42 protein-coding genes, 2 tRNA genes and 1 pseudogene (2 of these 45 cut by a window edge) are annotated in these 57,671 nt (G+C 56.3%); 29 read left to right on the forward strand and 16 right to left on the reverse strand.

Features of this window, described 5'->3' with window-relative positions:
- Window positions 1-1,606 carry the 5' portion of a transcription-repair coupling factor gene (gene mfd / locus AC3CHX_RS09350; RefSeq protein ID WP_488643759.1) on the reverse strand. 1,889 nt of this gene lie to the left of the window's left edge, so 1,606 of the gene's 3,495 nt are visible here — the first part of the coding sequence; the start codon lies at window positions 1,604-1,606; its stop codon lies off the left edge, out of view.
- A 309-nt stretch (window positions 1,607-1,915) separates the two neighbouring features.
- Between mfd and ispD the strand changes: the two genes are divergently transcribed.
- Window positions 1,916-2,653: a 2-C-methyl-D-erythritol 4-phosphate cytidylyltransferase gene (ispD, locus tag AC3CHX_RS09355; RefSeq protein ID WP_488643760.1), complete on the forward strand. Its 738-nt coding sequence runs from the start codon at window positions 1,916-1,918 to the stop codon at window positions 2,651-2,653.
- Window positions 2,650-3,141, forward strand: coding sequence for a 2-C-methyl-D-erythritol 2,4-cyclodiphosphate synthase (gene ispF, locus AC3CHX_RS09360; protein WP_488643761.1), 492 nt, complete (start codon window positions 2,650-2,652; stop codon window positions 3,139-3,141). Before ispD ends, ispF begins: the two co-directional genes overlap by 4 nt.
- A gap of 89 nt (window positions 3,142-3,230) precedes the next feature.
- On the opposite strand, the gene AC3CHX_RS09365 is transcribed toward ispF, so the two are convergent.
- The 4 genes from AC3CHX_RS09365 to AC3CHX_RS09380 form a co-directional block, all read right to left on the reverse strand.
- On the reverse strand, window positions 3,231-4,577 hold the full coding sequence (locus AC3CHX_RS09365; protein ID WP_488643762.1) for an ATP-binding protein: 1,347 nt from the start codon (window positions 4,575-4,577) through the stop codon (window positions 3,231-3,233).
- Window position 4,578: 1 nt separating this feature from the next.
- On the reverse strand, window positions 4,579-5,334 hold the full coding sequence (ompR, locus tag AC3CHX_RS09370) for an osmolarity response regulator transcription factor OmpR (protein WP_488643763.1): 756 nt from the start codon (window positions 5,332-5,334) through the stop codon (window positions 4,579-4,581).
- Window positions 5,335-5,958: 624 nt separating this feature from the next.
- Window positions 5,959-6,035, reverse strand: a tRNA-Arg gene (locus AC3CHX_RS09375).
- A gap of 217 nt (window positions 6,036-6,252) precedes the next feature.
- A tRNA-Arg gene (locus AC3CHX_RS09380) sits at window positions 6,253-6,329 on the reverse strand.
- Between the two features lie 343 nt (window positions 6,330-6,672).
- On the opposite strand from AC3CHX_RS09380, the gene AC3CHX_RS09385 reads away from it, so the two are divergent.
- The 5 genes from AC3CHX_RS09385 to AC3CHX_RS09405 all read left to right on the forward strand — a co-directional run bounded on the left by AC3CHX_RS09385 (window position 6,673) and on the right by AC3CHX_RS09405 (window position 11,259).
- Entirely contained in the window at window positions 6,673-7,209 is a 537-nt protein-coding gene (locus tag AC3CHX_RS09385) for an iron transporter (protein WP_488643764.1), read from the forward strand.
- Between the two features lie 91 nt (window positions 7,210-7,300).
- Window positions 7,301-7,639 (forward strand): cupredoxin domain-containing protein, encoded by a 339-nt coding sequence (locus tag AC3CHX_RS09390; RefSeq protein ID WP_488643765.1) that lies wholly within the window; start codon window positions 7,301-7,303, stop codon window positions 7,637-7,639.
- Between the two features lie 30 nt (window positions 7,640-7,669).
- Complete coding sequence (locus tag AC3CHX_RS09395) at window positions 7,670-8,512, forward strand: FTR1 family iron permease (protein ID WP_488643766.1); 843 nt, start codon at window positions 7,670-7,672, stop codon at window positions 8,510-8,512.
- A gap of 73 nt (window positions 8,513-8,585) precedes the next feature.
- Window positions 8,586-9,926 carry a 4Fe-4S binding protein gene (locus tag AC3CHX_RS09400; RefSeq protein WP_488644777.1) on the forward strand — a complete coding sequence of 447 codons (1,341 nt, stop codon included), beginning with the start codon at window positions 8,586-8,588 and terminating at the stop codon, window positions 9,924-9,926.
- 322 nt (window positions 9,927-10,248) lie between these two features.
- Window positions 10,249-11,259 (forward strand): bile acid:sodium symporter family protein, encoded by a 1,011-nt coding sequence (locus tag AC3CHX_RS09405; RefSeq protein ID WP_488643767.1) that lies wholly within the window; start codon window positions 10,249-10,251, stop codon window positions 11,257-11,259.
- Between the two features lie 95 nt (window positions 11,260-11,354).
- Here the strand turns inward: AC3CHX_RS09405 and AC3CHX_RS09410 are convergent, their stop codons facing one another.
- Complete coding sequence (locus tag AC3CHX_RS09410; RefSeq protein ID WP_488643768.1) at window positions 11,355-12,404, reverse strand: NADP(H)-dependent aldo-keto reductase; 1,050 nt, start codon at window positions 12,402-12,404, stop codon at window positions 11,355-11,357.
- A 184-nt stretch (window positions 12,405-12,588) separates the two neighbouring features.
- Window positions 12,589-12,873, reverse strand: a pseudogene (locus AC3CHX_RS09415) (MFS transporter); the annotation flags it as partial.
- Between the two features lie 474 nt (window positions 12,874-13,347).
- Here AC3CHX_RS09415 and AC3CHX_RS09420 point away from each other — a divergent pair.
- The 5 genes from AC3CHX_RS09420 to AC3CHX_RS09440 all read left to right on the forward strand — a co-directional run bounded on the left by AC3CHX_RS09420 (window position 13,348) and on the right by AC3CHX_RS09440 (window position 18,911).
- On the forward strand, window positions 13,348-13,551 hold the full coding sequence (locus tag AC3CHX_RS09420) for a cold-shock protein (protein WP_010398811.1): 204 nt from the start codon (window positions 13,348-13,350) through the stop codon (window positions 13,549-13,551).
- A gap of 458 nt (window positions 13,552-14,009) precedes the next feature.
- A complete protein-coding gene (locus tag AC3CHX_RS09425; RefSeq protein WP_488643769.1) occupies window positions 14,010-15,167 on the forward strand; it encodes an ABC transporter substrate-binding protein in 1,158 nt (385 codons plus the stop codon).
- Between the two features lie 132 nt (window positions 15,168-15,299).
- The gene (locus tag AC3CHX_RS09430) at window positions 15,300-16,190 is read left to right on the forward strand and encodes a branched-chain amino acid ABC transporter permease (protein ID WP_488643770.1); all 891 of its coding nucleotides are present in this window, start codon (window positions 15,300-15,302) and stop codon (window positions 16,188-16,190) included.
- Window positions 16,191-16,192: 2 nt separating this feature from the next.
- Complete coding sequence (locus tag AC3CHX_RS09435; RefSeq protein ID WP_488643771.1) at window positions 16,193-18,184, forward strand: branched-chain amino acid ABC transporter ATP-binding protein/permease; 1,992 nt, start codon at window positions 16,193-16,195, stop codon at window positions 18,182-18,184.
- Window position 18,185: 1 nt separating this feature from the next.
- Entirely contained in the window at window positions 18,186-18,911 is a 726-nt protein-coding gene (locus AC3CHX_RS09440; protein ID WP_488643772.1) for an ABC transporter ATP-binding protein, read from the forward strand.
- 83 nt (window positions 18,912-18,994) lie between these two features.
- Here the strand turns inward: AC3CHX_RS09440 and AC3CHX_RS09445 are convergent, their stop codons facing one another.
- The gene (locus AC3CHX_RS09445; protein ID WP_488643773.1) at window positions 18,995-19,705 is read right to left on the reverse strand and encodes a TerC family protein; all 711 of its coding nucleotides are present in this window, start codon (window positions 19,703-19,705) and stop codon (window positions 18,995-18,997) included.
- Between the two features lie 349 nt (window positions 19,706-20,054).
- Window positions 20,055-20,960, reverse strand: coding sequence for a LysR family transcriptional regulator (locus AC3CHX_RS09450; RefSeq protein ID WP_488643774.1), 906 nt, complete (start codon window positions 20,958-20,960; stop codon window positions 20,055-20,057).
- A 324-nt stretch (window positions 20,961-21,284) separates the two neighbouring features.
- On the opposite strand from AC3CHX_RS09450, the gene aceB reads away from it, so the two are divergent.
- The 5 genes from aceB to pbpC all read left to right on the forward strand — a co-directional run bounded on the left by aceB (window position 21,285) and on the right by pbpC (window position 33,108).
- A complete protein-coding gene (gene aceB, locus AC3CHX_RS09455) occupies window positions 21,285-22,871 on the forward strand; it encodes a malate synthase A (protein ID WP_488643775.1) in 1,587 nt (528 codons plus the stop codon).
- 199 nt (window positions 22,872-23,070) lie between these two features.
- Window positions 23,071-23,517 (forward strand): RrF2 family transcriptional regulator, encoded by a 447-nt coding sequence (locus AC3CHX_RS09460; protein ID WP_488643776.1) that lies wholly within the window; start codon window positions 23,071-23,073, stop codon window positions 23,515-23,517.
- Window positions 23,518-23,603: 86 nt separating this feature from the next.
- Entirely contained in the window at window positions 23,604-24,824 is a 1,221-nt protein-coding gene (gene hmpA / locus AC3CHX_RS09465) for an NO-inducible flavohemoprotein (protein WP_488643777.1), read from the forward strand.
- 126 nt (window positions 24,825-24,950) lie between these two features.
- The gene (locus AC3CHX_RS09470; RefSeq protein WP_488643778.1) at window positions 24,951-30,821 is read left to right on the forward strand and encodes an alpha-2-macroglobulin family protein; all 5,871 of its coding nucleotides are present in this window, start codon (window positions 24,951-24,953) and stop codon (window positions 30,819-30,821) included.
- Between the two features lie 79 nt (window positions 30,822-30,900).
- Window positions 30,901-33,108, forward strand: coding sequence for a penicillin-binding protein 1C (gene pbpC, locus AC3CHX_RS09475; protein WP_488644778.1), 2,208 nt, complete (start codon window positions 30,901-30,903; stop codon window positions 33,106-33,108).
- Between the two features lie 51 nt (window positions 33,109-33,159).
- Here the strand turns inward: pbpC and AC3CHX_RS09480 are convergent, their stop codons facing one another.
- The 3 genes from AC3CHX_RS09480 to AC3CHX_RS09490 all read right to left on the reverse strand — a co-directional run bounded on the left by AC3CHX_RS09480 (window position 33,160) and on the right by AC3CHX_RS09490 (window position 36,380).
- The gene (locus tag AC3CHX_RS09480; RefSeq protein WP_488644779.1) at window positions 33,160-34,668 is read right to left on the reverse strand and encodes an NAD(P)H-hydrate dehydratase; all 1,509 of its coding nucleotides are present in this window, start codon (window positions 34,666-34,668) and stop codon (window positions 33,160-33,162) included.
- A 94-nt stretch (window positions 34,669-34,762) separates the two neighbouring features.
- Window positions 34,763-34,966, reverse strand: coding sequence for a hypothetical protein (locus AC3CHX_RS09485; RefSeq protein WP_488643779.1), 204 nt, complete (start codon window positions 34,964-34,966; stop codon window positions 34,763-34,765).
- Window positions 34,967-35,099: 133 nt separating this feature from the next.
- Window positions 35,100-36,380, reverse strand: coding sequence for an FAD-dependent oxidoreductase (locus AC3CHX_RS09490; protein ID WP_488644780.1), 1,281 nt, complete (start codon window positions 36,378-36,380; stop codon window positions 35,100-35,102).
- Window positions 36,381-36,763: 383 nt separating this feature from the next.
- Here AC3CHX_RS09490 and AC3CHX_RS09495 point away from each other — a divergent pair, with 383 nt between their 5' ends.
- A complete protein-coding gene (locus tag AC3CHX_RS09495) occupies window positions 36,764-37,993 on the forward strand; it encodes an AI-2E family transporter (protein WP_488643780.1) in 1,230 nt (409 codons plus the stop codon).
- A gap of 85 nt (window positions 37,994-38,078) precedes the next feature.
- On the opposite strand, the gene AC3CHX_RS09500 is transcribed toward AC3CHX_RS09495, so the two are convergent.
- The 3 genes from AC3CHX_RS09500 to AC3CHX_RS09510 form a co-directional block, all read right to left on the reverse strand.
- Window positions 38,079-38,678: a short chain dehydrogenase gene (locus AC3CHX_RS09500; protein ID WP_488643781.1), complete on the reverse strand. Its 600-nt coding sequence runs from the start codon at window positions 38,676-38,678 to the stop codon at window positions 38,079-38,081.
- A gap of 76 nt (window positions 38,679-38,754) precedes the next feature.
- The gene (locus AC3CHX_RS09505; RefSeq protein WP_488644781.1) at window positions 38,755-39,171 is read right to left on the reverse strand and encodes a substrate binding domain-containing protein; all 417 of its coding nucleotides are present in this window, start codon (window positions 39,169-39,171) and stop codon (window positions 38,755-38,757) included.
- Window positions 39,107-39,667 carry a LysR family transcriptional regulator gene (locus tag AC3CHX_RS09510; protein ID WP_488643782.1) on the reverse strand — a complete coding sequence of 187 codons (561 nt, stop codon included), beginning with the start codon at window positions 39,665-39,667 and terminating at the stop codon, window positions 39,107-39,109. Before AC3CHX_RS09510 ends, AC3CHX_RS09505 begins: the two co-directional genes overlap by 65 nt.
- Before the next feature lie 169 nt (window positions 39,668-39,836).
- On the opposite strand from AC3CHX_RS09510, the gene AC3CHX_RS09515 reads away from it, so the two are divergent.
- The 11 genes from AC3CHX_RS09515 to AC3CHX_RS09565 all read left to right on the forward strand — a co-directional run bounded on the left by AC3CHX_RS09515 (window position 39,837) and on the right by AC3CHX_RS09565 (window position 56,942).
- Window positions 39,837-40,856: a zinc-binding alcohol dehydrogenase family protein gene (locus AC3CHX_RS09515; protein WP_488643783.1), complete on the forward strand. Its 1,020-nt coding sequence runs from the start codon at window positions 39,837-39,839 to the stop codon at window positions 40,854-40,856.
- Between the two features lie 223 nt (window positions 40,857-41,079).
- The gene (gene purL / locus AC3CHX_RS09520; protein ID WP_488644782.1) at window positions 41,080-45,090 is read left to right on the forward strand and encodes a phosphoribosylformylglycinamidine synthase; all 4,011 of its coding nucleotides are present in this window, start codon (window positions 41,080-41,082) and stop codon (window positions 45,088-45,090) included.
- 306 nt (window positions 45,091-45,396) lie between these two features.
- Complete coding sequence (locus AC3CHX_RS09525; RefSeq protein WP_488644783.1) at window positions 45,397-45,642, forward strand: hypothetical protein; 246 nt, start codon at window positions 45,397-45,399, stop codon at window positions 45,640-45,642.
- Window positions 45,643-45,720: 78 nt separating this feature from the next.
- Window positions 45,721-46,446: an rRNA pseudouridine synthase gene (locus AC3CHX_RS09530; protein WP_488643784.1), complete on the forward strand. Its 726-nt coding sequence runs from the start codon at window positions 45,721-45,723 to the stop codon at window positions 46,444-46,446.
- Window positions 46,447-46,574: 128 nt separating this feature from the next.
- A complete protein-coding gene (locus tag AC3CHX_RS09535) occupies window positions 46,575-47,696 on the forward strand; it encodes a methyltransferase (RefSeq protein WP_488643785.1) in 1,122 nt (373 codons plus the stop codon).
- Window positions 47,697-47,717: 21 nt separating this feature from the next.
- Complete coding sequence (locus AC3CHX_RS09540) at window positions 47,718-47,933, forward strand: hypothetical protein (protein WP_488643786.1); 216 nt, start codon at window positions 47,718-47,720, stop codon at window positions 47,931-47,933.
- Window positions 47,934-48,042: 109 nt separating this feature from the next.
- Window positions 48,043-53,388 carry an anti-phage protein ProA gene (gene proA / locus AC3CHX_RS09545; RefSeq protein ID WP_488643787.1) on the forward strand — a complete coding sequence of 1,782 codons (5,346 nt, stop codon included), beginning with the start codon at window positions 48,043-48,045 and terminating at the stop codon, window positions 53,386-53,388.
- A gap of 127 nt (window positions 53,389-53,515) precedes the next feature.
- On the forward strand, window positions 53,516-54,457 hold the full coding sequence (locus AC3CHX_RS09550; protein ID WP_488643788.1) for a DnaJ C-terminal domain-containing protein: 942 nt from the start codon (window positions 53,516-53,518) through the stop codon (window positions 54,455-54,457).
- A 2-nt stretch (window positions 54,458-54,459) separates the two neighbouring features.
- Window positions 54,460-54,783 carry a chaperone modulator CbpM gene (locus AC3CHX_RS09555; protein ID WP_488643789.1) on the forward strand — a complete coding sequence of 108 codons (324 nt, stop codon included), beginning with the start codon at window positions 54,460-54,462 and terminating at the stop codon, window positions 54,781-54,783.
- A gap of 22 nt (window positions 54,784-54,805) precedes the next feature.
- Window positions 54,806-56,356 (forward strand): CYTH and CHAD domain-containing protein, encoded by a 1,551-nt coding sequence (locus AC3CHX_RS09560; RefSeq protein ID WP_488643790.1) that lies wholly within the window; start codon window positions 54,806-54,808, stop codon window positions 56,354-56,356.
- A 160-nt stretch (window positions 56,357-56,516) separates the two neighbouring features.
- Window positions 56,517-56,942, forward strand: coding sequence for a bacteriohemerythrin (locus tag AC3CHX_RS09565; protein WP_488643791.1), 426 nt, complete (start codon window positions 56,517-56,519; stop codon window positions 56,940-56,942).
- A gap of 6 nt (window positions 56,943-56,948) precedes the next feature.
- On the opposite strand, the gene AC3CHX_RS09570 is transcribed toward AC3CHX_RS09565, so the two are convergent.
- Window positions 56,949-57,671: the 3' portion of a helix-turn-helix domain-containing protein gene (locus AC3CHX_RS09570; RefSeq protein WP_488643792.1), read on the reverse strand. It continues 27 nt past the right edge of the window; only the last 723 of its 750 coding nucleotides appear in the window; the start codon falls outside the window, past its right edge; its stop codon occupies window positions 56,949-56,951.

Consider the following 57,671-nt stretch of genomic DNA (forward strand, 5'->3'; position numbering starts at 1 on the left):
TGGCGTATTCCAGATGCAGGAACTCGGTTTCGCCTTCGCCCAGGTCCATGCTGACCAGGCCCATATAGCGGCCGATGCCGTGATTGACATGGACCACCGGATCGCCGATCTTGAGCTCGGACAGATCGCGTACCATCGACTCGACCTGAGTCGCGCCTTCTTGTTTCTTCTTGCCGATACGGCGCCCGGAGCCCGCATACAGTTCGGTTTCCGTAATGAAAGCGCAGTCTTTTAGTTCGAAACCGGCATGCAACGGTGCCACGCCCAGCATCAGCTTCGATGACGAAGTAACGAAGTCGGCGTAGTTTTCAGACAGTGTCAGCAGCAGGTTGTATTCGCTGAAATACTGTTGCAGGGTCTCGCGGCGGCCGTTGGATTCGGCGCAGATCAGGACCCGACGATCGGTTTGCAGTACGTACGCGCGCAGATTGGCGAGTGGATCGTCGACCCGTCGATTCACTGCGATATTCGGTATAGGGGCCGAGAGTTCAGAGGCACTGTCGCCGTTTTGAATAATCCAGCGCGCATGTGGCTTGACCAATTTAAAGAAGTCTTCGTCGCTTAGAAAGATCGTTTCCGGCGCCAGCAACGGTCGTTCTCTATCGGACTTCAAGAACTTGTAGCGCGACTGCGTGTCGCCCCAGAAGCGCTGAATCGCGCCATCGATGTCGCCCACTAGCGCGAAAGTAGTCGTGGCCGGCAGATATTCGAACAGCGTTGCGGTGCCGTCAAAAAACAGCGGCAGATAATATTCGATACCGGCCGAGGCGATGCCGTTGCCGATGTCCTTATAAATAGCGGAACGTGACGGATCGCCTTCGAACACCTCGCGCCAGCGGCTCCGGAAGGCAGTGCGGGCCACTTCATCCATTGGAAATTCGCGTCCCGGCAACAAGCGTATTTGCTTGACCGGATACAAAGAGCGCTGGGTATCGGCATCAAAGGTGCGAATAGTCTCGATGGTGTCGCCAAACAGATCAATGCGATACGGCAGCACCGAACCCATCGGGAAAATATCGATCAGGCCTCCGCGTACCGAGTACTCGCCGGGCGATATGACTTGCGTGACATGGCTATAGCCAGCCAGCGTTAACTGCGATTTCAGGCGGGCTTCATCCAGCGTCTCGCCCTGTTTGAAAAAGAAGGTGTAGGCAGCCAGAAACGACGGTGGCGCCATCCGCACCAGTGCAGTGGTCGCCGGTACGATCAATACATCGCAATGGCCCTTCTGGATTTCATACAACGTGGCGAGTCGCTCCGATACCAGATCCTGATGGGGCGAGAAGGCATCGTACGGCAACGTTTCCCAATCGGGCAGCAGGTGACAGCGCAAATTACCCTGATTGAGCGGGTTGTCGCGTTTTTCGGTCCTGGTCTCGCTCTTGGCGTCAGTCTCAATTTGCTGTTGCCCGGCAAACCACGGAATTTCGGACAGCAGGCGTTGCGCGTCGGTGGCGTTGGCAACCACGATCGTCAACATCTGCTGCCGGGATTTCAGCGTCAGGGCGGCGTGTGCCAGTGCATAGGCATCGGCCGAGCCGTGTAAGGTTGGTAGCGTAAAACGTGCGCCCGGCTTAGGGAGAGATTTTTCTAGATCAAAGGGCATCGGGCTATGGGGTTTGATGTGAGAACCTATTCAAAGATCTAACTACGCGGCCATGATCGAAGCGCATGGACTGCTGCTGGCATGTTCCGGTTTCTGCGCTGCTCTTGACCTCGCTAATGATCATGTCAGCCATCGCCGAGGCTGCGGATCTTGAGCAGGTTTGAAGATACCGCTTCCGGTGGAGGACAAAAAAGCCACAATGCACTAGTATTGAGAGTTAAATTTCAGAGCAACATTATAAACCACGGGCCAATTGTCGATTCGCCAGCGTGCCGATTTCCTTCTCCACTTCCCACAATATTGCATCGCATGATTCCGCCACGTAACTTTGCCTTGATTCCTGCCGCCGGTGTTGGTGCCCGTATGGGAGCCGAATTTCCCAAACAGTATTTGGCGCTTGCCGGCAAGCCAATGTTGCAGCACGTACTCGACACCTTCGCCGCCTGCGCCGCGATTGCACATACCTTCGTGGTGGTGAGTGCGGAAGACGGCTATATCGCTGACCTGATGGCGGCAGCGCCCCATTTGCAAGATCGCGTAACGCTGCTTTATCAAGGCGGAGAAAGTCGTCATACATCGGTATTGAATGGACTGAACGCAATCCGTGATCTGCTGGCTGACGAAGATTGGGTACTGGTGCATGATGCTGCCCGCCCAGGCCTGACGGTGAGATTGATTGAACGTCTGATCGGCCTGGTGCAGGACGATGAAGTCGGCGGTCTGCTGGCATTGCCAGTGGTGGATACGCTGAAGCGCAGTGATGAAGGCGACAGTGGCATGAGTGAGACGCAAGGGAGGCGCGCCCAGAAAACCGTATCGCGTGCAGCATTATGGGCAGCGCAAACTCCGCAAATGTTCCGCTATGGTTTGTTGCATCGTGCATTGGCGAGCGCGTTGGCACAGGCCCGGCAAATTACAGACGACGCCAGTGCAGTCGAGATGCTCGGTTTGCAGCCAAAGCTGGTAGAGGGGAGCCCGCGCAATTTTAAGGTGACGTTGCCGCACGACGTTGAATTGGCTGAATTGTTTTTGAAGGAACAAGTATGAATTATCAACCAGAATTCCGAATTGGCCAGGGCTATGATTGCCACGCGCTGGTAGCTGATCGATCGCTCATTATTGGCGGCGTCAGCATCCCGCACAGCACCGGTTTGATGGGGCACTCGGATGCTGATGTGTTGTTGCACGCCATTATCGATGCGTTATTCGGTGCCGCTGGCCTGGGCGACATTGGTCGCCACTTTCCTGACACGGACGTGCAGTTCGCTGGCGCTGATTCGCGCAAATTGCTACGTGAGGCAGTACGACGCATCAGTCTGTCTGGTTTTGGGGTCGGCAATATTGATTGCACCATCATCGCCCAAGCGCCCAAAATGGCGCCACATATCCCGCTAATGGTCGAGCATATCGCTGCTGACTGCGGTGTCGCCATTGGTCAGGTTAATGTGAAAGCAAAAACCAATGAAAGACTCGGCTATCTGGGAAGAGAAGAGGGTATCGCCGCGGAGGCGGTGGCGCTGTTGTTCCGTTTGTAAAAGACGATGTCGCAATGATCTTCAGATGAACTTGTCCGGAGATCATCCGTGGACGCTGCGACCGTGATGTCAGGGGCATCCGGCCATGGCTATTTGCTTCGGACTAACGGCAAGGTGATTTGTACTGTCAAACCGCCGCTACTACGGTTGGTTAACCGTAGTTTGCCATTGTGGCGTTTGACTACCCGATTGACGATTGCCAGCCCCAATCCGGATCCATTGGCTTGGCCGCGCGCCGTATCGAGGCGTGTAAATGGCTTTAGCAAGCGCTCCATCTCCTCCTCGGGCACGCCCGGGCCGTGGTCCGCAATTTGGATCACTACCTTGTCCTGCTGGATGGTGCAGCTCAAGTCGATATCTGCGACTTCGGCGTCATTGCCCTTGCCATACCGCCGGGCGTTCTCGATCAGGTTGTTGAAGACGCGCCGTAGCTCGGTTTCGTTTCCAGAGACGTAAACATTCTCCGCGATCCTGGAGTGAGTCTTGAGGTCCGTATGTCGTGCAGCATTTTGTTCCACATCATGCAGGAAGCTGGTCAGATCGATGGTGGTAAAGCTGCTGATGTCGGTTGGTTTGGCGTAATCCAGGAATTGCCCGATAATCCCGTCCATCTGGGCCAGGTCGGATTGCATGCCGCCGCGCGCCTCATCCGATAAGTGGGCCATTTCGACTTCGAGTAGCATGCGCGAGATAGGAGTCCGCAAATCATGCGAGATGCCCGCCAGAATGATTGCACGGTCGGCATCGACGCGTTGCAAATCGTCGACCATCTGATTGAAACTGCGATTGGCCTCTTCGATTTCGGTCGGGCCGGTTTCCGGCAAGCGGTCCGGTTGCTTACCTTTGGCTACAGCCCGTGTGGCGGCAGTCAGGCGCGCCAGCGGTTGATTAATCAGTGCCGAGATAAACATTGCTCCCATTAGCGACAATATCATTGCGGCGGTCGCCCATTGCAACCACTGGATTCCGGAGCTGCGTTCAACCCGCTCGCGATCCAGCATCAACCAATACTGGTCTTCATCAATCGTGAAGCTGACCCAAAAGCCACCGATGTCGTTAACACTGGCCGAAAATTTTGTTTCATTACCCAGTCGTGCGCGTACCTCGGCTTCCACCTCGGGTATCACCGCACTATCCGGTGGCGGCTCAATCTTATCGTTTTCTTCCAGTGGATAAATGCGGATGCCTTCGTTGCTGGCGAGATCAAATAACAACTCGCGCCGCAGGTCTGGCGCGGAGTGGGTGAGGGCGGCACGTGTGATTGTGACGATCGAGATGATTTGTGCGGCTAATTGTTGCGCGCGGGGGCCGCGCTCAACAATGCGGAAACTGGCGACCCACACTACCATGCTGACAGTGATCAGGAACGCCATTAAAAAGAACGTGCGCCATAGCAGGCCGCTCTTCAGCCACGCCAAACGGTGTGGTGTGGTCATATCAGCGTGGCTGGCCTTCTGGAATAAAGACGTAGCCGAGGCCCCACACGGTTTGGATATACAGTGGATTGGCCGGATCGGGTTCTATCAGTTTGCGCAGTCGGGAAATCTGCACGTCGAGACTGCGATCAAAGACTTCATATTCGCGGCCGCGTGCCAATTCCATTAATTTCTCACGTGATAATGGCTGGCGCGCGTGGCGGGCAAATACCTTCAGCACCGAAAATTCACCGGTCGTAAGCGGCACCGATTCTCCGTTTTTCTTTAGTGAGCGCGTTCCCAGATCGAGAACGAACTCGCCGAATTCGAACGATTGCGGTGTCTCGGACGGCGCGCCGGGCAATTCATCTGGGCCCTTTCGGCGCAATACGGCGCCGATGCGGGCTACCAGTTCACGCGGATTAAATGGTTTCGGCAAATAATCGTCAGCACCCATTTCGAGGCCGACAATCCGATCCACATCTTCACCTTTGGCGGTCAGCATGATGATCGGGGTCTGGTCGCCGGCGCCACGCAGTCTGCGGCAGATCGCAAGGCCGTCTTCGCCAGGCAGCATCAGATCCAGCACCAGCAGGTCATATCGTTCACGAATCCACAGCTTGTTCATTGCCTGTGCATTTTCGGCAGTGACAACCTGGAAGCCTTGTTCGGTCAAATAGCGGCGCAGCAAATCTCGCAGACGGATATCGTCGTCCACCACAAGAATCTTGTATTGGTGAGCGTTGGCTGTTTGAGTTGGGGTGTTGTTAGTATTCATAGTCGTATGGTAACGTCAGAGTGCGCATCAAAAATATACCTGAAGAGCATGGATTACAAAGTGTTACAAACTTTACCAAATACATCTTATGACAAAAAGTGAGGGGGCTTACACTTCAATCGTGGCGGGTAAATCTTAACCGTTATCCTGAATGCACAGAAGAAAACGTTATGAATATGATGTTCCGGAAAATTAGTCTTTGTTTGTTGCTGCTAGCTGCAATGGCGGGTGCGTCCGCACGCTCCGATCGTCAGCGCGATGAGCGGCCGCCGGAGCGCTCACCGCAACAGTATGAGCCTCAACGCGATAGTGGCGGTGGTCAGGGGTGGCAAAATGGCCGCGGTAATCAGAATGCCGGCCAAGGCGCTCCGCACGGTCGGTTATCTCCAGACGAGCGGCGTGCACTTCGTCAGCAAATTAATGAGGTGGGTCGCGACCTCTATCCTCCGCGGCGCTAATTACGTTGGTAGAGGCGGGCGATCTGGATGTCTGGATAACAAAAAGCCGGTGATAAATTTCACCGGCTTTTTTAATGGTCAAATGCGAAGCAACTAGCAATTGCAAAATACATAGTTATAAACCAGAAAAGGGTTGCAAGATTTCTCTTGCAACCCTTTTGTTTTCTGGTGCGGCTGGCAGGAATCGAACCCACGACCCCTTGGTTCGTAGCCAAGTACTCTATCCAGCTGAGCTACAGCCGCGAAAGAACGACATTATATATGGGATTTCTTGCGATGGGGAAAAACTTATGGATAAAATTTATTGTTGGTTATTTTTTTTGTTTTAAGTGATTGCATCGCGCTAATGTCCGGCATTCAAAATTTATCTGTTTCGCCTCATTGCTGTGTTTGCCATTTTTTTATGGCGCTGTAAACCAGAAAAGGGTTGCAAGATTTCTCTTGCAACCCTTTTGTTTTCTGGTGCGGCTGGCAGGAATCGAACCCACGACCCCTTGGTTCGTAGCCAAGTACTCTATCCAGCTGAGCTACAGCCGCGAAAGACAAAATTATAGCTGAGCTGGTTTGATTTTGGAAGGGGTAAATTACGAATGAATCGTAATTCATGAAGAAATAGATGATTTTCTGTCTTTGAGAAATAGTAAGGGTCAGTAGGCGCGCATTTTTGATGTCAATAACAAGCCGTTTCACCTAAATAAAAATTGAGGTTTGTTAATTGAGGATTGTTACCTGACGAATGTTGGCAGCTGTCAGCATTGTTGTTCGGCAAATTTTTTTGCAGGCAAGAGTGGACGAGTAAGATCGTCGCGGATACAATCAAACAATAATCATTATCATTTACTTTTTTTGAGAGGTCTACATAATGAGTGTGAAATCAGATATGAAATTATTGACACTGGCGACAGTTTTGGTTGCTGGCTTTGCCGGCAGTGCGATGGCTGCAGAGTATCCGATTGGCAAACCACAAATCCTGAGCGGTTTGGAAGTGGCTGCCGTCTACCTGCAGCCTACCAAGATGGAGCCTGAGGGCATGATGCGCAAAGCCGAGGAATCGGACATTCACGTAGAAGCAGACATTCATGCGGTAAAAAATAATCCAAATGGTTTCGCAGAGGGAGACTGGATGCCGAATCTGGTTATCTCATATCAGTTTATTAAGGCAGGCTCCAAACAAGTCATCAAGGGCGACATGATGCCTATGGTTGCCAGCGACGGTCCGCATTATGGCGACAATGTCAAGCTGGCTGGTCCGGGTAAATACACGTTGAAAATGATGATCTCGCCACCTTCGGCAAATCAGCACGCACACTTCGGTCGTCACGTTGACAAGGAAACTGGCGTCGCTCCCTGGTTCAAACCTTTTGAGGTCAGCTACGATTTCGTTTTCGCTGGCGTCGGTAAAAAGGGTGGCTATTAATTAGCTAGCAGGTTGGTGCAAATGGGCATGCGAGGCCGTGTGCTCATTTGGCGGCGCTAAAAATGCGCTTTTTCGATCAGGAGTGGTGTCGATGTCTTTGCAAAAAATGCGTGGCTTGTTTGCAGCGGGTTTGTTATTCGTTGCCGGCGCGGCGTTCGCGGCGGATCTGCCGACCTTCAGGTTGGAAATGAACGACGGGGTCTTAAACCCCGCGCGGATTGAGGTGCCTGCTGGCAAGAAGATCAAGATCGAAGTACACAACATTGGTAAGTCTGCGGTCGAATTCGAAAGCGTGCAGTTGCGTAAGGAAAAAGTACTGGCGCCAGGTGCGGAGTCGTTTGTGGTGATCGCACCATTATCGCCGGGCGAATACAAATTTTTCGACGACTTTCATTTGAACACGGCACAGGGCGTGATTGTTGCCAAGTAACGCTATAACTCAGTAACGGAGAAATAAACGATGGGTCAGGTTTTGTTCATCGTCTGGCGTGAAAGCGTCGAGGCTTTGTTGGTGGTAGGCATATTGCACGCATGGTTGAAGAATGGTGGCGCCGATGCACGCCGTGGCTTGCCTTATTTATGGGGTGGCGTCGGCATCGGCGTACTGGCCGCAATCGGCTTGGGCGCTGCATTGTTGGGCTTTAGCGAACTTCTGTCCGGTGACGCGCAGGATTACTTTCAGATTGCGATGGTGCTGCTTGCGGCTGTCCTGATCGTGCAGATGGTGTACTGGATGCGCAAACACGGACGCACTCTGAAGCGGGAAATGGAAAGTTCGCTGAAAACCAATCTGAAAACTGCCAACTGGTGGGGGGTGACCGCACTGGCGGCACTGGCGATTGCACGCGAAGGTAGCGAGACGGTGATTTTCCTGTACGGTCTGGGTCTCGGTCAGCATGACAGTATGGGGATGATGGTGTTGGCAGCCCTGATCGGTTTTGCGCTGGCATTCCTGACGTTCTATCTGTTGCAGCTAGGTGGCAAGATTTTTTCCTGGCGCCGTTTTTTCCAAGTCACTGAAATCATTTTGCTGTTCCTGGCGGCGGGCCTGTTGCTGACAGGTGTCGAGCGCTTGATGTCGCTGGATATTATTCCAACGCTGATCGATCCGATCTGGAATAGTTCGCGCTTGCTGGACGACACCAGTCCGTTCGGCAATTTGATCGGGGCGCTAACCGGCTATCGTGCGCAACCTGCGCTGATGAGCGCACTGGTCTACATAACGTATTGGGTAGTAGTGTTGCTGTTCCTGAAACGCGCCACGCCCAAAAAAAATCCATTACAGGCCAAGCTGGCGACCTAATCTGATGAGTACCTGCTCTACTTCAATTGCATCGTCGACGTCGTCAACCCGACTGGCACGCGCCGGCGAGTGGATGCGCCGCCATGGGGACTTGATTCGAGGCATCCAGTGGGGTGTGGTTCTGATTTATGCGTTGCTGATTCTGGTGCCGATTTTCCTGCCGCTACCGGACGAAACGGCACATATCTGGTCCAACCTGACGCTGATTGCGCAGTTTGCGTTCTGGGGAATCTGGTGGCCCTTCGTGCTGATTAGCATGGTGCTGATGGGGCGTGTCTGGTGCGGCGTATTGTGTCCGGAAGGCGCATTGACCGAATTCGCCAGTCGCCACGGCCGCGCCAAACCTATTCCGCGCTGGATGCGTTGGGGTGGTTGGCCGTTCGTGGCTTTCGCGCTCACGACGATTTACGGCCAGATGGTCAGTGTCTATCAATATCCAAAAGCAGTATTGCTGGTATTGGGCGGTTCGACCGTCGGTGCGATTATCGTCGGCTATCTGTATGGTCGCGACAAGCGTGTCTGGTGTAAATATCTCTGTCCGGTCAACGGCGTATTCGGCTTGTTGGCAAAATTGGCGCCTTTTCATTACAAAGTAAATGAGGAGGCTTGGCGCGCTTCGTATAACACGCATGGTAAAAAAACCATTGCAATCAATTGTGCGCCGCTGGTGCCATTGCGTGCGATGACGGGCGCTTCGGATTGCCATATGTGCGGACGTTGCAGCGGTCATCGGGAGGCGATCGCCTTGACCTGGCGTCCGCCGACGCTGGAAATTGTTACCCTTGGCGCGAAACATAACAGCCTGTGGGAGAGCGCATTAGCATTGTATGGCTTGATGGGGATTGCGATTGGTGCGTTCCACTGGTCGGCAAGTCCTTGGTTTGTCGTGATCAAGCAAGTTATTGCTACCTGGCTGATTGAGCGTGACATCATGTGGCCATTTGCAACCAATGCGCCATGGTGGATATTTACCAATTACCCGGCGCAAAGCGATGTGTTCAGTTGGCTCGATGGCAGCCTGGTGGTTGCGTATATTCTGACGACCGGCCTGGTGTTGGGCACTGCGTTGTCGCTGCTATTCGGACTCGGCACACGGTTCTTGGGCAACTGGGATCGCAGCCGCTTTAATCATCTGGTGCAGTCAACGATTCCATTGGCTGGTTGCGGTGTGTTTGTCGGCCTGTCCGCTACTACCATCAGCTTATTGCGAGGTGAGCATTTCCCCGTATTCTGGGCCAACGATCTGCGTGCGATTTTGTTGATTGCCACCAGTTTGTGGAGTGTCTGGCTGGCATGGGGTGTTACCGGTCGTTATGCGTCCGCGCCTGCCAGGCGCCTGCTTGGCATGGTGCCGGTGATTGTAGCGTTAGGCCTGGTTAATTTCGCCTGGTTGCTGATGTTCTGGTTGTGGTGAGATGTTGCAGGTCTCGCCGTAAATGAGATGAAGCTGAAATCTGATCGCATCCTGATTTGCGTTTGATGGCACCCGCGTGGTGCCATCGTTGTTTCAGGTCGAGGTCGAGGTCGGGGCAAGGCTATAAAGCATCGTGCTGCAATTTATAGATTGTCCGATGTCTAATCAGCAAGGTCGATTCAGGCGGAGTAAAATGTGCCGCTACACTTGGCCTGGTTCGGATTGCCCATTGTGCCCGTTGCCGTTGCTCAGGCTAGAGCGCCGGTCGATCGATGTTGTCAGGTACGCGCCTTTTAATCACCTCTGTTAATTTCTCTCCATCATGGTTCGTCCCCGTTTTTTGCCCGATAACTTCACTCTGCTGCTGGTCACCACTGTACTGATTGCCAGTCTATTGCCCTGCAAAGGTGAAGCCGCCAAGGCATTTAATGTGGTGACGACGATTTCAATCGGCTTGCTGTTTTTCTTTCATGGTGCGAAATTGTCGCGTGAAGCGGTGCTCGAAGGGGCGATGCATTGGCGTCTGCATCTGACGGTATTGGCGTTTAGCTTTGGTCTGTTTCCGGTATTGGGGCTGCTGTTCAAGCCCATCTTCTTGCCACTGGTGACGCCGGATCTGTATCTCGGCATTTTATTTTTATGCACTTTGCCATCGACAGTGCAATCGTCGATTGCGTTTACCTCAGTGGCGCGTGGGAATGTCCCGGCCGCAGTCTGTAGCGCTTCGGCTTCCAATCTGATCGGAATTTTCCTGACGCCGGTTTTAGCCGGTTTGGTCGTGGTGTCGCACGGGCAGGAGCATGGCTCGTTTGGGTCGATTATGAATATCGTATTGCAATTGCTGCTGCCGTTTGTCGCCGGTCAAATCGCGCGGCGCTGGATCGGCGACTGGATCGATAGCCACAAAGCGATATTGAAATTTGTCGACCAGGGATCGATTTTGCTGGTGGTCTATACCGCGTTTAGCGAAGCGGTGGTGCAGGGCTTATGGGGTCAGCTGCCAGCCGTTTCCCTAGTTGGTTTGGTGGTCGTCCTGTTAGCGCTGCTATTCGCCATGCTGGCGATTGCGACATTTCTCAGCCGTCGTTTGGGTTTCAACAAGGAAGACGAGATCACGATTGTATTTTGCGGCTCCAAAAAGAGCCTGGCTAGCGGTGTGCCGATGGCTAACGTGTTGTTCGCCAGCCAGACTGTTGGAATGGTGGTGCTGCCGCTGATGTTGTTTCATCAAATTCAATTGATGGTCTGCGCGCTGCTGGCCAAACGTTATGCCGAACGTCCACGTAACCTGGCTACCAGCATTATTGCCAAGAGCGATTCAGCATCAGTTTGATACGGCCCGTTGCCGGGTTGAGCGTTGTCCACACTCAGAAATAGCCAGGTATTGAGGACGGAAAAATGCTGACCTCAATACGCTATGCGCCTGAACTATGGCGCCGGATTCGGCTGACGTGCGTGTATCGCATCAATCTCGTGTAGAACTTCATCACTCAACGTGATGTTGATACTGTCGAGATTGCTCCGCAATTGCGCGAGGGTAGTCGCACCGATGATGTTGCTGGTGACGAAACCACGACCATTGACGAAAGCCAGGGCCATTTGTGCCGGATCCAGGTTGTGCTTTTTTGCCAGTGCAACATATTCACCTGCGACGCTTTCCACTTGCGGATTGGTGTAGCGGATGAAGCGTTCAAACAATGTCAAACGTCCACCGGCAGGGCGCACGCCATTCAGATATTTCCCGGATAGCACGCCAAAAGCCAGTGGCGAATAGGCCAGCAAACCAACGCGTTCGCGGTAAGAAAATTCGGAATGGCCGATTTCAAAAATCCGGTTAAGCAAATTGTAGGGGTTTTGAATCGTCACAATGCGCGGCACATCGAATTTTTCAGTGGCGCGAATAAATTGCGCGAGTCCCCACGGTGTTTCATTGGAAATGCCGATGTGACGTACTTTTCCCGCCTTGATAAAGTCCGCGAGTATCGTCAATGTTTCTTCGATAGGCACGGTGTCTTCATCCGGAATATGCGAGTAATTCAAGTTGCCAAAACTATTCACGCTACGGTCCGGCCAGTGCAATTGATACAGATCGACATAATCAGTTTGCAGTCGGTCCAGGCTGTCGTTCAATGCTTCCGTCAAACCCTTGCGATCAAAATTATTGATGCCACCGCGGATGTGGCGAGGGTTGTGTGGCTTGCGTGCCGGGCCGGTAGCTTTGGTTGCAATCAGCACCTGATCTCGTTTGCCGGATTTCTTGAGCCAGCTACCGAGATACTGTTCGGTCAGCCCCTGTGTTTCCGGGCGCGGTGGCACCGGATACATTTCGGCGGCATCGATCAAATTTACTCCATGCGCCAGCGCCATATCAATCTGCGCATGCGCTTCCGCTTCTGTGTTTTGTTCCCCCCAGGTCATAGTGCCGAGGGTGATCTGGCTGACTTTGAGATTGCTATGCCCAAGCTCACGGTATTGCATTGTGGGTTCCTTTGTCGCGATGGCTCTCGGTAAAAATATCGCCATGCACGGATATAAACGGGTTGAAATTTTTACTTTTTTGGTCGCTGTTTGATTACGGCAATCGGTAACGTGTGTTGATTCAACGGGCGTCATTGCGGCTATTTGCCGGGCTCGGAGTATAGCGGCAACCAGCAATCGCTGCTTTGGTGAGTGGGCGGCGCGCCAGGTAAAGCGCGACGGACAACGCGCCGACGGCAGGTGCGGAATGCTGCAGACCAAGGCCAAATGGGCCGGTGGACAATATGTCGCGGGCAAAAATCGGTAGTAAAGCAGTCGCACCACCTGGCAGCACGGCGAACAAGTCAAGTGAAATTGCAGCTAAAACAGCGGGGCGACTCTTGATGAAAGCCATGCCGGAAAATAGCGATTTCAACGTTGCCGCCTTACGTTTTGGCAGCACCGTTTCAATCCGAATCAGGTTCACCAGTCTTTGGTGTGGCGAGTGAGCGGTTCTGGAGTAGTGTTGGGCGTCGCAGGTCAGGCGTGGAAATTCCGAAAAATAATCCGATTATCAAGTTAGAGGCCTGATAATGCGGTCAGCGTGAGCACTCAGATGCGCCCGGACAAAGCGAAGGCAACGGCGAAAACGTACGTTGCAACGTATTTTCTGGTTATTTCGCCATGTTTTAAACGATAATAATTGCCACCAGGCATATTTATCAGTTATAAAGATGGCAGAGCAAGAAGTTGGCTGAATAACAGGAAACTTTGTAGCGCGAATCATTAAACATTGCGGATCGAATAACACTTATTTTCTTTTTGGTGTGCTTCGATAATTTATCCGGTATAATACGGAATCGTTTAAGATTCGAGCTAGTGGTGCAGTATTGGTCTGTCATTCCTTTCTTGCTTTAAACGATCTAACGGGCGCAAGCCCAACTTAACTGAAATAGGAAATGTAATGGCAACTGGTATTGTTAAATGGTTCAATGATTCAAAGGGTTTTGGTTTTATTACTCCTGATGAAGGCGGTGAAGATCTGTTCGCACATTTCTCCGCTATCCAATCGAACGGCTTCAAGTCGTTGCAAGAAAACCAACGTGTTTCTTTCGAAGTTACTGCTGGCCCTAAGGGTAAGCAAGCTTCGAACATTCAGCCTATCTAATAGCTGAAGCAAGCGTCTAATAAAAAAATCCCCGGTTCGCCGGGGATTTTTTTCGTCTGTACATTCCCTGAGCATCCCGCTTCGGTTTGTATGCCGACCGTATCGCCCACGATGGGTCACGAGCGGCACCGGTGCAGTCAGCTCAGACAAGCAAATCTCAAATACGTTGTTCCTGGCTGCCGGATCCTGCGGATAGTACGTAGCGCTATTTAAAAATAATACTGTTGTCAGGAAGTTGTAAGGGTGGGCTGAAATGCTGCGTCTGTCTGATACTTTTTGGAAGTTTTTGGAAGTAAACTACAACAAGAAGTTTGGCAAACCGCTCAGGGAAATGTAGGGTCAGTATTGCTTAGGGGGATTTGTGGCTAGCCACGAGTCCTTGTCGCGTCGAGGAAGATAGTTAAAAAATACCAGACGCTCAGGATGATTAACATAATAAATAAGAGAAAGAGGAAGACATGACATATAAAACCAAGGCCTTTGTGGCGGCCGCATTGCTAAGCTGGTCGCTCGCCGGTATCGCCGCCGAGCCCATCAAGATAGGGGTGACTGGACCGTTTACCGGCGGCTCTGCACCGATGGGCGTTTCCATGCGCGATGGAGTCAAGCTGGCGGTTGCTGAGATCAATGCCAAAGGTGGCGTACTCGGTCGTCAGTTGCAATTGGTGGAGCGTGATGATGAAGCTAAAAATGAGCGCGGTGTGCAGGTCGCGCAAGAATTGATCAACAAGGAAAAAGTCGTTGCCACGGTCGGCTTCATCAACACTGGTGTAGCACTTGCATCGCAACGCTTCTATCAGGAAGCCAAGATCCCCGTGATGAACAACGTTGCGACGGGCAGTGTCATCACCAAACAATTCGTCGGCCCGGAAAATAAGGATAATTATATTTTCCGTACTTCTGCGAACGACATCATTCAGTCGGGCATGATAGTTGAAGAAGCGGTTGGTCGCCGGAAGTTCGCCAAGGTGGCAATCCTGGCTGACTCGACCAATTATGGCCAGCTTGGTCGTGAAGATCTGGAGAAAGCGCTTGCCGTCAAAGGTATCAAGCCGGTTGCCGTAGAAAAGTACAACCTGAAAGATGTCGACATGACCGCACAACTGCTGAAGGCCAAGCAGGGCGGTGCGCAAGCGGTGCTGACTTACGGTATCGGTCCGGAGCTGGCGCAGATTGCGAATGGTATGGAAAAGCTCAACTGGAAGGTGCCAATTGTCGGCAGCTGGCCACTGTCGATGGGTAACTTTATCGACAACGCCGGCAAGAACGGCAATGGTGCGCGCATGCCGCAAACCTTCATTCAGGACGGCAACACCCCTGTGCGCAAGAGCTTCATCCAGGCCTATCAAAAAGCCTACAAGACTGATCGCATGCCTTCCGCCGTCTCCGCTGCGCAAGGTTACGACTCGATCCATCTGCTGGTTGCCGCGATCAAGCAGGCTGGCACTACCGATGGTCCGAAGGTGCGGGAAGCACTGGAAAACCTGAAAGAGCCTCTGGACGGCGTCATTGCCACTTACAGCAAGCCCTACACCCACGATGACCACGAGGCCATCAAACCAAACATGGTGGTAATCGGTGAGGTCAAGGATGGCCGTGTCGTGCTAGCCAAGTGACGTTACGAAGAGACGTTCATTTGCTTTGTTGCGTGAACGCTTATTGACGATCAGGCCAGCCCTTGCGATCCGGGGGCTGGCCTTTTTCTTGCCACACTAAGGCAGCTAATAGTCGCTTCTTGGATAAATATCATGGAAATTCTTCTCCAGCTGGTTTTCAGCGGCATCGCGCTAGGCATGATCTACGCGGTGATCGCTTTTGGTTATCAACTTACCTTTGCCACTTCCGGCACACTCAATTTTGGCCAGGGCGAGGCATTAATGCTGGGCGCGCTGGTTGGTCTCAGTCTGGTCGGCAATATTCACGGCGGCCCGTATTTAAATTACTGGCTCATGATTCCGCTAGTGATTTTGTTTGGCGCGTTGCAAGGCATGCTGGTTGAATGGATAGGCGTGCGGCCGGCGATCAAGATCAAGTCCGAGTTCGGCTGGATCATGTCGACCATCGCGCTGGCGATCATCTTCAAGAACGTCGCCGAAAATATTTGGGGTAAAGACGACCTGACTTTTCCGACACCGCTCACTGCCACGCCATTTCAGGTGTTTGGCGCCAACGTGCAACCGATGCAAGTGGTGGTGGTACTCGGCGCGCTGGCCATGATGCTGGCGGTCGAGCTGTTCAACCGCAAATCGATTTATGGCAAAGCAGTGGTGGCCACTTCCAATGATCGGGATGCAGCCGGGCTGATGGGGATCAACACCAGCATGGTGATTACTTTTTCTTACGCGCTGTCGTCCGCGACCGCAGCCTTCGCTGGCGTGCTGGTGGCGCCTTTGACCTTGACCGGTGCGACGATGGGGGCGGCACTGGGACTGAAAGCGTTTGCGGTGGCCATTATCGGTGGCTTGACCTCCGGCATGGGCGCAGTGGTTGGCGGTCTGATTCTGGGAATTGCCGAGACGTTGACCGGCTTTTATATCTCGACCGGCTATAAGGAAGTGCCGGGACTGGTATTGCTGCTGCTGGTACTTGCCGTCAAACCTGCCGGCTTGTTCGGTAAAACTGCGATCAAGAAAGTGTGAATATGAACAAAAAATCATTCGCACTGGGCGTGCTTGGGATCGTGGTGATGGGCGTTTTTCCTCTGGTATTTCATAATCCGTACTACATCCATCTGGCTGAAACCATTCTGATTTACGCGATCTTGTTGTTCGGTCTGGATATTGTGGTCGGGTATACCGGTCAGGTTTCGCTGGGTCATGCCGGCCTGTTCGGTATCGGTTCGTACACCACCGGCGTGCTGGTATTCAAGCTGGGCTGGCCATTTCTGCTGGCGGCGCCGGCCAGTCTGGCGGTCACTGCATTGTTTGGCGCGATTCTGGCACTGCCGGCATTGCGGGTTACCGGGCCTTATTTGGCCATGGTTACGCTGGCATTCGGCACCATCATCGGGATTCTGATCAATGAAATGTCGTTCCTGACTGAAGGGCCCATGGGCATCAAGTTGAGCAAACCTTCGTTCCTGGGCCACAAGCTGGATGAGGTCGAGTATTTTTATCTGGTGGCGGTGCTGATGGTGTTGTCGCTGCTGGTGGTACACCGGATTCTGAAGTCGCATCTGGGACGCGCTTTCCAGGCCCTGCGCGACAGCCCGATTGCTTCCGATTGCATGGGCGTGTCGGTGTATCGCTACAAGGTCTACGCATTCGTGATCAGCGCTGCGCTGGCCGGTCTGGCGGGTAGCCTGTATGCGTATTCGGAAGAATATATTTCTCCGAACACCTACAACTTCGAGTTGACGATCCTGTTCCTGCTGGCGGTCATCATGGGCGGTCGCAAAAGCCGCGCCGGGTCGCTGATCGGCGCATTGATTGTGGTCATGTTGCCGAGCTTGCTGTCGGACATTGACCTGTTCCGTCAGATTGCCACGGTCGCCGCCGTGGTGGGGGTGGTAGCAGGCGCTTTCTTGTTGTTCAAAAAACGCAAAACCGCGCGCGAGGTCGGGGTGCCGGTGTTGGCTACCATTGGCATGGCGGTTTTCTCTTATCGGCTGGAGAATATTACCGACTGGCGTTTGACGGTGTTTGGGCTGATGACACTGTTCGTGGTGTACTACCTACAGGATGGCATCGTCGGCTTTGCGCGAGGCATGCTTGCTAAAAAGGGCGTCGCTGTGCGTAGGAGTGTCGCGCTAACCGCTGCCACGGCGGCGGATAACGCCTGGGCCGGCAGTACGGGCAGTCTTGCAGTCGGCGCCAATTTGCTCAGTGCCAGGCAATTGCTGATGCAGTTCGGTGGCCTGAAAGCGTTGAATCAGGTTGATCTGGATATCGTTAAAGGCTCAGTCCATGGACTGATTGGCCCTAACGGTTCCGGCAAAAGCACCATGATGAACGTGTTGACCGGGATCTATAAACCCACCGCTGGCGCAGTCGAATTCAATGGCAAGGTGATCTCCGGTTCGACACCGTCTGCCATTGCGCTGGGCGGGGTTGCCCGGACTTTCCAGAACGTCCAGCTGTTTGGCGAAATGACGGCCACGGAAAATGTCCTGGTCGGTCTGCACCATACCTTCCGTAGCAACGTGCTGGACGTGATGCTGGACACCCGCCGTTACCGGGAAGAAGAGCAGGCTGCACGAGTGCGGGCCGCCAGTATTTTGCAATTTGTCGGCTTGTCCGAACTGGCGAATGAGGAAGCGCGCAATCTGCCGTACGGCAAACAGCGTTTGCTGGAAATAGGCCGGGCACTGGGCTTGAATCCGGAACTGTTGTTGCTTGACGAGCCAGCAGCAGGTCTGACGGCACCGGATATTGCGGAATTGATCGCCATCATCCAGAAGATCCGGCAGCACGGCATCACGATTATTCTGATTGAGCATCACATGGATGTGGTGATGACGATTTCGGATACCGTGACGGTATTCGACTTTGGCCAGAAAATCGCGGAGGGAAAACCGGCCGCAATACAAGCCGATCCTATGGTGATCGAGGCCTATCTTGGCGGTAGCGTCGGCGAATCCGAGGCTGCTGCCAGCCACGCCACATCATCAATTTCCAGCGAAGCGAGGGCCTGAGATGCTTTCCATTTCCAATTTACACGCGGCCTACGGCAAAGTTGAAGTACTGCATGGCATTTCACTAGAGGTACCCAAGGGTAAAGTGGTGACCTTGGTCGGCTCCAATGGTGCCGGCAAGACCACAACCATGCGCGCCATTTCCGGCATGATCAAGCCCAGGATGGGCACCATCACGCTCGCTGGTCAGGACGTCACCGGGCTTGATTCGCACAAGATTGCACGTGCCGGACTGGCGCATTCGCCAGAGGGGCGGCGGGTGTTTGCGACGATGAGTGTTACCGATAATTTGCTGCTGGGAGCATTTCCGCGTTTCACCAAGGCGCGCCCGCGCGGCGATATCAAGCGCGACCTGGAAAAGGCAATGGAGCTGTTCCCGCGCTTGAAGGAGCGGCAGTCGCAACTGGCTGGCACCTTGTCCGGCGGTGAGCAGCAGATGCTGGCGATGGCCCGTGCGGTAATGCTCAATCCGGAGGTCATTTTGCTGGATGAGCCGTCCATGGGGCTGGCGCCGATTCTGGTGGAAGAGGTGTTCCGCATTATTTTGCGTCTCAAGGAGCAGGGCATCACGATGTTGCTGGTGGAGCAGTTTGCCGCGGCGGCGCTGAATGTTGCGGACTACGGTTATGTCTTGGAAAACGGCCGGATTACCGTGCATGGCCCAGCCGAAAAACTCAAGAATGATCCGGCGGTGCAGGCGGCTTATTTAGGTGGTGGGCAGCACTGATTTTCATAACTCGACATTGCGCTTCCGACCGACCTCAGGCGCGAGATCGGTCCGGGTGCTTGTTCTGTCGTCCGGGTTGGCGTTCAGGCAGGTTTGTTGTTTTTGGACGCCATCCACCCGCCACCCAGCACGACCACCATCCCAACGACGTGAGCAATATAGCTCAGCCAGGGCGCGCTGTTCCAGAACGCAGCGACCAATGGTTCGTTGGTGATCATATGCACTGCCGTGTAGACCAGAATCGCTGCACCGGCGTAGATCGTGACCGGAAATTTTTCGATCAGTTTCAATGCCAGTGTCGATCCCCACACCATGATAGGTACTGAAATCAACAAGCCCGTGATGACCAGGAAAATGCTGCCATGCGCAGCGCCAGCGACGGCCAGTACATTGTCGATGCCCATGACGGTATCGGCAATGATGATGGTTTTCAGTGCCGCTGCCATGCCGGTAATTTTGCCGCCATGGCTGTCGTGACCACCGGATTCGGTCAGCAGCCGATAGGCAATCCAGAGCAGGGCAAGGCCACCGAGTAGCAACAAGCCAGGGATTTTCAGCAGCCAGACCACGGCGATGGTCATCAGCACCCGCGTGACCACAGCACCCAAAGTGCCCCAGATAATCGCCTTTTTGCGTAAGTGATCAGGCAGGCTGCGGGCCGCCATCGCGATCACGATGGCGTTATCGCCGGCGAGTACCAGATCAATGACTACGATTGAAAGCAGGGCGGCGAAAAACTTGGTCACGTCCCAATCGGTCATGCCCAGCGTCGCAAATAAACTTGAAAAATCCATAAAATCTCCGTCGACATGCGTGTAAGTGAAAGCAGCTGATGGTGCTAACCTCGAACATGGACGACTACAGGATTGGCGAGAAGAGCGCACGACACAATGCCTGCATGGAATCCATGCTGACAAAGGTCTTGCTCAACAGATCAGCTGATCTGCCAAGGTAACCGGGGCCAAGCGTTGTGCTTGTTCCGTGATGACGACTACCTTGCAAAACGTTGAAGCCGCAGATCGGGTCTGGCCTTCAACGCCTAGGAGCTACTCCCCTTTGGAGGGCGTGGTACCAGCTACTTGGTACCACAAGGCGAAATTCTACTACAGTCGACTGGTTCGTGGGCCGTATCGGTTGGAAATGTTAGCCCTTACGCCAATAATTTGGTTGCGCATACGCATGACGCAGAAAGTCAACAAATGCCCGTATCCGTAGCGGCAAATGCCGTCGTTGCGCAAATACTGCATAGATGTCATTGCCGGGCGCTGCAAATTCGTCCAGCACCGTGACCAGTTGGCCTGACTCGATTTCAGTGCCGACCTCCCACATGGAACGCCATGCCAATCCTTTGCCATTGATTGCCCAGTCATGCAGCACCTGGCCATCGTTGCAGAACAGGTTGCCGGCGACTTTGAGCGTCACGACTTTGCCGTTTTGACGAAAAGTCCAGCCACGCTGGCTGCCGTCGCTACTCATGGCGAGGCAATTGTGTATGGCCAGGTCGTCCAGTGACTGCGGCTTGCCATGGCGTTTGATGTAGGCGGGCGATGCCACCACAATGCGCTTGTTGTCGGCCAGTTTGGTGCCGATCAGTGTTGAATCGGATAGTGAGGCGATCCGTATGGCGACGTCGATGCCTTCGCCAATCAGGTCAACCACGCGGTCATTCAAATTCAGGGTGAGCGTGACATCGCGATGCTCGGCCAAAAAAGATGGCATCAATGGCGCGACGTGTTGACGGCCAAAGCCTGCCGGTGCGGAAATCAGCAAATGGCCACTGGCGTGCACACTGCGTTCGGAGACTGCCGATTCGGCGTCTTCCAGATCGGAAAGAATGCGCTGGCAATCCTCCAGAAAAGCGTCGCCTTCGTTGGTGAGTGCGATCTTGCGGGTGGTGCGTTGTAGCAGTTTGACGCCGAGCCGCTCTTCCAGTGCATCCAGGCGGCGCCCGATCATGGCGGGCGCAATCCCCTCGGCGCGGGCAGCGGCGGAGAGGCTGCCTTTGGCAGCGACTTCCACAAAGGTTGAAATTTGCTTGAATTGGTCCATCGTTGATCCGCTTTCGATTGCTGTCGAAGACACCGAATGTCAGTTGCTGACGCAATTTTTGACACAAGGCTTACAAGAAGTGATCACTTGTGACTAAAACGCATAGATCATATGATAAATCGTCTAACCTATGATGATTTAGTTTAAATATAATCTATAACGTAAAAAACAGATAATGCCATTCTGAATTTAGCATAGTGAATATGGTGCATTGCCTAATGTAGCGGTGCACAATACTGCATTTGCAGGACACTTGCAGAAACGGTTTGGCCAAAAGAATATTTGAAAACCCGAAATGAAAATGTCGAACAACAGGAGCAATGCATGACACAACTGACACTGCCAGCAGGAATGGAAATCCACGGCGCGATTCAAGCTGGTTACGAAGAAATCCTGACGCCGGATGCGCTAGCGCTGGTCGCCAAGCTGAGCCGCGCATTCGAAGCGCGTCGTCAGGAATTGCTGGCGGTCCGCGTTGAGCGCGCCAAGCGCCTGGATGCGGGGGAGCGCCCGGACTTTTTGCCGGAAACTGCGCATATCCGTAACGGCGACTGGAAGATCGCACCAATTCCTCAGGCGCTGGAATGTCGTCGCGTTGAAATTACCGGCCCGGTCGAGCGCAAGATGGTGATCAACGCCTTCAACTCCGGCGCCGACAGCTACATGACTGACTTCGAAGATTCGAACTCGCCGGTCTGGGATAACCAGATCACCGGCCAGATCAATCTGCGCGACGCGATTCGCAAGACTATCTCGCTGGAACAGAACGGCAAATCCTATAAGCTCAACGACAAAGTGGCGACACTGGTGGTGCGTCCACGCGGCTGGCATCTGGATGAAAAGCACGTGCTGGTCGATGGCAAGCGTGTCTCCGGTGGTATTTTTGATTTTGCGCTGTTCATGTTTCACAATGCCAAAGAACAGCTGGCGCGCGGTGCCGGTCCGTATTTCTATCTGCCGAAGATGGAGTCGCATCTGGAAGCGCGTCTGTGGAATGACATCTTCGTCATGACCCAGAATGAACTGGGTCTGCCACAAGGCACGATCAAGGCCACCGTGCTGATCGAGACCATTCTGGCAGCCTTCGAAATGGATGAAATCCTGTACGAACTCCGTGAACACAGCGCTGGCCTGAATGCTGGTCGCTGGGATTACATCTTCTCGTGCATCAAGAAGTTCAAGCTGGACAAGGACTTCTGCCTGGCCGATCGCGCCAAGGTGACGATGACGGCACCGTTCATGCGTTCTTACGCGTTGCTGTTGCTGAAGACCTGCCACAAGCGCAATGCACCGGCAATTGGCGGCATGGCAGCACTGATCCCGATCAAGAACGATCCGGAAAAGAACGACATCGCCATGGGCGGCGTTCGTACCGACAAGGCACGTGATGCAACTGATGGCTACGATGGCGGTTGGGTTGCGCATCCGGGTCTGGTCGAGCTGGCGATGACCGAGTTCACGAAAGTATTGGGCGACAAGCCGAACCAGATCAGCAAACAACGCGACGACGTCAATGTCAGCGCGGCAGAACTGCTCGACTTCAAACCGGAAGCGCCGATCACCGAAGCCGGTCTGCGTTACAACATCAACGTCGGCATACATTACCTGGGCGCCTGGCTGGCCGGCAACGGTTGCGTGCCTATTCATAACCTGATGGAAGATGCCGCCACCGCCGAAATCAGCCGCGCGCAAGTCTGGCAATGGATACGTTCGACCAAAGGCGTGCTCGATAATGGCAAGAAGGTAACCGCCGAGATGGTGGTCGCGATGATTCCCGAAGAGCTGGCCAAGGTCAAGGAACTGGTCGGCAACGGCGCAACTTATGACCGCGCCGCCAAGATATTTGAAGAAATGTCGACCTCGGCTTCTTTCGCAGAGTTCCTGACACTGCCGCTGTACGAAGAGATCTGATCTGGCATCGGCTTGCAAGCCGATTCCGATTTTTAGAAAGCCGATCCTGGGGTCGGCTTTTTTATGCGCGTGTGAATAACAAGGTCAACAAGGCGCTGGTGATATTTTCGAAATTTCTTATTGTTGCATTTTATATGCATCAAATGTATCATGTGTTCATCGCGGATTCTTCCGGCCGTACCCTAATAAACTGAGTGCAATGCAACTTACCAAATTCACCGATTTCGGGCTGCGTGTTCTGATGTATCTGGCAGCAACGCCGGAGCAGGGCATTGTGACCGTTGGCGAACTGGCGCAACGTTTTGACATCCCGAAGAATCACTTGAACAAAGTGGTGAATCGCATGGTCAAGCAGGGCTGGGTAAGTGCGACGCCAGGACGCAACGGCGGTGTGCGCATGGCGCAAGCGCCTGAGACCTTGCATTTGGGCGATATCCTGAGTGCAATGGAAGGTCATACTGAGCTTGTCGATTGCAATCAGCCGCCCTGTGTGCTGAGAGGGAATTGTTATTTGAAGCGCGTTCTGGATATTGGTCAGCGCGAGTTTTATGCCGGTATGAATCGCTACAGTCTGGCCGAACTGGTGCAGCCGCAAACGGCTGGCGTCATTGCGCGGATGCATTTTCAGCCATCGGTGGCGCACTAAGCGGTGAATTGCTAGCCATGGGCAACGCACAGAGCGTTTTTTTTAGTTTTAATTGTAGTATTTAAAATATCACAATAGGAGTGTTTATGATTTCCGCCAGCGCCCGTCCTTACATTGATGCCTCTGTTCCTGTGTTGCGTGAACATGGCGTCGCCATTTCCAGCCGTTTTTATGAACGCCTGTTTGCAGCGCATCCTGAGCTGAAGAATATTTTCAATATGGGGAATCAGCAAAACGGCAGTCAACAGCAAGCCTTGGCCAGTGCATTGTTTGCTTATGCGGCCAACATCGACAATGCGGATGCGCTGGCGCCTGTGATCAGCCGCATTGTTCAGAAACATGTCAGTCTCGGGATTCGTGCGGAGCACTATCCCATCGTTGGCCATAATTTGCTCGCCGCCATTAGCGACATACTCGGTGACGCTGCTACGCCGGAACTGATCGCGGCCTGGGCTGAGGCTTACGGGATATTGGCCGATGCGCTGATTGCCGAAGAAAAAAAGCAGTATCAATCGCACCGGATTGAACCAGGTCAACAGCGTGAGGTGGTCGTCACCCGCAAGCAAAAAGAAAGCGAAACGGTCACCTCTTTCTACCTGGAGTCCGCCGACGGTCTGCCGTTGCCAGCGTTCCAGCCCGGCCAGTACATCAGCGTGGCGACGACAGTGGAGGAGTTGGACTTGCAGCAATTGCGCCAGTACAGCCTGTCTGATGCGCCGGATCAAACGCACTGGCGCATCAGCGTTAAACGCGAAGACGAGCAGGGTAGCCCCGCCGGGATGGTATCGAATCTGCTGCACGCGAAGGTGCATGTCGGCGACAAATTATGGGTCAGTCCACCTTGCGGTGACTTTGTCATGGATCAAAAGTCGAGCGCACCGTTGGTACTTATCAGTGCCGGAGTTGGCGTCACGCCCATGATGAGCATGTTGCATGACAGTTTGCGGCAGAGTCCCGCGCGTCGGGTGAATTTTTTGTATGCGACGCTGGATGGACATCATCATCCGCTGAAGGCAGAACTGCAGGCATTGCAGGGATTGCCGGAACAGAAGACGGTCCTGGCTACGCATTTTGCGTACGCAGCGCCATCCGCAGAAGATCGCGCGGCAAATGATTTTGACCAGACCGGTTATTTGCAACTGGACCAGTTGGATGAGGCGCTGTTACCGGCAAATGGGGACTACTTTTTGTGCGGTCCTGGTCCGTTCATGCGTGTGCAGCGTCAGGCCCTGCTGGATAGAGGGATCGCAGCCAACCAGATAAGACAGGAAGTATTCGGTCCGGCATTACTGGAGAATTTGCAGTAACTGGAAGATCCCATGCCGGTTGATCGGCTCTGCTGCCATTGATAAAAATTGCCGGGGAGCAACTATAGCAGCATGGAAATACGGTATCCTCGCAAGGTCAGATTTCATATTTGCCCAAGGATACCTATGCAGCAAGCGAAAGAGCTAAAAGAACCGAGAAGCAGCACCAGAACATTTCCGGGGCTGCTTTTTTTCGTCTTCAAGTTCCTTGGCACCGCCGCTGGCGCTCGCAATGCCCTTGGGTTTGCACTGGCAATATCATTGCTATCCGGTCAAATCGCGCAGGCAGCCCCCGCAGCCAAAATCAATAGTTTTTCTCCGCAGGGAGAAATCACCCAAGTGCGTCAGGTGCGGGTGAATTTCTCTGAAGCAGCGGTCAAGTTTGGCGATCCGAAGGCGCTGATGCCATTCGACATCAATTGCAAGGAGGCAGGTAGCGGACGCTGGGCCGATGAGCGCAACTGGATCTATGATTTTGTGCGCGACGTGGCGCCGGGCACGCGCTGCACTTTTGCGCTGAAGCCGGCATTCAAATTGTTGTCCGGTGCCGCAGTGACGGGCAAAGCGGTCTTTGAATTCAATACCGGCGGTCCGGCCATCATCAACACTATTCCATCCTGGCAGGCTATCGACGAGGAACAGGTCTTCATTCTGGTGCAAAACGGTGCCGCCACCAGCGATAGCATACTCAAACATGTGTATTGCGAAGCCGAAGGCGTGCATGAGAGGATTCCGGTCAAGCTCATCGGCGGCGCGGTACGCAAGGAGCTACTGGCGCATTTCGCCGAAAAGATCAACCCCGAACGCGTCAGTACCGTGCAATGCCAGCAACGTTTGCCTAACGCTGGCGCGGTCCGGCTAACCTGGGACAAAGGTGTGATCACGCCATCAGGGATCGCCACTAGCCAGCCGCAGGTATTCAAATTCAAGGTGCGTCCGACGTTCACCGCCAGTATTAGCTGCGAGCGCGAGAACGCCAACGCTGCCTGCGCACCGATTTTGCCGTTGCGCGTACTGTTAACCTCGCCGGTCACGCGCAAGCTGTCCGAAGGCGTGACGCTGAGCGGGTCCAGCGGCAAGTTGAAGCCGTTTTTTGAAAAAACCGATACCGCAGAAAGCGTCACCCAACTGACCTTCAAACCACCTTTTGCGGAAAGATCGGAACTGACCATCGCATTGCCGAACGGCTTCCAGGATGAGAGCGGCCGAGCGTTGTCGAATGCGAATGCGTTTCCGATGAAGGTCCGGATGGCGGATTATCCGCCGCTGGCAAAATTTCCCTCCGCGCCGTTTGGCATCATTGAACTCAACGCCGACGCTACGCTGCCGGTCGCGTTGCGCAGCGTCGAGACCAATATGCTCGCACGCAGCGCGGATGGCAAAGTCAATCCGGGCAACGTGAGCAATCTGAAAGTCAGCGACGATCAGAGCATCATTGCCTGGTTGGCCAGGCTCAACCGCTATCACGAAACCAGTATCACCATAGGCAAGAAATCGGTCGAAACGCGGAGCATCGGCTTGCTGGCAACACAACCCGGCGCTAAAACATTGACGCTGCCGCCGTCGCCGGAGTCCAAAAATGGTGTGCGGCCGTTTGAAGTGATCGGAATTCCGCTCAAGGATCCGGGATTTTATGTGGTCGAACTGGCGTCGAAAAAGCTGGGCGCAGCCTTGCTGGGCAAAGCCGCTGCAATGTATGTGCGCACCAGCGCGCTGGTCACCAACTTGTCGGTACACGTCAAGATCGGCCGTCAAAATGGTGCGGTGTGGGTGACCACGCTGGATAACGCCAAACCGGTGAGCGATGCGGAGGTACGGATCTCCGATTGCCGCGGCACCGAACTCTGGCGCGGTAAAACCAATAAGCTGGGCATCGCCATGGTGCCGGAGTTTCCGGAAGATGGCTGCCGCAGCGGCGGAAATGGTGAGCCGGGTCAAATCGACGGCTTGTTTGTCAGCGCCCGCAAGACGGATGAAAAAGGGCGTGCCGACATGGCCTTTGCACTGACCTCGTGGAATAACGGGATTGAATCCTGGCGTTTCAATCTGCCGCTGGACAACGACAAGTCGGCCACGGTACGCGTCCACACGGTGTTCGACCGGACGCTGTTCCGTGCCGGTGAAACTGTGTCGATGAAGCATGTGATGCGCACTGAAACGCTACAGGGTTTCGGCTTGCTGGCGCAAGACCAGTTGCCGACGCGGGTACGCATCACGCATCAGGGCAGCGGTCAGGAATATCAATTTCCCCTGACCTGGCGCGGACGGAAAAATGCCGAAACCGTCTTTGCGATTCCGCGCGAGGCCAAGCTCGGGCGCTATGAAGTGGTGCTGGATAGCGGCACTGTAAAGAGCGTCGTCAACAATAACGGCGAGGAGGGCGATCGAGAAGGCTACGGCGAAGCGCAGCGCAGCTATGGCACCGGCAGTTTCCGCGTGGAGGAATTCCGTTTGCCGCTGCTGCAGGGGCGGATTACACCACCGAAGATGTTGATCGCACCAACCGAGGTTCCGTTTGATGTGCAACTGAATTATCTGAACGGTGGCGGCGCTTCCGGCCAGTCGGTGCACATCAGCAGTCTGTTGCGCGGCAAGGCAATCGGTTTCGCAGGGTATGACGGCTATTCCTTTTCGGCGGCGCGCAAGGATGGCGACAGCAACGCCGACGATCAAAAAATCGTTGCCGACAAATTGCCGCTGACGCTGGATCAGAACGGCGCTGGCAAAACGGTAGTGAAGGAACTGCCCGCGATTACTGCGCCGCAAGAATTGTTGACGGAAATGACCTACGCCGATCCGAACGGCGAAATTCAGACGGTATCGAGCGTCACCCCGGTGTGGCCGGCGGCGGTTGTCGTCGGTTTGAAAGCCGGAGAGTGGGTCTCGGTCAAGAAAAAGCTGACCTTGACAGCCGTCGCCCTGAATCCCGCAGGTCAGCCGCAAGTCGGTGTGCCGATTGAAATCAGCGGCTCGGCGAAGCAAACCAACTCCCATCGCAAGCGCATGGTGGGCGGTTTCTACGCGTATGAGAACACCAGCACGGCAACTGATCTGGGCCCGCTTTGCGCCGGCAAAACCGACACACGTGGCTTGCTGATCTGTACCGTGGAATTGTCGGAGGCGGGTAACGTTGAACTCAGCGCCAAAGGCCGGGATGGCAGCGGCAAGGTCGCGCTGGCCACCAGTTCGGTATGGGTGACTAAACAGGGCGAGCTATGGTTCGACGGCGAAAATCAGGATCGCATCGACATCCTGCCAGAGAAAAAGAGCTATCAACCGGGCGAAACAGCCAGGTTCCAGGTGCGCATGCCATTCCGCTATGCCACCGCCCTGATCGCGCTTGAGCGCGAAGGCGTGATAGAAACCCAGGTGCTGCAACTGAATGGACAGGATCCGACTTTCAGTCTGCCGGTCAAAGCCGCTTACGGCCCGAATGTCTACGTCTCGGTGCTGGCAGTACGCGGCCGCATGCGCGATGTGCCGTGGTATTCATTCTTTATCTGGGGCTGGAAAGAGCCGTTGAACTGGTGGAGCGAGTTCAAGGAATATCAAGCGCCAGGCGCGACGGTCGATCTGGCCAAGCCCGCCTACAAATTCGGTATCGCCGAAATCATGGTCGGGACTGCCGCCAACCGGTTGGCGGTGACCGTCAAGGCGGATCAGCCCAGCTACGCCATCCGTACCACTGCCAAGGTGAATATTCAGGTCAATCTGCCGAACGGCAAGCCGGCGGCCGGTGCTGAAATTGCCCTGGCGGCCGTCGATGAGGCTCTGCTGGAACTGGAACCCAACAACAGCTGGAATTTGCTGGAAGCGATGCTACAGCGCCGCAGTTATGGTGTGGAAACCTCGACCGCGCAAATGCAGGTGGTCGGCAAGCGCCATTACGGTCGCAAGGCGCTTCCTGCCGGCGGTGGCGGCGGTAAATCGCCGACGCGTGAATTGTTCGATACCTTGCTTCTGTGGAAACCGGTGGTCGTGCTGGACGCCAGTGGCCGGGCTCAGGTTGATGTGCCATTGAATGATGCACTGTCCAGTTTCAAGATAGTCGCGGTGGCGCAAAGCGGCGACAGCCTGTTCGGCACCGGTTCGGTCAGCATACGTTCGACCCAGGATCTGCAATTGATTTCCGGTTTGCCGCCGCTGGTGCGCGAAGGTGACGATTTCAGTGCAATGGTGACCGTGCGGAATACCACCACGCGCGCCATGCAAGTCAATGCGACTGCACAGGCGAGTGGCTTATCTGCGACCGCAACAGCGGCATTGCCCGCCAAGGATCTGAGCATCCCGGCCGGCGCGTCGCGTGAGCTGATCTGGCCGGCAACGGTGCCGCCGGATGCCAGGCAACTGGTATGGGAAATCAGCGCGCAGGAACAAGGCGGGCCCAAGGTCAGGGACAGCATCAAGTTCACGCAGCGAGTGCTGCCAGCGGTGCCGGTGACGGTACAGCAGGCCACCTTGTTCCAGCTGGATAAGCCGTTCACCATGCAGGTCTCGCAGCCTGCTGACGGCTTGCCGGGGCGCGGCGGTTTGGCGGTATCGTTGGCGCCGTCGCTGGCCGGCAGCAACGAGGGGCTGCGGCGCTACTTTACTGAATATCCGTTCTCCTGCCTGGAGCAAAAGGCCTCGCGCGCGATTGGTTTGCGCGACGACGCGTTGTGGCAAAAGGTGTTGAACGATTTGCCGACGTATCTGGATAGCGATGGCCTGGCGTATTACTATCCGCCGAATGAAAGCAACGCGCGGCGCGGCAGCGATACCTTGACGGCCTATTTGCTGGCGGTCACGCAGGAATCCGGCTTTGTGATTCCGCAGCAAAGCCGCGCCAGGATGCTGGACGGCTTGGCCGCTTTTGTCGAAGGCAAAATCACCCGCGATTTCTGGTCGCCGCAAAAAGACCTGGACGTGCGCAAGCTGGCTGCGCTGGAAGCGCTGTCGCGTTATGAGCGCGTGCGGCCGGCGATGTTGGACTCAATCCAGCTGTCGCCAAATCTGTGGCCGACCTCGGCGGTTCTGGACTGGATCAATATTTTGCAACGCGTATCGAGTATTCCCGAGCGCGCAAAACGTCTTGCCGAAGCCGATCAGATACTCCGTACGCGGTTGAACTATCAGGGCACGCGCATGGGCTTCTCGACCGAGAGCAACGATTACTGGTGGTGGCTGATGACTGGCGGCGATGTGAATGCAACGCGGCTGGTGCTGACCATGCTCGATAACCCGGCCTGGAAAGATGACATGCCGAAATTGATCAACGGTGCCATTCAGCGGCAGTCGCGCGGTCATTGGGCAACCACGACGGCGAATCTATGGGGTGCATTGGCGCTACAAAAATTCGCGCAGAAATTCGAGTCCGAAAAAGTTACCGGCGTTACCAAGGTTGCGCTGGAGCAGGGCGCCAGCGCGACGAGCAGCCAAAGCTTCAGTTGGCCCGCGACCGGCGGCGGCAAGCTGCAATTGCCGTGGCCGGCTGCGGCTGCATCGGCACAGATCAAGCTGAATCACGCAGGCAGCGGCACGCCATGGGTCACCGTCCAAAGTCTGGCCGCGGTAGTGTTGAAGAAGCCGTTCTCGAGCGGTTATCGGATCCATAAAACCATCGTTCCGGTCGAGCAAAAGGAAAAGGGCAGGTACACCCGCGGCGATATTCTTCGGGTCGATCTGGAGGTCGATGCGCAGACCGACATGACATGGGTGGTGGTCACCGATCCGATCCCGGCCGGCGCGACCTTGCTCGGCTCCGGGCTCGGGCGTGATTCGGCGATTGCGACCGCCTCCGAACGGCCGAGCGGCAGTGCCTGGGTGGCGTATGAAGAGCGCAGTTTTGAGGCGTTCCGTAGTTATTACGAATACGTGCCGAAAGGAAAATTTACAATGACTTATACCTTCCGCATCAACAATCCGGGCGAATTCAATTTGCCGCCAACGCGGGTTGAAGCGATGTACGCACCTGAAATGTTTGGCGAAAGCCCGAATCCGAAATGGACGGTGAAGTGAGCGTGAGGAGAAATCTGTAATGCCGGAGATCCCTGACTACCTGCAATACGCCAAGCGTTTATCGGTCAGCGCCGTTTTGATGCTGGGGTTTGGCACAGGCCAGGCGCACGCTCTACAAAGTTTCGCCGAGGTACAGCAAGAGTTCCGTTCATCCGAAGCCAGCTTGTACGACCGCAAGGGCGAGTTGCTGCAGCAAATCCGTTTGAACCCGAACGAGCGCCGTTTGTCATGGGTGGCGCTGGAAGATGTTTCGCCGGCTTTGCGGAATGCCCTGGTCGCATCGGAAGATCGACGCTTTTATCAGCATAGCGGCGTCGATTGGCGTGCGGTGGCTGCCGCTGCATGGGGCAATTTGTGGAATAGCAAAACCCGTGGCGCATCGACCATCACGATGCAATTGGCGGGTTTGCTTGATGACGATTTGCGCCGTCGCACTGCGCCGCGCACCATCAAGCAAAAACTGTCGCAGGTGCTGGTGGCGCAGTTGCTGGAGCGCAATTGGCGCAAAGATCAAATCCTTGAAGCCTATTTGAATCTGGTCAGTTTTCGCGGCGAACTGGTTGGCATGCATGCCTTGTCCCGCGTGTTATTCGACAAACATCCCAGCGGTTTACAGCAGCGCGAAGCTGCGCTTGCGGTCGCGCTGATTCGCGGCCCGAACGCCACGCCGGCCCGTGTGACTGAACGCGCCTGTCGCATCTTGCAGGAGCAAAACGCCGCGCAGGAATGCAGGGGTTTGGCAGGCTTCACGTCGCTGGCATTGGCGCGTACCGGCTCGACATCCGAAGTGATTGTGACCACGACTGCGCCACAACTGGCTCCCCACCTGGCCCGTAAATTGCTCAAAACTTCGGGGGAAGCGCTGCGTTCAACGCTGGATGCGGGGGTGCAGCGGTTTGCCAATGAAGCCTTGCGCCGGCAGTTGGCAGCGCTGGTCGAACGGAATATCGAAGACGGCGCAATCGTCGCGATCGATAACGCCAGCGGCGACGTGCTGGCATGGGTCGGGTCCAGCGGCGCGTTTTCCAGCGCCGCCGATGTCGACGGCGTGGTGGCCGCGCGCCAGGCCGGTTCGACCTTGAAACCATTTTTGTATGAGCTGGCGATCGAAAAAAAATGGATGACCGCGGCGTCGATTTTGAACGATGCCGCAATCAATTTGCCGACTGCCGGCGGTTTATATATCCCGCAAAATTACGACAAGCAATTTAAAGGTTTGGTCAGCTTGCGCACGGCCTTAGGTTCCTCATTGAACATCCCGGCGGTGCGGGCCCTGGTGACAGTCACGCCAACGACTTTTTTCGAGCGCTTGCAACGGCTGGGATTTCAGCTGCGCGAATCCGGCGACTATTACGGATATAGCCTGGCGCTAGGCAGTGCCGATGTCAGCTTGCTGGCACTGACGAATGCGTACCGCGCGCTCGCCAATCAAGGCCGATATAGTGGCGTGCGCACTGCGCTGAACGACCCTGCGGTAACCATGAGCAAGGTCATGAGCCCGGGTGCAGCCTTCATCATCGGCGATATTCTGGCCGATCGCAGCGCCCGCGGCCGCACCTTCGGCCTGGAGAGCGCGCTGTCGACGCGGGTTTGGGCGGCAGTCAAAACCGGCACCTCAAAAGACATGCGCGACAACTGGGCAGTCGGCTATTCAGACCGGTACACCGTCGGCGTCTGGGTCGGCAACGCATCGGGCTTGCCGATGTGGGATGTGTCCGGGGTGACCGGCGCAGCACCGATCTGGCAAGAGGTCATGGAATACCTGCACAGGCGGCAGCAAACACCTCAACGCATCCCGCAAAAGCCGGCCGGGGTGGTCGAACAAGACATCCGTTATCAGGACAAGATCGAAGCATCGCGCAAAGAATATTTTCTGGCGGGAACCGAACAAAGCCTGATCGCGACCGCCAAATCCGACGACATCGGCAGCGCGATACGCTATCCGACGCCGGGCATGCTGGTGGCGCTGGATCCGGATATTCCGCCGGAGCGGCAACGGATCCGCTTTGCAGCGGACGGTTTGTCGAAAGGGTCGTGGCGGCTGGACGGCAAGTTGCTGGCGTTGCCGGTGGTTTCGCTGAAAACCGGAAAAAAAGTCGGCAGGCAAACAGCGGCGCAAAGTCGGCAAGTTGCGTTCGACTGGATGCCCTGGCCCGGCAGACATACGCTGGAATTGTTGGACAGCAACAATGCCGTGGTCGATCAGGTCCGGTTCGAGGTGCGTGGCGCGGTCGAGAAAGTAGCGGAACGGCAAAGTACGCATGCCGGCAAAAAACAGGCTCCGTAATTGCGTAGGCGACGAACCAGCGGCATTGGCCAATTCATCAGCTGCAACCAATTACCCCTGTATCAGCTCATTCAACAAGCTCCGCACCGCCGGAATCAACTCTCCAGCCGTCAAGCCTATCGGCCCAAATCCCTGTGATACCAACAGGTCCGCAGCGCTCCCGTGCAGCCAGACTGCCCCTAGCGCAGCGTGCCAATCCGGCCAGCCTTGTGCCAGCAAGGCGCCGCAGATGCCGGACAACACATCGCCGCTGCCGCCGGTCGCCAATGCCGGATTGCCGGTCGGATTGACCACGGCGTCGCCATCGGGGCGAGCGATGATGCTGCCCGCGCCTTTGAGTATCACCACGGCATGAAAGCGTTGCGCCATGCTGCGTGCCGCGGTCAGGCGGTCGGCTTGTATTTCTGCGGTACTGATGCCGAGCAGGCGTGCTGCTTCCAGCGGGTGCGGCGTCATCACTGTGATGCATCCGGAATGGCGGCGCTGCGCCACCAGTTGCTGCAATCCGGACTCGGCCGCGATCAGATTCAAGGCGTCGGCATCGAGCAGCAGGTGGCTGGGCGCCATCAGCGTTTTTAGCAACAGGTCATGGGCCGGCTGTGAGGTACCAAGGCCGGTGCCGACCACCAATGTTGCCGACGTCAGGTCCAGATCGGCGGCACGCCGGCACATTAACTCCGGCTGGCCGCTATCGTAGGCGGGGGCGGCGTCCAGAAAGCCGACAAAGACTTTGCCTGCGCCGGATTTGACGGCAGCGCGCGCGGCCAGAATCGGTGCGCCGGCCATGCCCTCGGCACCGCCGATCACGGCGACATTGCCAAAACTGCCTTTGTGTGAATTCCGGGCGCGTGGCCGCAAGCTGCTACTGAACAAGCGGGGAGCGTTCAGCCAGGATCGCGCTGGAAGTAAAAGACTGGCAGCGATGTCCAATCCCGCGACTTCGACCTTGCCCGCATAATCCGGGCCGTCGCCGGTATGCAAACCGGCTTTATCGCCGATGAAGGTGACGGTATGATCGGCGACGATGGCGATCCCATCCGGACCAACCACGATACCGGTATCCGCATCCAGCCCGGTGGGCACATCGAGCGCCAGCACCGTGCAATGCAAGGTGTTGATGGTGGCGACCAGGCTGCGCAACGCGCCGTCCAGTGGACGTTTCAGTCCGATTCCCAGCAAACCGTCGATTACCAGGGTCCACTCGATGCCGTCTATGGTGGTAAATTGTTCCGGCGGCATCAGATGCACACCAGCCCGGGCGGCGCGGCTGAGCGCATTGGCGGCATCGGCTGGCAATTTGGCCGGATCCGTTTGCAACAGCGCGACCACTTCTGCCCCGGCCTGGGTCAGGACAGTTGCTGCTTCCAGCGCGTCGCCACCATTGTTGCCGGGCCCGGCCAGCACCAGAATCCGTGCCTTATGCGCGGATCCGGGCAACAGGCGCAGCGCGGCGTCGGCAGCAGCCTTTCCGGCCCGCTGCATCAGCGTATAGGGCGGTAGCTGCAGCAGGGCCGCTTGTTCTATCTGGCGAATTTCTGCGGTGGAGTAGAGTGCCGTCATGATCGTCATGATAAGCCTGCCTGATGTGTCGAGTGATAAAAAGCCGCCGTGAGACTTGCAGAAGTAACGTTCTTATTGGGTGCAGCCTGGGCTTTTAGAGGTACTTAAGGAGAAGGGTGATGACGCCGGCGACCGCAGCGATCAGGCCGGTACTGACTGCGACGGGATACCAGAAAATCTCACGCGACAGCTTGCGATTCTCAGCATTGAGCTTACCGGTTTCGGCATGGAGCTTGAAGGTCTCGGCCATCAGCTTGCTTATCTCGGAGTGGATTTTCTCTAGTTCGGTAGGATTCATTTTTTCCATTCTACGCGTTCTTTTTGAGCTGTTTTTGTCATCGTCATTATATGGCCGCTCCATAGGCTTTACTCTGCGGACGGTAGGGCATCTAAGGCAATTCCGTGTTCTCTGCAAAAGTCCACGAAGTCTCCTAGCGCCGATAGCGTGCCAGCGTCAAGCCATCCATGTCAATCTCCGGCGTGCGGCCGGAGATCTGGTCCGCCACGATTTTTGCTGCGCCCAGCGCCATGCTCCAGCCGTTGCCGCCATGGCCGATGTTGATGTAGACATTACTGCTGCCGGTGGCGCCGAGTAACGGTACTTCGTCGGCCAGCATTGGGATGTGGCCGGTCCACAATTGGGCGTTGTGATAATTGGCCGCATCCGGATACCAGTCCTGCGTCACCTTTAACAAGGTGCGCAGCGCCTTGTCGTCGATCGTGGTGTCGGTAGCGCCCAGCTCGGCGATGCCGGCGACGCGTATCCGTGCGCCGATGCGCGCCATCGTGACTTTGTACGCATCGTCTTGCAGCGCCAGTTTCGGCGCGACATCATGATTTTTGACCGCAGCCGTCGCCGTGTAGGTTTTGACGGCCTGCAGCGGCACCTTTATCCCGAGGGGTTTTAGCAAACGCGCACTGCCGATCCCGGCGGCCACCACCACCGCATCGGCATGCAAAACATCATTGCCGATCCGTAGCGCAACGCGGCCGTCCTGCGGCTCTATCGCGGCAACCCGCAGGTCGAAGTGAAATTGCACTCCCATGGCCTGGGCAACGGCTTTCAATTGTTTGGTGAATAAGGTGCAATTTCCCGCTGCCAATTCTGGAAAGTATAGTCCGCCGGCGACACTGCGGGCGGTCTCCAGGGCCGGTTCCAGCGCCAGTGCGGCAGCACCGTCCAGCAGCCGATGCGTGACCTCGCGCTCGGCCAGCATGGCCTGCAGTGGCGCTGTCGCGGCGAGTTCTTTTTCAGTGCGAAACAGCTGTAGCAGGCCGTTGCTTTGCTCGTAATCGAGTTGGAAATGCTGCTGCAATTGCAGCAAGATGCCCTGGCTGTAGGATGCCAGGCGTTGCATGCGCTGCATGCGCATCTGATAGCGTTGCAGCTCGGGTTTTGAGGTCCAGCGCAGCAGCCAGCGCCATAGCGATGGGCTCAGGCGGGCATTCAGTATGGTCGAGGCTTCCTGACTGAACAGACCGGAAAGAATGCGCTTGCGCATGCCGTCGACTGCCCATGGGGTGGCCGATGCGGTTGCCAGTATCCCCGAATTTCCCAGCGTGGAAACTTCTGCGACGTTACGGCGTTGCTCGATCAGGGCGACTTGATGGCCGGCTTCGGCCAAAAAATAGGCGGTGCACATACCAATCACACCACCGCCAATGACGACAATTTGCCTTTTTGCGGGTTTCGGTAGTTCTTGCTGTATCACTATTTTGCTCAATTAAATCCGACTTCTTTCAATGATGAACTACTCCAGAGGAGGCGAGCAGAATCATACCTTGAATTATTGGTAAGAGTCTTGGCGCCAAGGAACTAAAAAGACTGCTGCGCAAACTAATTGCTGCGTCGTTGCTGAATAGAAATGAGAAATGGTTGATGAGAATGTTGTCCCGGTGCATGTTTCAGCAATCGGAATGACAATCCAGCACCAGGCAAGACAGTTGGCGCCAAAACAGAATGGCCGGCCGGCGACGAAACGCCAAACATGCGCGGTGGAGACAGGATAGTATGTCTCGCACCGGCGTTTTTTGCAGGCCGGGATGATCATCCCAACTCTGCTACAGAGTGACGATTAAAAAAATGGGCAACACCATGAGTACAGAAAATATCCACCCTGCCGCCGCTGCCGATGCCTCGAATACTTCTGGGGCGAACGGGCCTGTGTCGCCGGATTCAGTAGATGTCGGCGTCAGTCCTGACAACCAGGCTCAGCCGCTCGCGTCGGCTCCCGGACCTGCACCGCTACCATCGAGAGTGCATGTGGATGCGCGTGGCGCAGGATTGGCGATTATCGCGACCGTAGTCTTTATCTTTGCGCTGCAATGGGCGCAAAAATTTCTGACCCCGGTGGTATTCGGAATTTTTATCGCCTATACGCTGAATCCGGTTGTAGTGTATCTGCAGCGGCTGAAATTGCCGCGGGTGGTGGCGACCAGTGTTGTGCTGTTGGCGATCTTGTGCGGTGGCGCGGTAGTGACCAACGCCTTGCGCGGGGAGTTTCAGTCCATTCTGGAGCAATTGCCGGAAGCCTCGCATAAATTATCCAGGGGGCTGGCGAAGTTGCGTGAGGGCGGGCCAACCACGATTCAGCAGATGCAGGCGGCGGCCAATGAAATTGCCAAAGCCACTGGAGGTCCGTCAGCGGGGCGCCAGGCGACGCCAGAGTCGCCCGCATCCAGGCTGGGCGAGTGGTTATTGGCGGGTTCGCTGGGAGCGATAGGCTTTCTGGGACAGGCGCTGGTGGTGCTGTTCCTGGTGTTTTTCCTGTTGCAATCGGGGGATACCTTCAAACGCAAACTGGTGAAATTGACCGGGCCGTCGTTAAGGCGCAAAAAGGTCACCGTGCATATTCTGGATCAGATCAATACGTCGATCCAGAACTACATGTTTATGTTGCTGGTGACGAATAGTTTGCTGGCATTACTGATGTGGCTGGCATTTCGCCTGATCGGACTGGAAAATGCCGGGGCATGGGCGGTCGCAGGCGGTGCATTACATATCATTCCTTATTTCGGTGCGCTGCTGATCGCGATCGCGACCAGTCTTGCGGCATTCATGCAGTTCGGGACGTTTTCAATGATGTTTCTGGTGTCGGGCGTGTCGCTTGGCGTTGCGGCTATCGTCGGCACTTTCGTGACTACCTGGATGACCGGGAAAATAGCGAAAATGAACCCCTCCGCAGTATTTGTCGCGCTGCTGTTCTGGGGCTGGCTGTGGGGTATCGCCGGGTTGTTGGTGGGGATCCCGATTGTGGTGATCATCAAGGTCATCTCCGAGCATGTTGAAGGCATGATGCCGATTGCCGAATTGCTGGGCGAGTGACAATAAAAATGCGGCACACCAGAAGGAATTGGTGTGCCGCATTTTCTCTCTTCGGGCGCTTGCTGAAAACGCCGTCAGCCGGTTTTTACCAAACCTTGTAGACCCGGCCGGTTTGCGCACCCTCGACGCTACGACTGTAGGCCAGTGCCACGCGGCTGGCCGGGGCGGCTTCAAAGCCATAAAAGAACGGGCCGTAGCTTGCCAGCGATTCCTCCAGTATGGTGGGGCTGACGGCGTTGATGCGCAAGCCGCGCTTGAGTTCGATCGCTGCGCCGCGTACAAAGCCTTCCAATGCCGCATTGACGGTGATGGCATTCGCACCTTGCAAAATCGGCTCTTCGCTGATGATGCCGCTAGTCAGCGTGATCGATCCGCCATCGTTCAAATGATGTTGCGCGACCAGGGCCAGATTGATCTGCCCCATTAATTTATCCTGCAAGCCGATATTGAATTGCTCCGGTGTCATTTCCTGCAACGGACCGAAGTGCAGCTTGCCGCTGGTGGCGACGATGGCATCGACTTTGCCGACCTTTGCAAACAAGTTGCGCACACTTTCGATGTCGGTCATGTCGACCTGATATTGACCGCTGGTTTTGCCCACCTGAATCACTTCGTGGCGTGCCGAGAGTTGCGCAACGACCGCCTTCCCGACTGTGCCGGTGGCGCCGATAACTATGATTTTCATGTTGACCTCTGTGTGGCTAAAGAAGATCCATTATGGCGCGGCACGGTACGCCACGCACGCCGCAAGAGCACTGTGGTCACGCGCCGCGTTCACCTGGAATCCCAAGGGCATGAAATCTTTCACGTAAAAATAGCAGTAACGCGCGCACCGCCGGCGAGGCGCTGCTGCGATCCGGATACACCATGTTGAGCGGTGTTTCTTCGCCGGCGTACTGATCCAGCAGCGTCACCAGTCTGCCGTCAGCCAGGTCCTGCCTGACATCCAGCCACGATTTGCAGGCGATTCCCAATCCCGCGATTGCCCACTCACGGGCGATCGCGGCGTCGTCTGTCATACGGTCGCCGCGCACCTTGATGACAATCGCATTTTTGCCGGCATGAAACTGCCAATGATTAAACAGGCCGCGTTGCAGGTAAAACAGCAGGCAGTTATGTTCGGCCAGCTCTTTCGGCGTGGTTGGTGTGCCATGCTGGGCCAGATAGGCGGGGGGCAGCCACCACTACGCGTCGACTCGCCGCCAGCGGTTGCGAAACCAAGGACGAGTCCTCGAGTTTGCCGTACCGAAAAGCCACGTCCACCGGGGCACTGAACAGGTCGATGATGCGGTCGGAAAATTGCAGTGTCAGCGTCACTTGCGGATAGGCTTTTTGAAACGCATTCAGCCAGGGCAGCAGTACATTGCGCCCCACATCCGAAGGCATCGACAGGCGCAAATGCCCCTTGGCCGCGCCGTCGCTGCGCAATACAGCCTCGCCTTGCATCAGTAGCGTCAACGCCTGGCGGCTATAGTCCAGGAATAGCGTGCCCTCCGGCGTCAATCGCAGGCTGCGGGTGGAGCGCACGAATAAGCGCGTATTCAGATGCTGTTCGAGTCGTTTCAGGCTGGCGCTGGCGGTGGCGGGTACCAGGTCGAGTTGGCGTGCCGCTTTGGAGAGACTTCCCAAGTCAGCGGTAAGAATGAAAAGCTGGAGGTCGTTGGTCGAATACATTGACAAAATATTTTTGAAAGTGAATCAAATAATAGGCCATTTATAAAATAAATCAAACCGGCATAATGGCCATCAGTCAGTTGCGGCCAGGTACGCCAATTACCGGCCGCTCCATGTATTCCAGATAAATGTATTGCCAGTCAACCTTCACATGCCATCAGGAGCGCCCATGAAAGCCATTGCATTAACCCGCTATTTGCCTATCGATCACCCCGAGTCCCTGCTCGACGTCACGCTTGCCAAGCCGGCCCCGCAAGGCCGCGATTTACTGGTCGAAATCAAGGCCATTGCGGTCAATCCGGTCGACACTAAAGTGCGCGCGCCAAAGGACCTGGTCGAGCCAGCGCCGCGCGTATTGGGGTGGGACGCTGCTGGCGTGGTGCAGGCGGTCGGTCCCGATGTCAACCGTTTCAAGGTCGGCGATAAAGTGTTTTATGCCGGCGATATCACGCGGCCCGGCACCAATAGCGAGTTTCAACTGGTGGATGAGCGTATCGTCGGCAGTATGCCGTCGTCACTCGATTTTGCGCAGGCCGCGGCCTTGCCATTAACCGCCATCACCGCATGGGAAGCGCTATTCGACCGTCTGCAGGTGCCGACCCCGGCTCCTGCCGTGCCGCGTAAAACCATCCTGATTATCGGTGGCGCCGGCGGCGTAGGCTCGGCCGCGATCCAGTTGGCCGCCAAGTTCGCCGGACTGACTGTGATCGCCACCGCATCGCGTCCGGAATCGGAAAAGTGGGTGCGTGAACTGGGTGCGCACCACGTCGTCGACCATTTCGGTGATTTGCAGGCGCAATTGCAGGCCAATGGATTTGATAGCGTCGATTACGTCCTGATTCTGAACGATACCGATCGGCATTTCCCGGCTGCTGCTGCGGTAATCGCGCCGCAAGGCACGATTTGCACCATCGTCGAAAATGCTGCGCCGCTACAAATCGACCTGCTGAAAGCAAAAAGCGCCGGTTTTGTCTGGGAGTCCATGTTTACTCGCTCCAAGTTTCAGACGGCAGACATGTCGAAGCAGGGCGATCTGTTGGACCAAGTGGCGCGTTTGATTGATGGCAAAGTACTTGTCACGACAGTGAGCCAGGTGTTGTCGCCTATCAATGCAGCCAACCTGCGGCGGGCGCATGCGGCGCTGGAGGCTGGCCACGTCATCGGCAAAATCGTGTTGAAGGATTTTTGAGAATGTCATTCTGGCAATAAGTGATGATGCCGGTCAGGAGCCTGTCGTTTTGAGCATCCCGAGGAATCTTGCGTCGCTTCCCGATACCGCGCGGTGTTCGGAGCGACGCCGATAGATGGATTTTCTCCCTATTAGGAGTAGGGCATGCCCCGGTCATGCCTGTATAATGGCGGCTTCTGATTTAACCAGCGGCTTTTTGCTGCACCAACCCCTCCATATCGCCATGTTGATTTTGCCGGGTTCCAATGCCCTTCCTGCTTTTCGCTCCCAACGTCTCTTGTCCCAACTGCAATCGATAGATCCGAATATCACCGGCGTCACCGGTCGGTATGATCATTTTGTCGATTCGTCAACAGTATTAAGCGAGGATGACCTGGGTCGTTTGCAAGCGTTGCTGACCTATGGCGATCCGTTTGCCGGCACCGACGGCGGCGAGGAATTCATCGTCATTCCACGTTTTGGCACGATTTCCCCGTGGGCCAGCAAGGCAACCGACATTGCGCACAACTGCGGCATGGCGCACATCAAGCGGATTGAGCGCGGAATTGCCTATCAGGTGAATATGAAATCAGGTTTGCTGGGCGGCCTCAAAAAACTCAGCGATGCAAGTATTCAGGCGATTGCCGCTGTGCTGCACGACCGCATGACGGAAACCGTATTGCGCGGCGCTGAAGCGGCCGGCGCGCTGTTCCGTGAACTGGAAGCCAAGCCGCTCGCGTCGATTGACCTGCTGGCGGGCGGTAAAGCGGCGCTGGAGAATGCCAACAGCGAACTCGGACTGGCCTTGTCCGACGACGAAATCGACTATCTGGTGGAGGCATTCGGTCGTGCCAAACGGAATCCGACCGATGTCGAATTGATGATGTTCGCCCAGGCCAACAGCGAACATTGCCGTCACAAGATTTTCAATGCGGATTGGACGATCGACGGTCAGGCGCAGGACAAGTCATTGTTTGCGATGATCAAGAATACCCATCAATTGAACCCGCAAGGCACGGTCGTTGCGTACAGCGACAATTCGTCGATCATCGAAGGCGCGACCGTTTCACGTTTCTACGCGCGTGGCGCAGCCGACGGCAATGTCTACGCAGCCTCGGATGAGCTGACGCACATCCTGATGAAGGTCGAAACCCACAATCACCCAACCGCCATTTCACCTTTCCCCGGCGCGTCGACCGGCGCCGGCGGTGAAATCCGCGACGAAGGCGCAACCGGCCGCGGCGCCAAGCCCAAGGCTGGTTTGACCGGCTTCACGGTATCCAACCTGATGCTGCCGGATGCCCGTCAGGCATGGGAGAACGCCGCCGATGTGACGGCTGCGGTTGCCGCTGCTGACGGCAGCGCTGTTTATGGCAAGCCGGACCGTATCGCGTCGCCATTGCAGATCATGATCGACGGTCCGCTCGGCGGTGCCGCGTTCAACAACGAATTCGGCCGTCCGGTATTGGGTGGCTACTTCCGTACCTACGAACAAAACGTCGCTGGCAACGTGCAGGGGTATCACAAGCCGATCATGATCGCCGGCGGTATCGGCAGCATCTCGGACAAGCACACGTTCAAAAACGATTTGCCGGTCGGCAGCCTGCTGATTCAGTTGGGCGGCCCCGGCATGCGGATCGGCATGGGCGGCAGCGCGGCGTCGTCGATGGCGACCGGCACCAATACTGCGGACCTGGATTTCGATTCGGTCCAGCGCGGCAATCCGGAAATGGAACGGCGCGCGCAGGAAGTGATCAACGCCTGCTGGGCCATGGGTGACACCAATCCGATTTTGTCGATTCACGACGTCGGTGCAGGCGGCCTGTCGAATGCCTTTCCGGAAATCACCAACGACGCCAAGCGCGGTGCGATTTTCGATTTGCGTAAAGTGCCGCTGGAAGAAAGCGGGATGGCGCCGAAGGAAATCTGGAGCAACGAATCGCAAGAGCGCTATGTGATGGCGATTGCCCCGGAAAGCCTGGCGCTGTTTGAATACTTCTGCCAGCGCGAACGCTGTTTGTTTGCCGTGGTCGGTACCGCAACGGAAGAACGTCAATTGAAGGTAATTGATCCGCAACACGACAACCATCCAGTCGATATGCCGATGGATGTATTGCTCGGCAAACCGCCGAAGATGCACCGCGACGTCCAGCGTATCGCACCAGATTTACCGGCAGTCGATCTTACCGGCATGGATTTGCTGGAAGTCTCGCAACGCGTGTTGAAGCTGCCGACGGTAGCAGACAAATCGTTCCTGATTACCATCGGCGACCGTACTGTCGGCGCGACTTCGGTGCGCGATCAGATGGTTGGGCCATGGCAGATTCCGGTGGCCGATTGCGCCGTCACGACTATGAGTTTCGCAGGTTATCTGGGCGAAGCGATGGCGATGGGCGAGCGGACGCCGCTGGCCGTGATCGACGCTGCCGCATCCGGCCGGATGGCAGTGGGTGAGGCGCTGACCAATATTGCCGCGGCACCGATAGCGGATATTTCTGCGATCAAATTGTCGGCCAACTGGATGGCGGCTTGCGGTCAGCCCGGTCAGGATGCAGCGTTGTTCGATACCGTCAAAGCAGTCGGCATGGAGTTGTGTCCGGCGCTCGGCATCAGCATTCCGGTCGGCAAGGATTCGCTGTCGATGCGCACCACCTGGAAGGATGAGGCCGAGAGCCGTGCGGTCACTTCGCCGGTGTCGTTGATCGTCTCCGCGTTCGCACCGGTCACCGACGTGCGTCGGGCGCTGACCCCGCAAATCCGTACCGATGCCGGCGACACCGCGCTGATTCTGATTGACCTCGGACGCGGCAAGAACCGCATGGGCGCATCGGCACTGACGCAGGTCATGCAACAGATCGGCAACGAAACGCCGGACGTCGATAGCGCCGCAGACCTGAAAGGCTTCTTCAACGCGATTCAGCAGCTCAACAGTGAAGACAAACTACTGGCTTACCATGATCGCTCGGATGGCGGCTTGTTCACCACCTTGTGCGAAATGGCATTTGCCGGTCATACAGGTCTCTCCGTGAATCTCGACATCCTGACCATGGAAAGCGAGCACGCAGCCGATTGGGGGGATTCCAAAAACTGGACCGGTCAAGTTTCGGAACGTCGCAATGAACTGACCTTGCGCGCATTGTTTAACGAAGAGCTGGGTGCCGTGATCCAGGTGCGCGCCGAGCAAAAGTCGGACGTCATGAACGTGCTGCGCAGCTTCGACCTCGGCGCCTGCAGCCACATCATCGGTAAGCCCGATGCGCGCGACGTGATCGAATTCACGCGCGATGCCAAGGCCATTTACAACCAGCCGCGGATTGCGCTGCAACGCTTGTGGAGCGAAACCAGCTGGCGTATCGCCCGTCTGCGCGACAACCCGGCCAGCGCCGATGCCGAATACGACCGTATCCTGGACGCTTCCGATCCTGGCATCACACCGAAAATCACCTTCGATCTGCAGCAGGACGTGGCCGCGCCATTCATTAATGTAGGCGCTCCGCCGCGCGTGGCGATTCTGCGCGAGCAGGGCGTCAACTCGCATGTCGAAACCGCGTATGTGATGCACAAATCCGGCTTCACCGCCGTCGACGTGCACATGAGCGATCTGATTGCCGGCCGTGCCCGGCTGGACGATTTCAAGGCCTTTATCGCGGTGGGCGGTTTCTCCTACGGCGATGTGCTGGGTGCCGGCGAGGGCTGGGCCAAGACGATCTTGTTCAACGCCAAACTGGCCGATCAGTTTTCGTCCTTCTTCAATCGCGACGACACGTTTGCCCTGGGTATTTGCAACGGTTGCCAGATGATTGCCAATTTGAAAGGCATCATTCCCGGGGCCCAAGCCTGGCCAAAATTCACCCGCAACAAATCAGAGAAATTTGAAGGGCGCTTCTCGATGGTGCAAATCGAAGAGTCGCCATCGATCTTCCTGCAAGGCATGGCCGGTACCCAAACCGCAATTGCCGTCGCGCATGGCGAAGGTTTTGCCGACTTCTCGCAAACCGGCGACATCAACCAGGCGCTGGTCGGCATGCGTTTCGTCGACAACCACGGTCAGGTGAGCGAAGCCTATCCGTACAACCCCAACGGTTCGCCGCAAGGCATCACTGCGGTGACCACGGCAGACGGTCGTTTCAATGCGATCATGCCGCACGCAGAGCGGGTATTCCGTAGCGTGCAGCAATCGTGGCATCCCGAAGGCTGGGGTGAAGATTCGCCATGGATGCGCATGTTCCGCAATGCGCGGACCTGGGTCGGCTAACAGACCAGGAGCCTGTCGGACTTAGGGAATCGAAGCGAAAAAGTGGCTGAGCGCGGACATATTTCGCTGATTTTTTGTGTCAATAGCGGGACTATTGACCAAAAAATCAGTGAAATATGGACCGCTCAGGCGCTTTTGCAGCCGATTCTTCCTAAGTCCGACAGGCTCCTAGTGGTATCCGGTGGCACTGACATGCGGCCAAATACGGTAAGCAAAATAAGAATACAGTAGGGCGGAAAGCGCTATGCTTTTCCGCCCTATTTGGTCTAAGAACGACACGAAATAAACTGGAGTTAAGCCATGACCATGACCTACGAAGAATATCTGGATGAAGTCACCACGCTGTTGACTGAAAAGTACGACCTGACCGATGCTGCAGCCATCAAGCACGTGATGCGCGCACAGGCTGCTGATTTCTTTACCTTGCACGACGATCATCCTGAACTGCGGACGCAGGAGAACGCGGTGCTGGACGCCAAGAAGATTTTTGAGCAAAAGAACAAGTCGCGGCCTGAGGCGTTTCATGGGCGCGCCAAAGCGCCGAACAAGTGAGCAATCGGTGAATTCCAGCAGCATCTGCACCGGCTTGCTAGCCTACAATGAGCGCCCCTCCATTTTCCTACCGTTGCCATGACAGAATCCGTTCGCCTCGCCAAACATCTCGCTGAGCTGGTCTCTTGCTCCCGCAGCGAGGCAGAGCAATACATTCACGGCGGTTGGGTCACCGTGGATGGGGTCGTGGTGGAAGAGGCCGGCTTCAGAGTCGCGCCGCAACAGCAAGTTGCGTTACTGCCGGACGCCGTGCTCGAACCGGCAGAGCCCGTCACCATTTTGTTGCATAAGCCGGCCGGCGTCGATCTGGCAGCGGATGCAGCGCTCATCGCGCAGTTGCTGAGTGCGGACAAGCTGGCGGCAGACGATCGTTCCGGTCTGCGCTTTCTGAAGCGCCATCTGGTCGGCCTGAGTCTGGTCGACGCCCTGGAGCCCAAGGCTAGCGGTCTGGTGGTCTTCACACAGGACTGGCGGGTTACCCGCAAGCTGGTGGATGACGCGGCCAAAATCGAGCAGGAATACATCGTGGAAGTGCGCGGCGACATGATTCCGGATGGTCTGCAACTGCTGAATCACGGCTTGAAATTCAATGGAAAGCCGTTGCCGCCGGTGAAGATCAGCTGGCAAAATGAAACCCGTCTGCGCTTTCCGCTAAAGGCACCGCCACGCGGCTTGATCGCGTTCATGTGCGAAAAGGTCGGGCTGGAAGTGGTGGGGATCAAGCGGATTCGTCTGGGGCGGGTGCCGATGGCTGGTTTGCCTGCGGGACAATGGCGTTACTTGCTGGGCTACGAGCGATTCTGATTCATGCCCGCTTAACTTGATTCGCCGAGCCCTACCTATTTTTATTGAGGCAGCACCATGCATTTCCACTCCATCGCGCTACCCATGCGGCCATTCCAGATTCTCCATCATGTGCGGCAGGTGCCGTCATGAGTCAAGCTCCGCTGATTAGCTGGATGGAACACGAGCAGCCGCGTTCCATGCGCTGGCGTTCGGAAAGCGATACACCTGCACCTAAGCGCGTCGTCATTGCCGATGACCGCATGACCGCCGATGCGGCTTTTCGTCTGGCTTCCGAAGGCACGGCGATGCTGTGGCGCGGCGATTTCCAGAACGCCCGCCAGTTGCTGCAGGCGCTGGCACGCCGTACCGACCGCAAACCGCCGAAACCGGCAGCGACGCCGACCGATGCATTCAATTTCCATCGTCAGGCCCAGTCGCAACGCGCACGCACGCTGGCCATGTTATTGCTGCCTTTTGATGACGATTACAGCATCCCGTTGCGCCGTGCGCCGGATGTGCAACAAGCCTGTATCGAAGCATATGGCGCAGCAGACGGGCCGTTTGTGGCGTCGCTGCGCGAGTTGCTGGGCTTGGTGGGCGCGCATGAATGGCGCAAGAAGGGCGTCGACATTCCGGCACTTGGCGCGCGTATCCACCCGCACTATGGCGTGTTTTCACCGGTCCGTGGCGAGTACATCGGGCTAGTGGCTGAGGCGCCACTGCCATCCACCCGGCTGGCGTTCGACATCGGCACCGGTACCGGCGTGCTGGCGGCGGTATTGGCGCGCCGCGGTGTTGCGCGCGTGGTGGCAACCGATCAGGACCCGCGCGCGTTGGCGTGTGCGCGGGAAAACCTGACGCGGCTGGGACTGACGCAGCAAGTTGAGGTGCTGCAGGCCGATCTGTTTCCGGCAGGGCGTGCGCCGCTGATTGTCTGTAATCCGCCATGGCTTCCGGCACGGCCGAGCTCGCCTATCGAATACGCGATATATGACCCGGAGAGCCGGATGCTGCGCGGCTTTCTGAGCGGGTTGGCGGCACATCTCGAACCGGGTGGCGAAGGCTGGCTGATACTTTCCGATCTGGCCGAGCATCTGAGCTTGCGTCCGCGCACAGAGTTGCTGGCATTCATTGAAGAGGCCGGTTTGAAAGTCGTAGGACGGATGGATGTCAAGCCGCATCATCCGAAGGCCGCTGACGACACCGATCCGCTGCATGCGGCACGCGCCGCGGAACTGACATCGCTGTGGCGTCTGGCAGCGCGTTGATCTAAACCATTGAGGAAAAACATGAGCAACAAACCATCCCGCACACTCACCTTCAAATGCGAAAAATGCGCCAAGCCGGTCCAGGTGTTTTTGCAAAAAGTGTCTGCCTGTTCACATATCCAGCCATACCAGGGTATCTGTAAATGCGGTGAACTAAAACGGCATGCAACAGGACAAAGGGAGGCGGTGGAATCCTATCTGGCTTCACCGGACGGCGACTGGTCGCATCACCACTAAGAATCGCAGGCATAGACGCTGATAGCGCCTGCATTTTTGTATCTTGGTTGGTATGATGATGACCTTTGCATTTTAGTACGGTGCATGACTACAAAAAGAAGAGGACGCAGTGTCAGAGCAGTCACAGCAGGCAGATCAAAACGGGTTGTCGCAAGCGCCGTCGAATATCACGCTAATTACGATAACGGCGCAGGTCGATGCGACTGTGAATTACGCGTCCTATCAGAATAACGTTCCTTTAATACGCAGCCTGTCGATCCAGAATCACGGTGACGCGCCGCTCCATGATGTCGAGATCGTGGTGCGCTGTGAGCCGCCGTTTGCCGACACCATGCGCCTGCGCTTTGCACAGCTGGATGCGCATGAGACACGCCGCATCGAGACCATCGACCTGAAGATAGCGCATCGTTATCTGGCCGAGTTGAACGAGGCTGAGCGTGGCCGCGTCATCTTTCAGGTGATGGCGAATCAGCTTGAGGTGGCGCTGACGGACCGTCCGGTGGACGTGCTGGCGTACGATCAATGGGCTGGCACGCGCGCGTTGCCGGAACTGTTGGCAGCGTTTTCCTTGCCGAATAACCCGGTGATCGATCGTCTGATGTCGCAGTGCGGCGATCTGTTGCATAAAGCCGGGGCCGGTCAAAGCATGAACGGCTATCAATCCAGGAATCGGGAAGATGCCTGGGCCCAGATTTCGGCGATCTATAGTGTCATCGGCGCACTCAAGCTGAATTACATCGAGCCGGCGGCGTCGTTCGGCAATGATGGCCAGAAGATACGTACCCCCGACCGCATTCTCAGCGGCGGCATGGTCACCTGTCTCGATTCCTCGATGCTGCTGGTGTCCTGCATGGAGCAGGCCGGACTGAATCCGCTGGTGATCATTAAAAAAGGCCATGCGCTGGTGGGTTGCTGGCTGATTAACACGACCTTGCCGAGCGCGGTATTCGACGATGGCCAGGCTGTGCGCAAGCGCGTCGCCAGCGGTGAATTACTGGTATTCGAAACCACCATGCTGACCCACAGGCCGGCGGCGACGCTGCGTCTGGCCTGTGAAAACGGCCAGGAGCAACTGCTGCAGGAAGACGAGTTCCTGTTCGCGATCGATATCAAACGCGCGCGCATGGAGCAAATCCGTCCGCTGCCATTCCGAGCGCCAACTACCGAAGCCGACAACCCGCCGTTAGTGACGGCCGAACCTTGCATCGAACCGCCCCCTGTGCTGCCGCCGCTGGATAGTACGGCGACGATCATCGATGATGAAGCCCCGGCCGAAACCGCCGATGGTCGCCTGGCACGCTGGAAATCCAAGCTGCTGGATTTGACCCTGCGCAACCGCCTGATCAATTTCAAGCCGACCAAGGTCATGTTGCCGCTGCGCGTGCCGAATCCCAGTCATCTGGAAGATGAATTGTCGGATGGCAAGGAGTGGAAGTTCCGGCATCTGCCGCTGATCATGGACACTGCCAACCCTGACGATCCGCGTGTGGCCGCTGTCGCCATGCGCCGTACCGGCGAGGATCCGGTCGAAGCTGCCGCGCTGCAGGCGATGCAGATGCGCGAACTGCTGGCCATCGTCGATGCCAGGAAACTGGACGCCCATTTGTACGAGATCTACAGTGCGGCACGTTTAGGGCTGGAAGAGGGCGGTGCCAATACGCTGTATCTGGCATTGGGCTTCTTGCGCTGGACCGAGGATGAACGTGCAGAAAAAACGCTGCTGGCGCCGATATTGCTGGTGCCGGTGACGCTGACGCGGCAATCGGTACGGACCGGCTACTCGATCAAACGGCATGACGATGAAACCATCATCAACCCGACCCTGCTCCAGTTGTTGCGCGAAAAATTCCAACTGACGATCAAGGGGCTCGATCCGCTGCCGGCCGATGGGAATGGCGTCGATGTGGCTAAAATCTGGCAGATGATACGCCTGGCGATCAACGATGTGCCGCGCTGGGAAGTACTCGAAGATGTCTATTTGGGAATATTCTCGTTCACCAAATACCTGATGTGGAAAGACCTGCAGGATCGCAGTGAACAGCTGAAACAGAATCGGGTGGTGAGTCACCTGATCGAGCGGCCGCACGAGTCCATTGGCGGCAGTGTCGATATCGTGATGCGCGATGACATGGATCGGCGTCACGCACCCGACAGTCTGCTGACGCCGTTGCTGGCCGATTCGTCGCAGTTGAATGCGGTGAGCCGGGCCGGGGCCGGGCACGATTTTGCACTTGAGGGGCCGCCGGGCACCGGTAAGTCGCAGACCATCACCAATCTGATTGCGCATTTTCTCGGACAAGGGAAAACCGTCCTGTTCGTCTCGGAAAAAATGGCGGCGCTGGACGTGGTGCAACGCCGCCTGAATGCGATTGGACTGGGCCCGTTTTGCTTGCAGCTGCATTCGGCCAAGGCCAAGAAGTCCGAAGTATTGGAGCAACTGCGGACCGCGATGAGCGTCTCCAGGCATTTCACCGAGGATGAGTGGAAACGCGAGGCAGATCGGCTAGGTGTGCTGCGCGCCGACCTGAATGCGCTGGTGCAGGCGCTGCATCGCACCTATCCGCATGGCTTGACCGTGCGCGGCGCGACCGATAGCGCGATCCTGCGCCATGCCAGCTGGACCCCGGCTGCCATGCCGTGGACCAATCCGGACACGCACGACCGCGCTGCTCTGGATGGCTTGCGCGAGTTGGTCCGGACGATCCAGGTGGTGGTCGAAGAGTTGGGTCGGGTGCAACAACATCCGCTGCAATTGGTCCGGCATACCGAATGGTCGAATGCCTGGGAAGATCGGTTTCTCAACACCAGCGCAGAACTGGATAGCGCCAGCGCGCAGCTGCAGCAGGCCGCCGTGGCACTGGAGCCCGGATTGGGCCTGAGTCTGGGGGCGCCGTCGCAAGCATTGCTGGAAGCGCTTGATGTGCTGATCGACGTGTTGCTGCAGGCGCCGCAGGTGCCGACCGGAATCGCCGCCGGCGGCGCGGATGCGAACACCCGCAGCGCTGTGCAAAAACTGCGCGAACATGGCGAGCGGCGCCAGATGTATGCACAAAAACTGGCATCCCTGGGATTCAAGCCCGACATTTCCCGCGAGAATGGCGCGCAGTTGGCACAAGCCTGGAACGCCGCTGTGCATACGTGGTGGCCGAAAAGCTGGTTTGCCGCGCGCAGTCTGACGGCGAGTCTGGCGCAATACAGCAATAACCAGCAGCAACCACTGGCGCCCGTCATGGCGGCCGCACTGGAGGCATTGCGCGGCTTGAATGCCGAGGATCAGGCGCTGAAACTGGCCGAAGCGCAAGCGACAGCATGGCTGGGAAGCGAATATCAGGGCCCGCAAACCGATTGGGCCGCAGTCGCGCGCTACGAACAATGGGGCCGCCAATTCGAACAGGCCATCGCGCGCTTTGCCGCGACCGGCGACGGCGCTGCCGCCGCGGCTTTGGCGCAGCGCTTGCGGCAATTGGTGAGCCAGCAACGCGCTGCGCTGGGACCGCATGCTGCCTTGTCGCTGCAACTGATCAGCTTCAAGAATGCCTTCCACGAATTCACGCTGAAACTGGCGCAGGTGACCGAACTATCCGGCGCCGGCAGCGAGCTGGCTGGTGCCAGCCACGCAGCCGGTCTGCCGAGTCGGGTCCGTGGCGTGGTGGCCGGATGGCAGGCGCAGCATCGCTGGCTGCGCAGCTGGTGCAAATGGCGCGGGTTGCGCAAGCAGGCGGTCGACGCCGGCATCTCCAGCGTGGTGCAGGCGATCGAGCATGATCGTGTGGCGCTCAAGGATCTGGCCAACTACGTCGAATATTCTTATCAGGTCTGGTGGCTGAAAGTCATTACCGATCAGGAACCGGTGCTGCGCAATTTTTCCAGCGCCGATCATGACCGCAAGATTCGCGAGTTCCGCGCAACCGATGCGCATTTTCAAAGCCTGACCGAGCAATACCTGAACGCGTTGCTGGCAGGAAAAGTCCCGCGGGTTGAAGCCGGCCAGAAACCGGATGCCGAAATGGCGCTGGTATTGCGCGAACTGGCCAAGCAAAAAGCCCATTTGCCGGTGCGCAAGCTGGTACGCGGTATTCCGACCTTGTTGCCGAAGCTGAAACCCTGTTTGCTGATGTCGCCGCTGTCGGTGGCGCAATATCTGGACGCAGCCCATTCCAGTTTTGATCTGGTGGTATTTGACGAGGCCTCGCAAATTCTGGTGTGGGATGCGGTCGGCGCAATTGCGCGTGGCAAGCAACTGGTGGTGGTCGGCGATCCGAAACAACTGCCGCCGACCAGCTTTTTTGCCCGCGCCGACGATGACGATCAGTCCGCCGCAGACTTTGATGACGCTAGCGTCCATGATCTGGAAAGCATACTCGATGAATGTCTGGGCGCAGGTCTGCCGACGCTGCGGCTGGAGTGGCATTACCGCAGCCGCCACGAGAGCCTGATCACGTTCTCCAACCATCGCTATTACGACTCCAGGCTGATCACCTTCCCATCGCCGGTGACCCAGGATCGGGCGGTGCGTTTGCAGATGGTGGCCGGGGTCTACGATCGTGGCGGGAGTCGTACCAACCGCGCGGAAGCCGACGCTATTGTGGCAGCGATCGTTGCCCACTTTGGCGATGACAGCCGACGCCATCTGACGATGGGCGTGGTGACGTTCAATCAGACTCAGCAGCGCTTGATAGAAACGCTGCTGGACGAAGAACTGCGCAAAGCACCGGAACTGGAACAGCGGATTGCCGAGCATGGCCCGGAAAAATTGTTTATCAAGAATCTTGAAAACGTCCAGGGCGATGAACGCGACCTGATTTTGTTCTCGATCGCCTATGGCAAGGATGCAGCTGGCCGGATGGCGATGAACTTCGGGCCGTTGAACAAGGAAGGCGGGCAGCGTCGCCTCAACGTCGCGATCACGCGGGCGCGAGTCGGCGTCACGATATACAGCTCGATACGGCCAGAAGACATTGATGTCTCGCGGACCCGTTCGACCGGCGTTATCGATCTGAAAAACTATCTGGAGTTTGCGCAGAAGGGCGCGCGTGCACTGGTAGAGCAATCGATCCCGACCGGACGCGAACCCGACAGTCCGTTTGAAGTAGAAGTGATTCGTGCCTTGCGTGAGCGCGGCTGGATAGTCCATCCGCAGGTCGGCTGTTCGGGGTATCGGCTCGACATCGGCGTCGTCCATCCGGACCAGCCCGGCACGTTCCTGCTGGGGGTTGAGTGTGACGGCGCCACCTATCATTCACTGCCCACCGCCAGGGATCGTGACCGTCTACGGCAATTGGTGCTGGAGGGATTGGGCTGGACATTGCATCGCATCTGGTCGACCGACTGGTGGACCGACCCCGAGCGCGAAATGCTGAAGCTGGAAAAAGTGCTGAATAAAAAACTCGCTGAATCCAGGGGTGATACGCAGGAAGTGCAGGAAGGTGTACCTTTCCTGGTGGCAAATGGCTAATACAATTTCTCAACCAGGCGCGCACTTGGTTGTCGGCTCGGTTATTCGCCTTTGATTTGGAAATGGAATAAGATCGGAAGCAGAGGCAGGTTGATCGCAATCCACAAGCAATTTTCTGGGCGCGAATATGAAATTCAAAGATTATTACAGTGCACTTGGTGTCGAGAGAGATGCCACTGCGGCCGAAATCAAACAGGCTTACCGCAAGCTGGCGCATAAATATCACCCCGACGTCTCCAAGGACCCGGAAGGTGAGGAGAAATTTAAAGAAGTTGCGGAAGCCTACGCCACCCTGAAAGACCAGGAAAAGCGCGACGCCTACAATCAACTGGGACGCCATCGGCAAGGAGAAAATGTCCAGCCGCCGCCTGACTGGCAGCAGACGTTCAACGAGTCTGACGCTTCTTTTGGTGATGTCGATATGGCCGATATTCTGGCCGCGTTTGCGGCGTCCCGCCATGCAGGCGGCCAAGCGCATCAACGCCGGCCGTTGCACGGTCAGGATTATGAAGTGAAGGCGCCGATTACCCTTGAGCAGATTTATGCCGGCGGGGAAATTGACGTGAATCTGAATTTGCCGGAATACGATCATCAGGGCCTGTTACATCGCGTGCCAAGAACCTTTAGAGTGAAAGTGCCGAAAGGGGCGGAGGATGGCCAGCGCCTGCGGTTGCCCGGCAAGGGCGGGCAGGGCAGTAATGGCGGGAAAAACGGCGATCTGTATGTCGTCATGGTGCTGATACCGCATCCTCTATATCGCGTGAGCGGCAAAGATCTGTATATCGATCTGCCATTGGCGCCGTGGGAGGCAGTGCTGGGAGCCAGCGTGCAAGTGCCCACCCTGGGCGGCAAGGTCGAACTGACCGTTCCTGCAGCGACCGCCGCCAATCGCCAATTCCGCCTGGCCAGGCGCGGCCTGCCATCGGCCGGCGGTGAAACGGGCAATTTATTTGCGGTGGTCAGGATAGAGGTGCCGAAGTCCGCGACGCCGCGTGAACGGGAACTGTTCGGGCAACTTGCCGCCGAGTCGACGTTTAATCCGCGCGCGCATTTCAATACAGGAGGTTAGCGATGCGTACCCATATTGTGGAAGCCGTGTGGCTCAACGATGCGGGCCTTTGTTCGCTGGAGCAGTTGGCAGCCTACTCCGGCTTGACGCAGGCCGAGCTTCAGGATCTGGTGGAACTGGGCGAAATCGTGCCGACCAGCGTTGATGCTGAAAATGTTTTGTACCAGACGCATTACATCGTGATTGCCAGAACCGCGCGGCGCCTGAGGGACGATTTTGAGCTTGATATGCATGGTCTGGCGGTGGCGCTCAATCTGTTAGGGCGGATTCGTGATCTGGAGACCCAGCTGAATGCTGCTCACGCGAAGCTGCCGCACGTGAGATGAGTCGCCAAAAAACGGAATTGTCATGGAAATCGAGCTCAAGCTATTAATTGCGCCAGCTGCCGTTGGCGCTTTTCGGCGCCATCCTTTACTCAAGAAACTGGCTATTGCCAAGCCTTATCGGCAACAACTCGTCAGCACCTATTTCGATACGCCGGATTGTTACTTGATGCAGCACCAGGCAGGCCTGCGGGTGAGGCAGGTCGAGGGCAAATGGATACAGACCCTGAAAGCCGGCGGCCAGGTAGAGAGCGGCTTGCATCAGCGCAACGAATGGGAATCCGAAGTTAACGAGCCAACTCCCGATTTGGCGGTATTGCGTGGCATGTTGAAGCCGAAGTCGCCATGGGCCGGGTTGATCGCCAAGTCAGAGATTGCGCAGCAGTTAATGCCCATATTTACCACCCGCTTCCAGCGCAGTGTCTGGTTGCTGCGCCTGCCACAAGGCGATCAAGTCGAGCTGGTGCTGGACCAGGGGGAGATTCAACATGGCGCCGGCGCCGGCGCTACGTGCAGCCCGATTAGCGAAATCGAACTGGAACTCAAATCCGGCAACGCGGCGCATCTGTTTGCCTTCGCTCTGGAGCTGCAAGACACACTACCGCTATGCGTCGGCAACGTCAGCAAGGCCGAGCGTGGCTATCGGTTGTATGCGCCAGCGCCGCTCCGGATAATAAAGGCCAGCGCGCTCGAACTTTCGGGAAAAAAAACGGTAGGCCAGGGATTGCAGGCAATTATTGCCAATTGCCTGGCACAAATTCAAGGCAATGAAGCCGGGCTTGCATGCGGTACCGATGCTGAAAGCGTGCATCAAATGCATATTGGAGTGCGCCGCTTGCGTTCGGCGCTTGCCCTTTTTGGCGACCAGTTGCCATTGCCGGATGTACTGATAAAGGAGCTCAAGTGGCTTGGGCGCCAGCTTGGCGTGGTACGTGATTGGGAAGTGTTCGCCGGGACGACGCTGGACGCGCTGGCACGCGGGTGTCAGGACGGGCCGGACTTGCAGCCTCTGCGCCGGAAAGCGGCGGACTTTGCGAGTAAGAACAGAGTCAAGGCGGCCGAGGCCGTAGGCTCTACGCGCTATGCGCGGCTAATGCTGATGTTGGGTGCCTGCGTGCAGGGCGCGATGCCGGGCCAGCCGGAGCCCGCAGCGGCATCGAAGGAACTGGAAGCGCCATTGCGCAAGTTCGCCTCGGAACAGTTGGCGCGCTATCAGAAAAAATTGCGCAAGCGCGGCAAGGGCCTGGCCGGCAGCAATTCCGCAGAGCGTCACCAACTGCGGATTGCCGCCAAGAAAGTGCGCTATGCCATCGAGTTTTTTCAATCGCTCTACCCAGCCAAACAGGTCAAGTCCTATGTGGCCGCGCTGAGCGCTTTGCAGGATGCATTGGGCGAACTCAACGATGCCAGTGTCACGCATCAGTTATTGCAACAATGCGTGCATGACGCAGCTGAGCTTGCAGAAGTGTCGGGATTTGTGCGCGGTTATGTGTTTGCACATAACGAGAAAAATCTGGAGAAGCTCCCCAGGCTGTGGAAAAGATTCAAGCTGGTCAACCCGCCTCTTGAAAAATAGGTAACAGAAGCGCCGCATTTCTGCCTTCATCATTGCCCGATCGCCAATTGCGGACGAGGAATCCCGACCTATACTGCTTGAGTACCTCTCCGGCACTTTGCAAAGCGGCGACTCGCTGTCGCAAAGTTGCATCTGCAAATACGATCTAACGGAGCATGAGATGAATCAACCGGGTCTTGCGACGAAATCATTGATTTTCGCCGACGAATTGGATGCATCGCAGCAGCATTTGTTGCAAGAAATGGCGGGTCTTGTCACTATCTCCGATAGCAAGTTTGCGCCTTGTTACACCGCCTTGTTGGCGCATATCGAGCAAGAGTTTTACGCGGAAGAAGAATGGATGGAAGACGTTGATTTTCCGGCCATCCTGCCGCACCGGGAGCAACATAGCCGTGTTCTCAGCGCACTTCACCACGTTCATCCACGCGTGATGGGAGGCGATCTTGTGGTTGGCCGTCAGGCTGCTCTGTTACTTTTCCAATGGTTTATGAATCATATGTCATCCATGGATCGCGCCTTGATCAGCGCTGTTCAAATGACCGCTGGTCAGGCGAATCGAAAGATGCCTTCCGCTCACTACGCCTGAAGCAGGTTATTTCCCCTCCACCAACGCTTGCAAGTTCGGAATGCTGAGTAATTCAATTTCGCGGTTATTCGCTGTCACCCAGCCCATTTTCCTGAACTGGGACAGCAACCTGCTAATTGTTTCGTTGGTCAGCCCGAGGAAGTTGGCGATTTCCTCGCGCGACATGCGCAATTGAAAGCTGGTCGCAGAGTAGCCGCGGTCCTTGTAGCGGTTCGACAGATTGAGTAGGAACGCGGCAAATCGTTGTTCGGCGCGAAGGTTTCCCAACTGCAGCATGGCAGTGTGATCTTGCGCAATTTCCTGACTCATCATGCGATGGAAATGATGCAGCATGACAGGCACATGGGTCAGCAGCACTTCCAGTTGAGAAAATGGAATTTCACAAACCTCACTGTCTTCCAGCGCAACCGCGTCGCATTGGTACCGGTTCGAGCTGATAGCTTCCATGCCAAGCAACTCGCCTGTCATATGAAAACCGGAGATATGGTGGGCACCGCTGGAATTCACCTGTGAGGTCTTGAAATGGCCTACGCGAATCGCATACAGATTGACGAATGGGTCATTCATCCGATACAGCGCGGCATCGCGCGCAATGCGACGACGACGTCCGACAATTTGGTCCAGCTTGTCCATGTCGACATCGCTCAGCCCCATCGGCAAACATAGCTCGCGCAAGCTGCACGTCCCGCAATGCGCCGTCGAATCAAGCATCACGAAAGGTGGACGCGG

It is taken from the genome of Glaciimonas sp. OK215, assembly GCF_057787885.1.

What these genes read in the sequence shown, in the direction of transcription:
- ispD (WP_488643760.1), top strand. Translation starts at nt 1,916, where the DNA reads ATGATTCCGCCACGTAACTTTGCCTTGATTCCTGCCGCCGGTGTTGGT.
- ispF (WP_488643761.1), top strand. Translation starts at nt 2,650, where the DNA reads ATGAATTATCAACCAGAATTCCGAATTGGCCAGGGCTATGATTGCCAC.
- AC3CHX_RS09365 (WP_488643762.1), bottom strand. Translation starts at nt 4,577, where the DNA reads ATGACCACACCACACCGTTTGGCGTGGCTGAAGAGCGGCCTGCTATGG.
- ompR (WP_488643763.1), bottom strand. Translation starts at nt 5,334, where the DNA reads ATGAATACTAACAACACCCCAACTCAAACAGCCAACGCTCACCAATAC.
- AC3CHX_RS09385 (WP_488643764.1), top strand. Translation starts at nt 6,673, where the DNA reads ATGAAATTATTGACACTGGCGACAGTTTTGGTTGCTGGCTTTGCCGGC.
- AC3CHX_RS09390 (WP_488643765.1), top strand. Translation starts at nt 7,301, where the DNA reads ATGTCTTTGCAAAAAATGCGTGGCTTGTTTGCAGCGGGTTTGTTATTC.
- AC3CHX_RS09395 (WP_488643766.1), top strand. Translation starts at nt 7,670, where the DNA reads ATGGGTCAGGTTTTGTTCATCGTCTGGCGTGAAAGCGTCGAGGCTTTG.
- AC3CHX_RS09400 (WP_488644777.1), top strand. Translation starts at nt 8,586, where the DNA reads ATGCGCCGCCATGGGGACTTGATTCGAGGCATCCAGTGGGGTGTGGTT.
- AC3CHX_RS09405 (WP_488643767.1), top strand. Translation starts at nt 10,249, where the DNA reads ATGGTTCGTCCCCGTTTTTTGCCCGATAACTTCACTCTGCTGCTGGTC.
- AC3CHX_RS09410 (WP_488643768.1), bottom strand. Translation starts at nt 12,404, where the DNA reads ATGCAATACCGTGAGCTTGGGCATAGCAATCTCAAAGTCAGCCAGATC.
- AC3CHX_RS09420 (WP_010398811.1), top strand. Translation starts at nt 13,348, where the DNA reads ATGGCAACTGGTATTGTTAAATGGTTCAATGATTCAAAGGGTTTTGGT.
- AC3CHX_RS09425 (WP_488643769.1), top strand. Translation starts at nt 14,010, where the DNA reads ATGACATATAAAACCAAGGCCTTTGTGGCGGCCGCATTGCTAAGCTGG.
- AC3CHX_RS09430 (WP_488643770.1), top strand. Translation starts at nt 15,300, where the DNA reads ATGGAAATTCTTCTCCAGCTGGTTTTCAGCGGCATCGCGCTAGGCATG.
- AC3CHX_RS09435 (WP_488643771.1), top strand. Translation starts at nt 16,193, where the DNA reads ATGAACAAAAAATCATTCGCACTGGGCGTGCTTGGGATCGTGGTGATG.
- AC3CHX_RS09440 (WP_488643772.1), top strand. Translation starts at nt 18,186, where the DNA reads ATGCTTTCCATTTCCAATTTACACGCGGCCTACGGCAAAGTTGAAGTA.
- AC3CHX_RS09445 (WP_488643773.1), bottom strand. Translation starts at nt 19,705, where the DNA reads ATGGATTTTTCAAGTTTATTTGCGACGCTGGGCATGACCGATTGGGAC.
- AC3CHX_RS09450 (WP_488643774.1), bottom strand. Translation starts at nt 20,960, where the DNA reads ATGGACCAATTCAAGCAAATTTCAACCTTTGTGGAAGTCGCTGCCAAA.
- aceB (WP_488643775.1), top strand. Translation starts at nt 21,285, where the DNA reads ATGACACAACTGACACTGCCAGCAGGAATGGAAATCCACGGCGCGATT.
- AC3CHX_RS09460 (WP_488643776.1), top strand. Translation starts at nt 23,071, where the DNA reads ATGCAACTTACCAAATTCACCGATTTCGGGCTGCGTGTTCTGATGTAT.
- hmpA (WP_488643777.1), top strand. Translation starts at nt 23,604, where the DNA reads ATGATTTCCGCCAGCGCCCGTCCTTACATTGATGCCTCTGTTCCTGTG.
- AC3CHX_RS09470 (WP_488643778.1), top strand. Translation starts at nt 24,951, where the DNA reads ATGCAGCAAGCGAAAGAGCTAAAAGAACCGAGAAGCAGCACCAGAACA.
- pbpC (WP_488644778.1), top strand. Translation starts at nt 30,901, where the DNA reads ATGCTGGGGTTTGGCACAGGCCAGGCGCACGCTCTACAAAGTTTCGCC.
- AC3CHX_RS09480 (WP_488644779.1), bottom strand. Translation starts at nt 34,668, where the DNA reads ATGACGGCACTCTACTCCACCGCAGAAATTCGCCAGATAGAACAAGCG.
- AC3CHX_RS09485 (WP_488643779.1), bottom strand. Translation starts at nt 34,966, where the DNA reads ATGAATCCTACCGAACTAGAGAAAATCCACTCCGAGATAAGCAAGCTG.
- AC3CHX_RS09495 (WP_488643780.1), top strand. Translation starts at nt 36,764, where the DNA reads ATGAGTACAGAAAATATCCACCCTGCCGCCGCTGCCGATGCCTCGAAT.
- AC3CHX_RS09500 (WP_488643781.1), bottom strand. Translation starts at nt 38,678, where the DNA reads ATGAAAATCATAGTTATCGGCGCCACCGGCACAGTCGGGAAGGCGGTC.
- AC3CHX_RS09510 (WP_488643782.1), bottom strand. Translation starts at nt 39,667, where the DNA reads ATGTATTCGACCAACGACCTCCAGCTTTTCATTCTTACCGCTGACTTG.
- AC3CHX_RS09515 (WP_488643783.1), top strand. Translation starts at nt 39,837, where the DNA reads ATGAAAGCCATTGCATTAACCCGCTATTTGCCTATCGATCACCCCGAG.
- purL (WP_488644782.1), top strand. Translation starts at nt 41,080, where the DNA reads ATGTTGATTTTGCCGGGTTCCAATGCCCTTCCTGCTTTTCGCTCCCAA.
- AC3CHX_RS09525 (WP_488644783.1), top strand. Translation starts at nt 45,397, where the DNA reads ATGACCTACGAAGAATATCTGGATGAAGTCACCACGCTGTTGACTGAA.
- AC3CHX_RS09530 (WP_488643784.1), top strand. Translation starts at nt 45,721, where the DNA reads ATGACAGAATCCGTTCGCCTCGCCAAACATCTCGCTGAGCTGGTCTCT.
- AC3CHX_RS09535 (WP_488643785.1), top strand. Translation starts at nt 46,575, where the DNA reads ATGAGTCAAGCTCCGCTGATTAGCTGGATGGAACACGAGCAGCCGCGT.
- AC3CHX_RS09540 (WP_488643786.1), top strand. Translation starts at nt 47,718, where the DNA reads ATGAGCAACAAACCATCCCGCACACTCACCTTCAAATGCGAAAAATGC.
- AC3CHX_RS09550 (WP_488643788.1), top strand. Translation starts at nt 53,516, where the DNA reads ATGAAATTCAAAGATTATTACAGTGCACTTGGTGTCGAGAGAGATGCC.
- AC3CHX_RS09555 (WP_488643789.1), top strand. Translation starts at nt 54,460, where the DNA reads ATGCGTACCCATATTGTGGAAGCCGTGTGGCTCAACGATGCGGGCCTT.
- AC3CHX_RS09560 (WP_488643790.1), top strand. Translation starts at nt 54,806, where the DNA reads ATGGAAATCGAGCTCAAGCTATTAATTGCGCCAGCTGCCGTTGGCGCT.
- AC3CHX_RS09565 (WP_488643791.1), top strand. Translation starts at nt 56,517, where the DNA reads ATGAATCAACCGGGTCTTGCGACGAAATCATTGATTTTCGCCGACGAA.